At 48.6% G+C, this 57,671-nt stretch carries 48 protein-coding genes (2 of these 48 only partly in view); 26 read left to right on the top strand and 22 right to left on the bottom strand.

Annotation, left to right across the window (positions count from 1 at the left end; all coding sequences use genetic code 11):
* From WBJ53_RS17380 to WBJ53_RS17275, 22 genes are all read left to right on the top strand, one after another.
* A protein-coding gene (locus WBJ53_RS17380; RefSeq protein WP_338877202.1) for a SusC/RagA family TonB-linked outer membrane protein crosses the window boundary here: on the top strand, positions 1-1,680 show its 3' portion. 1,584 nt of this gene lie to the left of the window's left edge; 1,680 of the gene's 3,264 nt are visible here — the last part of the coding sequence; its start codon lies off the left edge, out of view; its stop codon occupies positions 1,678-1,680.
* 86 nt (positions 1,681-1,766) lie between these two features.
* Positions 1,767-3,335, top strand: a complete 1,569-nt coding sequence (locus WBJ53_RS17375; protein WP_338868378.1) for a SusD/RagB family nutrient-binding outer membrane lipoprotein — start codon at positions 1,767-1,769, stop codon at positions 3,333-3,335.
* A 141-nt stretch (positions 3,336-3,476) separates the two neighbouring features.
* The gene (locus WBJ53_RS17370) at positions 3,477-4,397 is read left to right on the top strand and encodes a metallophosphoesterase (protein ID WP_338868376.1); all 921 of its coding nucleotides are present in this window, start codon (positions 3,477-3,479) and stop codon (positions 4,395-4,397) included.
* An 80-nt stretch (positions 4,398-4,477) separates the two neighbouring features.
* Positions 4,478-5,023: an HD domain-containing protein gene (locus WBJ53_RS17365; RefSeq protein ID WP_338868374.1), complete on the top strand. Its 546-nt coding sequence runs from the start codon at positions 4,478-4,480 to the stop codon at positions 5,021-5,023.
* Positions 5,024-5,102: 79 nt separating this feature from the next.
* A complete protein-coding gene (locus WBJ53_RS17360) occupies positions 5,103-6,401 on the top strand; it encodes a DUF5690 family protein (protein ID WP_338868372.1) in 1,299 nt (432 codons plus the stop codon).
* A 143-nt stretch (positions 6,402-6,544) separates the two neighbouring features.
* Positions 6,545-7,210, top strand: a complete 666-nt coding sequence (locus WBJ53_RS17355; RefSeq protein ID WP_338868370.1) for an SGNH/GDSL hydrolase family protein — start codon at positions 6,545-6,547, stop codon at positions 7,208-7,210.
* 219 nt (positions 7,211-7,429) lie between these two features.
* Positions 7,430-8,692 (top strand): peptidase T, encoded by a 1,263-nt coding sequence (gene pepT / locus WBJ53_RS17350; RefSeq protein ID WP_338868368.1) that lies wholly within the window; start codon positions 7,430-7,432, stop codon positions 8,690-8,692.
* 39 nt (positions 8,693-8,731) lie between these two features.
* Entirely contained in the window at positions 8,732-9,370 is a 639-nt protein-coding gene (locus tag WBJ53_RS17345; protein ID WP_338868366.1) for a ribonuclease H family protein, read from the top strand.
* Positions 9,371-9,496: 126 nt separating this feature from the next.
* Positions 9,497-10,195 (top strand): methyltransferase, encoded by a 699-nt coding sequence (locus WBJ53_RS17340; protein ID WP_338868364.1) that lies wholly within the window; start codon positions 9,497-9,499, stop codon positions 10,193-10,195.
* An 85-nt stretch (positions 10,196-10,280) separates the two neighbouring features.
* Positions 10,281-11,276, top strand: a complete 996-nt coding sequence (locus WBJ53_RS17335) for a glycosyltransferase family 2 protein (RefSeq protein WP_338868362.1) — start codon at positions 10,281-10,283, stop codon at positions 11,274-11,276.
* 266 nt (positions 11,277-11,542) lie between these two features.
* Positions 11,543-12,154, top strand: coding sequence for an inorganic pyrophosphatase (locus tag WBJ53_RS17330; protein WP_338868360.1), 612 nt, complete (start codon positions 11,543-11,545; stop codon positions 12,152-12,154).
* A gap of 281 nt (positions 12,155-12,435) precedes the next feature.
* A complete protein-coding gene (gene sppA / locus WBJ53_RS17325) occupies positions 12,436-14,208 on the top strand; it encodes a signal peptide peptidase SppA (RefSeq protein ID WP_338868358.1) in 1,773 nt (590 codons plus the stop codon).
* 95 nt (positions 14,209-14,303) lie between these two features.
* Positions 14,304-15,494: a helix-turn-helix transcriptional regulator gene (locus WBJ53_RS17320; RefSeq protein WP_338868356.1), complete on the top strand. Its 1,191-nt coding sequence runs from the start codon at positions 14,304-14,306 to the stop codon at positions 15,492-15,494.
* A 33-nt stretch (positions 15,495-15,527) separates the two neighbouring features.
* Entirely contained in the window at positions 15,528-16,679 is a 1,152-nt protein-coding gene (locus tag WBJ53_RS17315) for a beta-eliminating lyase-related protein (protein WP_338868354.1), read from the top strand.
* A 146-nt stretch (positions 16,680-16,825) separates the two neighbouring features.
* Positions 16,826-18,790: a pyrroloquinoline quinone-dependent dehydrogenase gene (locus WBJ53_RS17310; protein WP_338868352.1), complete on the top strand. Its 1,965-nt coding sequence runs from the start codon at positions 16,826-16,828 to the stop codon at positions 18,788-18,790.
* A gap of 125 nt (positions 18,791-18,915) precedes the next feature.
* On the top strand, positions 18,916-20,136 hold the full coding sequence (locus WBJ53_RS17305; RefSeq protein WP_338868350.1) for an acyltransferase family protein: 1,221 nt from the start codon (positions 18,916-18,918) through the stop codon (positions 20,134-20,136).
* Positions 20,137-20,391: 255 nt separating this feature from the next.
* On the top strand, positions 20,392-21,132 hold the full coding sequence (locus tag WBJ53_RS17300; RefSeq protein WP_338868348.1) for a phosphatase PAP2 family protein: 741 nt from the start codon (positions 20,392-20,394) through the stop codon (positions 21,130-21,132).
* A 40-nt stretch (positions 21,133-21,172) separates the two neighbouring features.
* Positions 21,173-22,201 (top strand): sulfite exporter TauE/SafE family protein, encoded by a 1,029-nt coding sequence (locus tag WBJ53_RS17295; RefSeq protein ID WP_338868346.1) that lies wholly within the window; start codon positions 21,173-21,175, stop codon positions 22,199-22,201.
* A gap of 218 nt (positions 22,202-22,419) precedes the next feature.
* A complete protein-coding gene (locus WBJ53_RS17290; RefSeq protein ID WP_338868344.1) occupies positions 22,420-24,936 on the top strand; it encodes a TonB-dependent receptor in 2,517 nt (838 codons plus the stop codon).
* Between the two features lie 123 nt (positions 24,937-25,059).
* The gene (locus tag WBJ53_RS17285; protein WP_338877201.1) at positions 25,060-25,473 is read left to right on the top strand and encodes an EamA family transporter; all 414 of its coding nucleotides are present in this window, start codon (positions 25,060-25,062) and stop codon (positions 25,471-25,473) included.
* 151 nt (positions 25,474-25,624) lie between these two features.
* Entirely contained in the window at positions 25,625-26,653 is a 1,029-nt protein-coding gene (bioB, locus tag WBJ53_RS17280; RefSeq protein WP_338877200.1) for a biotin synthase BioB, read from the top strand.
* Positions 26,654-26,801: 148 nt separating this feature from the next.
* Entirely contained in the window at positions 26,802-27,299 is a 498-nt protein-coding gene (locus tag WBJ53_RS17275) for a hypothetical protein (RefSeq protein WP_338868342.1), read from the top strand.
* A gap of 73 nt (positions 27,300-27,372) precedes the next feature.
* Here WBJ53_RS17275 and WBJ53_RS17270 read toward each other — a convergent pair whose 3' ends face one another.
* Positions 27,373-28,110 (bottom strand): hypothetical protein, encoded by a 738-nt coding sequence (locus tag WBJ53_RS17270; protein WP_338868340.1) that lies wholly within the window; start codon positions 28,108-28,110, stop codon positions 27,373-27,375.
* 227 nt (positions 28,111-28,337) lie between these two features.
* On the opposite strand from WBJ53_RS17270, the gene WBJ53_RS17265 reads away from it, so the two are divergent.
* Positions 28,338-29,123 (top strand): UDP-2,3-diacylglucosamine diphosphatase, encoded by a 786-nt coding sequence (locus tag WBJ53_RS17265; RefSeq protein WP_338868339.1) that lies wholly within the window; start codon positions 28,338-28,340, stop codon positions 29,121-29,123.
* 71 nt (positions 29,124-29,194) lie between these two features.
* Here WBJ53_RS17265 and WBJ53_RS17260 read toward each other — a convergent pair whose 3' ends face one another.
* The 14 genes from WBJ53_RS17260 to WBJ53_RS17195 form a co-directional block, all read right to left on the bottom strand.
* On the bottom strand, positions 29,195-29,812 hold the full coding sequence (locus tag WBJ53_RS17260; protein WP_338868337.1) for a hypothetical protein: 618 nt from the start codon (positions 29,810-29,812) through the stop codon (positions 29,195-29,197).
* Between the two features lie 31 nt (positions 29,813-29,843).
* Positions 29,844-30,467 (bottom strand): helix-turn-helix domain-containing protein, encoded by a 624-nt coding sequence (locus tag WBJ53_RS17255; RefSeq protein WP_338868335.1) that lies wholly within the window; start codon positions 30,465-30,467, stop codon positions 29,844-29,846.
* On the bottom strand, positions 30,422-31,594 hold the full coding sequence (locus WBJ53_RS17250) for a phytase (RefSeq protein ID WP_338868333.1): 1,173 nt from the start codon (positions 31,592-31,594) through the stop codon (positions 30,422-30,424). Before WBJ53_RS17250 ends, WBJ53_RS17255 begins: the two co-directional genes overlap by 46 nt.
* 101 nt (positions 31,595-31,695) lie before the next feature.
* On the bottom strand, positions 31,696-32,958 hold the full coding sequence (locus WBJ53_RS17245; RefSeq protein ID WP_338868331.1) for a right-handed parallel beta-helix repeat-containing protein: 1,263 nt from the start codon (positions 32,956-32,958) through the stop codon (positions 31,696-31,698).
* Positions 32,959-33,126: 168 nt separating this feature from the next.
* Complete coding sequence (locus tag WBJ53_RS17240) at positions 33,127-34,809, bottom strand: TonB-dependent receptor (RefSeq protein WP_338868329.1); 1,683 nt, start codon at positions 34,807-34,809, stop codon at positions 33,127-33,129.
* A gap of 23 nt (positions 34,810-34,832) precedes the next feature.
* The gene (locus WBJ53_RS17235) at positions 34,833-35,963 is read right to left on the bottom strand and encodes a transposase (protein ID WP_338868327.1); all 1,131 of its coding nucleotides are present in this window, start codon (positions 35,961-35,963) and stop codon (positions 34,833-34,835) included.
* Positions 35,964-36,028: 65 nt separating this feature from the next.
* The gene (locus WBJ53_RS17230; protein ID WP_338868324.1) at positions 36,029-37,120 is read right to left on the bottom strand and encodes a carboxypeptidase-like regulatory domain-containing protein; all 1,092 of its coding nucleotides are present in this window, start codon (positions 37,118-37,120) and stop codon (positions 36,029-36,031) included.
* 313 nt (positions 37,121-37,433) lie between these two features.
* On the bottom strand, positions 37,434-39,122 hold the full coding sequence (locus tag WBJ53_RS17225) for a tetratricopeptide repeat protein (RefSeq protein ID WP_338868322.1): 1,689 nt from the start codon (positions 39,120-39,122) through the stop codon (positions 37,434-37,436).
* A gap of 84 nt (positions 39,123-39,206) precedes the next feature.
* Positions 39,207-39,932 (bottom strand): carboxypeptidase-like regulatory domain-containing protein, encoded by a 726-nt coding sequence (locus WBJ53_RS17220; RefSeq protein ID WP_338868320.1) that lies wholly within the window; start codon positions 39,930-39,932, stop codon positions 39,207-39,209.
* Positions 39,933-40,411: 479 nt separating this feature from the next.
* Complete coding sequence (locus WBJ53_RS17215) at positions 40,412-40,648, bottom strand: hypothetical protein (RefSeq protein WP_338868318.1); 237 nt, start codon at positions 40,646-40,648, stop codon at positions 40,412-40,414.
* Between the two features lie 65 nt (positions 40,649-40,713).
* On the bottom strand, positions 40,714-40,995 hold the full coding sequence (locus WBJ53_RS17210) for a hypothetical protein (protein ID WP_338868317.1): 282 nt from the start codon (positions 40,993-40,995) through the stop codon (positions 40,714-40,716).
* A gap of 487 nt (positions 40,996-41,482) precedes the next feature.
* Complete coding sequence (locus WBJ53_RS17205; RefSeq protein ID WP_338868315.1) at positions 41,483-42,316, bottom strand: phosphatidate cytidylyltransferase; 834 nt, start codon at positions 42,314-42,316, stop codon at positions 41,483-41,485.
* A complete protein-coding gene (locus tag WBJ53_RS17200; RefSeq protein ID WP_338868313.1) occupies positions 42,297-42,515 on the bottom strand; it encodes a DUF2007 domain-containing protein in 219 nt (72 codons plus the stop codon). The genes WBJ53_RS17205 and WBJ53_RS17200 overlap by 20 nt, the downstream gene beginning before the upstream one ends.
* Before the next feature lie 41 nt (positions 42,516-42,556).
* Entirely contained in the window at positions 42,557-43,519 is a 963-nt protein-coding gene (locus tag WBJ53_RS17195; protein ID WP_338868311.1) for a CPBP family intramembrane glutamic endopeptidase, read from the bottom strand.
* A 318-nt stretch (positions 43,520-43,837) separates the two neighbouring features.
* Between WBJ53_RS17195 and dusB the strand changes: the two genes are divergently transcribed.
* Entirely contained in the window at positions 43,838-44,827 is a 990-nt protein-coding gene (gene dusB / locus WBJ53_RS17190; RefSeq protein WP_338868309.1) for a tRNA dihydrouridine synthase DusB, read from the top strand.
* Between the two features lie 45 nt (positions 44,828-44,872).
* Here dusB and WBJ53_RS17185 read toward each other — a convergent pair whose 3' ends face one another.
* The 5 genes from WBJ53_RS17185 to WBJ53_RS17165 form a co-directional block, all read right to left on the bottom strand.
* A complete protein-coding gene (locus WBJ53_RS17185) occupies positions 44,873-45,646 on the bottom strand; it encodes an ABC transporter permease subunit (protein ID WP_338868307.1) in 774 nt (257 codons plus the stop codon).
* Positions 45,636-46,478, bottom strand: a complete 843-nt coding sequence (locus WBJ53_RS17180) for an ABC transporter permease subunit (RefSeq protein ID WP_338868305.1) — start codon at positions 46,476-46,478, stop codon at positions 45,636-45,638. Before WBJ53_RS17180 ends, WBJ53_RS17185 begins: the two co-directional genes overlap by 11 nt.
* Before the next feature lie 15 nt (positions 46,479-46,493).
* Positions 46,494-47,705 carry an ABC transporter substrate-binding protein gene (locus WBJ53_RS17175; protein ID WP_338868302.1) on the bottom strand — a complete coding sequence of 404 codons (1,212 nt, stop codon included), beginning with the start codon at positions 47,703-47,705 and terminating at the stop codon, positions 46,494-46,496.
* 444 nt (positions 47,706-48,149) lie between these two features.
* Positions 48,150-51,212 (bottom strand): TonB-dependent receptor, encoded by a 3,063-nt coding sequence (locus WBJ53_RS17170; RefSeq protein WP_338868300.1) that lies wholly within the window; start codon positions 51,210-51,212, stop codon positions 48,150-48,152.
* Between the two features lie 149 nt (positions 51,213-51,361).
* Positions 51,362-52,093 carry a DUF2064 domain-containing protein gene (locus WBJ53_RS17165; protein ID WP_338868298.1) on the bottom strand — a complete coding sequence of 244 codons (732 nt, stop codon included), beginning with the start codon at positions 52,091-52,093 and terminating at the stop codon, positions 51,362-51,364.
* A gap of 195 nt (positions 52,094-52,288) precedes the next feature.
* Here WBJ53_RS17165 and WBJ53_RS17160 point away from each other — a divergent pair, with 195 nt between their 5' ends.
* Both WBJ53_RS17160 and WBJ53_RS17155 read left to right on the top strand, forming a co-directional pair.
* Positions 52,289-54,241: a KUP/HAK/KT family potassium transporter gene (locus WBJ53_RS17160; protein WP_338868296.1), complete on the top strand. Its 1,953-nt coding sequence runs from the start codon at positions 52,289-52,291 to the stop codon at positions 54,239-54,241.
* A 98-nt stretch (positions 54,242-54,339) separates the two neighbouring features.
* Positions 54,340-55,401 carry an NAD-dependent epimerase/dehydratase family protein gene (locus tag WBJ53_RS17155; RefSeq protein WP_338868294.1) on the top strand — a complete coding sequence of 354 codons (1,062 nt, stop codon included), beginning with the start codon at positions 54,340-54,342 and terminating at the stop codon, positions 55,399-55,401.
* A gap of 417 nt (positions 55,402-55,818) precedes the next feature.
* Here the strand turns inward: WBJ53_RS17155 and WBJ53_RS17150 are convergent, their stop codons facing one another.
* Entirely contained in the window at positions 55,819-56,457 is a 639-nt protein-coding gene (locus WBJ53_RS17150) for a DUF4126 domain-containing protein (RefSeq protein ID WP_338868292.1), read from the bottom strand.
* Positions 56,458-56,586: 129 nt separating this feature from the next.
* On the bottom strand, positions 56,587-57,671 hold the 3' portion of the coding sequence (locus tag WBJ53_RS17145; RefSeq protein WP_338868290.1) for an AAA family ATPase. Its footprint extends 406 nt past the window's final position; only the last 1,085 of its 1,491 coding nucleotides appear in the window; its start codon lies beyond the right edge, outside the window — the gene reads right to left on this strand; its stop codon occupies positions 56,587-56,589.

Here is a 57,671-nt window from a genome sequence, read left to right as displayed (position 1 = left end):
AACATCAATCAGGTGCTGCTTCAGTTCAATAGAAAAGTAACGCCTGCACTGACCATTAACGCACTGGTTGGTGGCGAAGCCCGGATTTTTAATTACAACTCCAACTTCACGAGCACGAACTACCTGAACGTACCGGGCGTGTATAATTTCGCAAACTCGTCGAATGCCTTAATTGCCAGTAATTTCCAGGCCGATATGCGGGTGCTGTCGGCTTATTATTCGGCCGACTTTACCTATCGCGATTATGTAACGCTGACGGCGACGGGCCGGATGGATAAACTGTCGACGCTGCCGAAAGGAAACAACGCCTATTTCTATCCGTCGGTAGCGATGAGTACGGTGCTGTCGGATTACATCAACATCCCGACTAGTCTGGGAATTTCGTTCCTGAAAGTACGGGCGTCCTATGCGAACGTAAAAGACGGTCTGACCCAATCGACTATTGGTTCTACGCCGGGAGCATCCTATCCACTGGGCTATGGTGTCGATTATAATTCGTCATACGGTGGTCCAACCTATCAGAACTCGGCGGTATATACCTTACCGCTTGTCTACAACAACAAACCGGCTGCCTACTACACCAACACTCTGAACAATCCGAATCTGAAGCCCAATTCAACCTCGCAAACAGAAGTTGGTTTGGACATTCGTTTCCTGAACAACCGGCTGGCGCTGGACGGAGCTTACTACGTCAGCAACGACGGTCCACGTATCTTCACCCTGCCTTCGTCGGAAGCAACCGGTTATACGGGTCGATTGGTAAACGGGATCATGACGCAGAAAAAAGGGGGTGAAATCTCGCTGACCGGTCAGGCGCTTCGGACGGCCAAAGGGTTCAACTGGGATGTGGTAGCCAATTATTCGACCTATACCGAACGGCTGAAAGAAGTATATCCCGAAGGGGGCATCAATACCCTGGCGTCGAGTTACTTTGTCGGTAGCAGCAGCGGCTCGCGCTACATCAACATTGGCGACCGGACCGATGGTTTCTACGGGGGCGCGTTTGTTCGGACTCCCGATGGGCAGTTGATCAACGATTCGGGCGGACGGCCAATTGTAAACCCGGTAGCCCAGTTTCTGGGTTATGTGAACCCGAAATTCGTTTGGGGCATCAACAACCGGTTTAGCTACAAAAATATCAATTTCAGCTTCCAGTTCGACGGTCGCGTAGGCGGTGTCATTGGCGACTATGTTCGTCAGAAAACCTTCCAGGGCGGGCGGAATATCGAAACTGTTCAGGGCGCTTATGGCGAAGCACGTAAGAACGACGTGCAGGCTATTAAGTCGTATGTCGGCTCAGGCGTTGTGCTGAACGGTGGTACGATCAACTACGATGTAAACGGAAACGTACTGAACTACAGTGAGTTGGCTTATGCGCCAAATACAACCCAAACCTACCTTCAGGATTACATCAGCCGGGTGTACGGACAGGCAGAATCATTTCTGATGAGCCGGAGCTATGCTAAACTGCGGGAGGTGATTATTGGCTATACATTGCCCCAAACGGCCCTGCGTCGACTGGGTGTAAAACAGGCCAGTGTATCGCTGGTAGGTCGTAACCTGCTCTACTTTGCCAAATACAAAGACATCGATCTCGACCAGTATCTGACGGGCGGTATTTCGGGCCTTCAAACGCCCACAACCCGCCGGTATGGTATCAACCTGAATCTGGTATTCTAAAATCTGTCATTGGTTATTTGTCATTGGCCATTTGTTTTATTCTACTGTCCAATGACAAATAACCAATGCCCATTGACTTTAACATCATGAAACGTCACTATATTTTTCTTCCGCTTTTGTTGCTGGGTCTGCTGCTGACCAGCTGCGAAAAGCCTTTCGATCAGCTCGAACAGGACCCAAACCGACCTACAAGTGCACCGGCATCGCTGGTTTTTAATGGTATATTGAACGATATGTATAGCGTGGCAGGTGGTGGTGCCTGGAACGATGCTCAGCGTTACAACCAGTTCTACGCCAGTAACTATAACTACTACGCCACCAACGAATACTCCTGGACATCGACTGGATTGTATTACACCACCCTGAAGAACGTGGTGAAGATGGAGCAGGAGGCCAAGAAAGCAGGCTTGCCTGATGTGAATGCTTATTCCGCTTTAGGGAAATTCTTCCGGGCGTTCTTCTTCGAGCAGATGACCAAACGTCTGGGCGATGTGCCCATGACGGATGCGTTGCAGGGGCTGGACAATCAGACGCCAACGTACAACACCCAGAAGGAAGTGTATGTACAGATTCTGAAGTGGCTCGATGATGCCAACAGCGACCTGACGACGCTGATCGCCAAAAATGATAATAACCTGACGGGTGATATTTATCTGGGCAATAGCCTCGCCAAATGGCAGAAAGTCGTAAATACCTATAAACTGCGGGTACTGATTAGCCTGTCGAAAAAAGAGTCGGATACGGACCTGAACGTAAAAACCCGTTTTGCGGAGGTGTTGAACAACCCGACGAAATTTCCCATAATGGCGTCGATGGACGATAACCTCCAGTACATCTATAATAACCAGTATAACAAGTATCCGCGTAACCCGGACAATTTCGGTCAGAATGCCACCCGCGAGAACATGGCCGCTACCTATCTGAATACGCTGACGTCGCTGAACGATCCCCGCACGTTTGTGGTGGCCGAACCGGCTACGGCTAAAGTGGCCGCTGGTGTTAAACCAACCGATTTTGCCGCGTTTGTAGGCGCATCGTCGGGCGAAGATCTGGCCGTTATGTCGTCGAATGCCAATCAGGGCGTATATTCGTTTCAGAACCGGAAACACTACTACAGCACCTACACGGCTGAGCCCTACATCATCATTGGTTATCCTGAACTTCAGTTTACCATTGCCGAAGCCATCAACCGGGGCTGGGCTACGGGCAATGCCGAAACCTACTACCAGAACGGTATTCAGGCATCGTGGGGTTTTTATGGACTGAAAGATGGCGACAATACGATATATTTCTCGGCCGATGGTGGCTATAAGGTATTCAATACCTACACGGTTCCGGTAAGTTATGCCGACTATTATGCTCAGCCAGCCGTAAAATACGCAGGCAATACGGCCGATGGACTGAAACAGATTCTGACGCAGAAATACCTGGCCTTTTTCCAGCAGTCGGGTATGGAAGCGTTTTATAACCAGCGCCGGACGGGTGTGCCAACATTTTTGGTTGGCCCCGGAACGGGCAACAGCCAGCGGATTCCGTTGCGGTGGCAGTATCCGGCAACAGAGCGTTCGTATAATACCAAAAATAATACCGCAGCCGTAACAAGCCAATATGGTGGTACCGACGATATTAATGCGGCCATGTGGATTCTGAAATAAGCAATTACTCAATTTTTGATTGGGTAATTCCGGGAAATCGACCGAGAAATGAGGAGGATGCTCAACCAAAGCGCCTTTTAGCATTAGTTTCTGAACGGCCGATTTTCCAGAATTACCCAATCACTCATTTACAACGTTTCTATGAATCGCAGATCACTTTTAAAGTCGGCTTCGCTGCTACCTTTGCTACCGACAGCCCTCGATGCGCCTAAGCCCGTGTCGGCTGCCCGTAACCGTTCCATTCGGTTCGCTTACCTGGGCGACACGCACATTCTGCCAGAGGCTACACCCATGAACGGTGTGGCTAAGTGCTTTCAGCATGTGCAGAACCAGTCCGATAAACCCGCTTTTGTTCTGCACGGTGGCGATGTAATTATGGATGCCCTGAAAGAAGACCGTGCTGCGGTTCAGAAACAGTGGGATGCCTGGCATAGTGTGGTAAAAGCCAATAACTCGCTGCCTATCGAATACTGTATTGGCAATCACGACATCTGGGGGTATGAACAGGCCAAAAGTGATCCGATGTATGGGAAGAAATGGGCAGTCGATCTGATGAAAATTGGCGAACGCTACCGTAGTTTCGACCGCAACGGCTGGCATTTTATTATTCTGGACAGCGTTCAGCTTCAGCCGGAAGGAAAATGGTACACGGGTTTTATCGACCCCGAACAACTGGAGTGGCTGAAAGCCGATCTGGCTAAAACGGGTTCTAAAACACCCGTTCTGGTTCTGTCTCACATCCCAATTTTCAGCCCGACGGCCTTTTTTAGCGAGAATAATGTAAAAAACGGCAACTGGACCATTTCGGGCGGATTGGTATTGTCGAATACCCCCGAGTTGCTGAAGTTGTTTTATCAGTACCCGAATGTGAAAGCGGCCCTGAGTGGCCACATGCATTTATTGGACCGCGTCGACTACAACGGTGTTACGTATCTGTGTAATGGAGCCGTCAGCGGAAACTGGTGGAAAAGCGACATCTATCAGCAAACCAAAGCTGGTTATGCCCTGTTCGACCTCTACGACGATGGTAGTGTTGAGCGAACCTACGTGTCGTATGTGTAGCACTGGGTATGTCATCGTAAACCTAAAAGGTTTTTGAAACCTTTTAGGTTTGTGTTTAGTAAGAGAGCCTCTTTTTACAGATGGAAACCATTAAAAAACTATTCGCCCAGAGTGGCAACGACGCCTACTTTGGCGAACCCGTAACGCAACTGGCCCATGCACTTCAGGCGGCTCAACTGGCGGAGAAAGCTGGGGCCGACGACGAAACTGTTGTTGCGGCTTTCCTGCACGACATTGGCCATTTGCTGCCCGTCGAGTCGGCCGAAGGCTACATGGATGGTTACGGTACGGTCGATCATGAGCGGTTGGGTGCCGATTTTTTGCGGCAACGCGGATTTTCGGAAAAAGTAGCTCAACTGATTGAGCACCACGTTAATGCCAAGCGGTATCTGGTCCATAAAAATCCCGACTATTTTGCCCGATTGTCGGAGGCCAGCCTGATAACCCTTGAGTTTCAGGGTGGGCCAATGTCGGATGAGGAAGCTAAAGCGTTTGAGCAGAACCCCTATTTTCGCGAAATTCTACAGGTACGTGGATGGGACGAGCAGGCTAAAATTCCTGATTTGCCAACGGCTGAGGTGGAATATTATTTGGCAAAATGTGAGCAAGTGCGAAATATTCGCTAGAGTTTATGGATTTTGGGTTGTAGTTTGTCCATTGATTTTGCCTTCTGAATAACAACCAGACATCACAAACTAAGACCTGATGCGTTCTCCTGCTTTTCTTCGGAACCCAACTACCTTCGTCATTTTTGGGGCTACGGCCGCTTTCTGTACCTATGCCTGTATGTATGCCTTTCGTCGGGGCATTACGGCCGTAACGTTTGAGGGCATGACCTTTGCCGGAGTGAGTTATAAAATCTGGCTCGTTACGGCGCAGGTATTCGGCTATGCCGTATCCAAAGGAATCGGCGTAAAAGTAGTTTCCGAAATGTCGCCGGGGCGCCGGGCTATCAATATTCTGCTGTTTGTTGGTATTGCGTTGCTGGCCTTGTTAGGCTTTGCCCTGGTTCCGGCTCCCTGGAATATCGTTTTCCTGTTTCTCAACGGATTGCCGCTGGGGCTGATCTACGGCACTATGCTTGGCTTTCTGGAAGGGCGTCGGCAAACCGATACGCTTGTGGCCGGGCTAACGGCGTCGTTTATTTTTGCCTCTGGATTTGTGAAAACGGTGGCACTGATCATCAAGGCCGATTGGGGAGTGTCGGAGTTCTGGCTCCCGTTCGTGACGGGGAGTTTGTTTGTGGTGCCGATGCTGATTTCCATTTATGCGCTGACTCTTCTGCCTCCGCCTACCGAAGATGACCGAATTCAGCGTACCGAACGCCGACCAATGGATGCCACCGAACGGAGCGCCTTTGTCGGCAATTTTCGGGTGGGGCTTATTTTGCTGATTGCATCCTACGTTTTGTTATCTGCGTTTCGCGACTTTCGCGACAATTTCGGGCCCGAAATCCTGAAAGATGCCGGTGTTGAAAATCCGGGCATCTTTGCCAAAACCGAAACGCTTGTGGCCGTTGGGGTACTAATTATGATGGCCCTGCTTCAGCGCGTAACCAATAATTTTCGGGCATTCACGCTCCTCAATGGTCTCATGCTGGCGGGCGGAGCCATGGTAGGGTTGAGCACTTATGCCTACACATCCGGCACTCTGTCGCCGGGCAACTGGTTTCTGCTGACGGGGCTGGGTCTGTATATGGCTTATGTACCCTGCAACGGTCTCTACTTCGAGCGGTTGATTGCTTCCTTCCGGTATGTCAGTACGGTGGGGTTCATCGTCACCCTTGCCGACTGGTATGGTTATCTGGGCAGTGTGGGTGTGCTGTTATATAAAAACTTCGGTCATGCTAACATCAGCTACCGGGAGTTTTTTATCAACGGAGCCTATATTCTGGCGGTGCTGTATGTTGTGCTGGTTGTGGCTTCCTACATTTATTTTAGAATGCGGTTTCAGCAACAAGCGACTAACCAGATTGCGCAACAGCCATTGCCAACAACGGCCTAACCAATCAAAAGACAATGTTCTGGCAGAATTTCTGAACGGTTTTCCAGCAGAGAACAGATCTGACTTTGTTCAAAAAGACCAGCTAATGTATTTAGAACATATACTGATGGTTTTCTTTGATGATTCATGTTTCTTTGCAGATTATGAAAACTATCTTCCGTCTTTTTGCAGTACTGCTGGCTATTGGCCTGCTGGCTATGACTATGGCCAAGCCTACCCGTGTTGTCTTTTTCGGTGATTCGATCACTCAGGCCGGTGTAAAACCCGGTGGTTACATCGACCGTCTGAAATCTATGCTGCCTGCTGGCCAGTTCGACCTGATTGGTGCCGGTATTGGCGGGAATAAAATTTATGACCTATACCTGCGGATGGACGACGATGTGATTGCCCAGAAGCCCGATGTGGTGGTTATCTGGGTTGGCGTAAACGATGTTTGGCACAAGGCCAGCTCGGGCACCGGCACCGATCCCGACAAGTTTATCCGCTTTTATGAAGCTGTCATTAAAAAATTACAGGCCGCTAATACGCGTATCGTATTGTGTACACCAGCCGCTATCGGTGAAAAAACCGATATGACCAATCAGCAGGATGGCGATCTTAACCAGTATAGCCAGTTTATTCGCAACCTGGCCAAAGAGCACAACCTGCCTTTAGTCGATTTGCGGAAAGCGTTTCTGGAGTATGATCTGAAAAACAATCCCGAAAATAAGGATAAGGGTATTTTAACCACCGACCGGGTCCACCTCAACGATGCCGGTAATCAGTTTGTGGCGGAGCAAATGCAGAAAGTGCTGACCAGTCTGAAATAAGGAGCCGAAAAATAACTTTCTTGTTGAGCCTTAGGTCTGAAATTATGGTATAGGTAGTTGAGTAATCAACAAATGCCGAACATAATTTCAGGATCTAAGGCTTCTTTCATGACAGACTAGTTACGCGTTAGTTTCTGCTATTAAATTTGTTAGCTCTTTAGTGCCAACATTAACGAACAATTACGATTAAACGGTTAATAGAATAGCCTGTCCTCCTATATGCCTAAAACTTCTCTTACCAATTACCAATACAGTACTGTCGATCGCTTTTTGCGATATGTACAGATCGATACGCAATCGGACCCCCAATCATCAACAAATCCAAGTACCGAAAAGCAAAAAAATCTCAGCCGGGTTCTGGTACAGGAATTACAGGAAATGGGCATTGCCGACGTAGAACTCGATGAATGGGGCTACGTGTATGCGACCATACCGGCTAATACCGACAAAGCCACAGTGCCGACCATCTGCTTCTGTTCGCATGTCGATACCTCGCCCGATGTGACGGGTGCGGGTGTTAAGCCAATCATTCATCAGCAATGGAATGGCGCTGATATTGTTCTGCCCGACGATGAAACGCAGATTATCCGGCTTGCCGACCATCCCGATTTGACGAATCAGATTGGAAATGACATCATTACCGCAAGCGGTACAACCTTGCTTGGCGCCGATAACAAAGCGGGCGTAGCCGAAATTATGGATGCAGCTCAGTATCTGCTGACGCACCCTGAGGTGAAACATGGCCGGATTCGGTTGCTATTCACGCCCGACGAAGAGGTGGGACGAGGAACGGAGAAAGTGGATATTGAAAAACTGGGAGCTGATTTTGGGTATACAATTGATGGGGAAGCTCTGGGTACACTCGAAGACGAAACGTTCTCGGCCGATGCCGTAAAAATTACAGTTCAGGGGGTCAGTACGCACCCCGGCTTTGCCAAAGGAAAACTAGAAAATGCACTGAAAATCGTTGCCGATCTGCTGGCGTCATTACCTAAGACCAGTCTATCGCCCGAAACCACGGAAGGGAAGGAGGGATTTGTGCATCCCACCCGTTTTGACGGCAATCAGGATCAGGCCGTACTGGAGTTTATTATTCGTGACTTTACGGAAGTTGGCTTACAGGAAAAAGAACTCTATCTTCAGAATAAACTCAACGATATATTAGCGAATTATCCCGGCTCAACGGCTCAATTGGTTGTAAAGGAACAGTACCGCAACATGAAGCAGGTGCTTGATCAGTATCCCGATGTGGTCGAAAATGCCCTGGAAGCCATTCGGCGCGTGGGACTTTCGGCCGAACGGCGTAGCATTCGGGGTGGTACCGATGGCTCGCGGTTGTCGTTTATGGGCCTGCCCTGCCCGAACATTTTTGCGGGTGAACACGCCTTTCATTCGCGGCTGGAATGGGTTTCGGTACAGGATATGCAAAAAGCGGTAGACGTGATTGTTACGCTGGCGCAAGTTTGGGAAGAGCGCAGTTAGCCAGCCCGATCATTATGTTTGTGGAAAATAAAGAGATCTATGGCTCAGAAAAAGCCGAAATTTTATGTTGTCTGGCGGGGGCGCGAAACAGGTGTGTTCGACTCCTGGGCCGAATGCCAGAAACAGACTGCTGGTTTCGATGGAGCTTTGTTTAAAGCGTTCGACTCAAAACCAGCGGCCGTCAAGGCGTTTAAGGAGAAGCCACACCTACACATTGGGCAGGGTAAAAAGACCGAAGGGGGTAGCCAGAAAATACCCGCACTGATTGGGTCGCCGATTCAGGATAGCCTGGTTGTCGATGCCGCCTGGAACACGGCTACCGGCGATATGGAGTATCAGGGGATTTATCTGGCTACGAAACAAAAGTTGTTTCTGAAAGGACCGTATCCCGATGGAACAAACAACATTGGCGAGTTTCTGGCTATTGTTCATGCACTGGCCCTATTGCATCAGAAAAACAGTAACATACCCGTTTATTCGGACTCCCGAACCGCTATTGGCTGGGTCAAAAACAAGCGGGCGAATACCAAGCTGGAAGAAACATCCCGCAATGCCGAACTATTCGATTTGATCGACCGTGCCGAAAACTGGCTCAAAACCCATAAATATGCCAATCCTATTCTTAAGTGGGAAACAACCGTATGGGGCGAAAATCCCGCCGATTTTGGTCGTAAGTAGGACCGGGATTTTTGTGATTTATGGGACTGACTTTGATTTTGTTTGATTAAAAATGAAAGCGCTTCAAAGAAGCGAAATCAAACAAAATCAAAGTCAGTCCCATAAATCACAAAAATCCCGGTTCAGATGTTCTCCTTCAAACAATTTACAATTCATCAGGACCGTACGGCCATGAAGGTCTGTACGGATGCGTGCGTATTGGGAGCGTATGCCGATGTGTCGGGAGGGCGTATTCTCGACATTGGAACAGGAACGGGGTTGCTGGCGCTGATGGCAGCACAGCGTAATAGGGAGGCCCGTGTCGATGCCGTTGAGGTCGATGCCGCTGCGTTTGGTCAGGCTGTTGAGAATGTTGCGGCCAGTCCGTTTGGCGCGCACGTGGATGTGATCCATCGCCGAATACAGGATTTTGGCGCCGACGGTAAACGCTACGACCGTATTCTAACCAATCCACCGTTTTACACCAACCACCTGCGCTCGCCCGACGCGGCTGTAAATCGGGCCCTGCATACCGATGAATTACCCTTTCAGGAACTGATTGATGCAGTTGTCCGATTGCTTTCGCCGATTGGTCAATGGTGGGTACTGTTGCCTCCCTACGAAACCGAAACGCTTAGTGAGCTGGCACAGAATCAGGGACTTAATCCGTTCAGAACGTTATCATTGCGCCACGATGCACGCAAGCCCATATTTCGATTGATAACGGGCCTCTCATTTCAGCCGTCGGAGCATCAGGAAGAGCAACTGACCATCTACGAACCCGATGGCCGAACCTATACGACGTTTTTCCGTGACCTACTCCGTGATTTTTACCTGATATTCTAAATACCTTTGTGAACTTCGTGGCTTCTTTGTGCACTTTGTGGCCAAACTTATGTTCATGAAGTAAAGAACAAAAGGTTCGAATTAAATGACTGAATTGCTTCAACTGACCGTTCTGATTCCGCTCTATAACGAAGACGAGTCGTTGCCCGAACTGCACGACTGGATTGTTCGGGTCGTAACAGAACATCAGTATACATACGAAATTCTGTTTATCGACGACGGCAGTACCGACGACTCCTGGACCGTAATCGAACGGCTGGCTGGGATTAACCCGAATGTTCGGGCTATTCGTTTTAACCGCAACTATGGCAAAACCGCGGCCCTGCAAACGGGCTTTCAGGCGGCCCGTGGTCAGGTCGTAATTACGATGGATGCCGATTTGCAGGATAGCCCCGACGAAATTCCGGAACTCTACCGGATGATTGTGGAGGATAACTACGATCTGGTTTCGGGCTGGAAGCAGAAACGCTACGATCCAATTACGAAAACGCTGCCAACGAAACTGTTCAATGCGGTATCACGCGGGATTTCGGGCGTGCAACTCCACGATTTCAACTGCGGTCTGAAAGCCTATAAGCAGAAAGTGGTCAAAACAATAGCGCCTACGCTTTACGGCGATATGCACCGTAACCTGCCGATTGTGGCAAACTGGAATGGCTATGGCCGAATTGGAGAGAAAGTCGTTCAACACCGGGCCCGGAAATATGGAACTACCAAGTTTGGTCTGGAGCGGTTCGTCAATGGTTTTCTGGATGTACTCGTTATTGGATTCGTACACCGGTTCAGCAAGCGACCGATGCACTTTTTTGGCACCTTCGGAACGTTGTCGTTTTTAATCGGGTCCATATTGGCCATCTGGCTCATTGTCGAGAAACTCATCAATATTGCACAGGGTGTTAAGTTTCGAAACGCTACCGACAACCCCTTGTTTTATTTTGGACTGGTAGCCATCATTCTGGGCGTTCAGCTATTCCTGGCGGGCTTCCTGGGCGAGATGCTCGTTCGGCAATCGTTAGGTAAATCGGGTGATTATCAGATTGCTGAGCGACTGGGTTTTGCCGATCGGGTCTCTATTTCTTAGGACGCTCCTATGTGAACGCTGAAAAGCCCAATAAGGAAAACAATGAGTTGGGCATCCGTTTAAAAGGAAAACGATCAGGTGTTGTTTTCTCTTTGTATTTTTGTGCCATTCTAAGCATTCCGCCCGCTTTTTGTCATGTGGCTACGGCTACATACCGGCAAAAAGCGGGCGGAATGTTTGTTTCTGCGACTCAACAAACATTGATTATTCCAGTTTTTTCTTTAAATCGTATGCAAGCATTTATTGAGCCGACACAAGTAGATCCAATGGCAAAGACTCCCGCTAAAGCACATCCCTGGCACGGTATTTCTCCGGGCGACAATGCGCCTAATATCATTACCGCATTTATCGAAATTGTACCGACCGATACGGTTAAGTATGAAATCGACAAAGAGTCGGGCTATCTGAAAATCGATCGCCCCCAACAATATTCAAATATTATCCCTGCGCTATACGGCTTTGTGCCCCAAACGTTCTGTGGCGATGGTATTGCTCAACTGGCTTCGGAACGGTCGGGCCGGACGGTTGAAGAGGGCGATGGCGACCCACTCGACATCTGCGTACTGACCGAGCGTGAAATTACCCACGGCGATATTCTGCTACAGGCCATCCCGATTGGTGGTTTCCGGCTGATCGACAAAGGAGAAGCCGACGACAAAATTATTGCCGTTCTGAAAGGCGATTCCATGTATGGTCAATACCACGACCTGAGCGAACTGCCGGTTGCCGTTGTAAAGCGGCTGCAACACTACTTCCTGACCTATAAAAACTTACCCGATGAGCCTGCCGTTATGGAACTGGCCAACGTATATGGTCGTGATGAAGCGCTTGATGTAATCCGGACAGCTATGGACGACTATACCAATATGCCATCGTAAGTTTTACGTTGCCTTGTTGCCTTACATAGAACATCGCTTAGTATGATTTTTATGATTGCTGATAATCATAAAAATCATACTAAGCGATGTTCTATTCATTTTTATACGTGAGCAGCCTGTCAACAAATGACAACTGACTAATGACAAGCCTTTGGCTGACCTTTTAATCCTGCCATTTATCCGTCATTTTGCGCACTCAACATTTTTCTGCAACAATCGCCGACTGATAGAGCGTAATTTTGTTTATTACGTGTACTAACACAGAACTTACTTATTAATACATGCGACAGTTTCTTAAATATGTTTTAGCTACGATCGTTGGCTTACTACTATTTTCGTTCGTCGGCTTTCTGCTATTGCTTGGCCTGGGGGCTGTTTTGTCGTCTTCGGCTGATCAGAAAGTTGTGGTGAAGGAAAATTCGGTATTGAAAATAGATTTGGATGAACCCATAGAAGAACGGAGTTCTGAAAATCCATTTGACGGATTTGGGCCATTTAGCGGGCAGAGCGATGCAATTGGCCTGATTGAACTGAAGCAGGCCCTGAAAGATGCTAAAGACGATGAAAACATTGCGGGCATTTATTTACAATCCGAACAGCCGCAGGCAGGTTGGGCTTCGGCAGAAGAAATTCGTAATGCCCTTATTGACTTCAAAAAATCGAAGAAATTTATATACGCCTATGCCGAAACGATGAGTGAAAAAGGCTACTATATCGCATCGGTAGCCGATAAAATTTATCTTAATCCGGCTGGCGATCTGGAATGGAATGGTCTGGATGCCGAATTGACGTTCTTTAAAGGAACGCTCGATAAATTAGGAATTAAGCCCGAAATTTTCCGGGTTGGCGAGTTTAAGAGCGCTGTAGAGCCCTTTATTCGGGAAAATATGAGCGAACCTAACAAGCGGCAGGTTACATCGTTTATCAACTCCATCAACGACCATATGCTGGTCAACGTTGCGCAAAGTCGTGCGTTGCGTGTCGATTCGCTAAAGCGTTTTGCCGATAATCTGACCATTCAAAGACCGGCCGATGCCTTGCGAACCAAACTCGTTACAAATGTTGGCTATCAGGATGAACTGGAAAGCCTGATTCGGAAAAATCTGGGCATCGATGAAAAAAAGAAAATCAACTACGTTACACTGGGTAAATACGAGAACTCAGAGTCGATAAGTGCCAATTCTGAAGGTACTGGCAGCAATCGAATTGCTGTGGTTGTGGCTTCGGGCGATATTCATTCCGGTAAAGGGGAGTCTAATAGCATCGGTTCTGAAACGATTGTAGAAGAAATTCGCAAAGCTCGTTTAGATGATAAAGTAAAAGCGATTGTGCTGCGTGTCAATTCGGGAGGGGGCAGTGCTTTGGCGTCGGATGTAATGTATCGGGAAGTGCAACTGGCCCGCAAAACCAAGCCCGTCATTGGTTCAATGTCCGATTATGCCGCTTCGGGTGGCTACTACATGCTGATGGGTTGCGATAAAATAGTGGCACAACCCAACACCATTACGGGCTCAATTGGTGTATTTTCGCTGTTGTTCAATACCGAAACATTCTTCAAAGACAAGCTGGGCGTTACCTACGACCGGGTGAAAAGCAATGAAAATGCCGACTTTCCGTCAGTAACGCACGAAATGACGCCATTTCAGAAACAGACCCTGCAACGGGCCACCGAGCGCATCTATGCTGAATTTACGAGCAAAGCTGCTGCCGGGCGTAAACTTCCGGTCGATAGCATTCGGGCCATTGCGGGTGGCCGTGTCTGGACAGGCTCGCAGGGAAAAGCGATTGGGCTGGTCGACCAACTGGGTGGTCTCGATGATGCCATTAAGCTCGCAGCTCAATCGGCAAAGCTGAAAGAAGGCGATTACCGGCTCAAATATCAGCCCCGGAAGAAGCCATTCTTCGAACAACTGATGAATGCCTTCGGAGGAGATGAAGACAGCCAGATGCAGGCTAAACTAGGCGACTTGGCGCCGTATGTGAAGTACCTGAAAAAACTCAAAACGATGGAAGGCATTCAGATGCGCCTACCGTTTGAGATTACGATTCAATAACTACTGGTCAATCCGAAAGTTTCCTGCCCGACCTATAAGGTTTTCGAAAACCTTATAGGTCTTTTTTTTACCTTGCACTAAGCAACACAGTTTTGATGCAGACACTACCTATTCACCTCGATCTGTTTGCGCTGGTTATCCTGCTTGGGGTAGCACAGGGACTATTCCTGGGCGTTTTTTTTCTGACTGGCGAGCGAAGAAAGAGCCTTGCAAATCGCTGTCTGGGCCTGTTTACACTGGCTATTTCATCCATCAGTGGTGAAATATTTCTGAACTACACCAACTATACATTTCGCGTACTCTGGATGGGCGATTTTGCCGAACCATTCAATTTTGTGCTCGGCCCTCTGTTCTACTTTTTCGTATATAGCCGATTGTGGAAACGGTTGCCCCGGTATTGGCAATGGCACCTTGTTCCGTTTGCTATCTGGTTAGTTAATGCAGTTACGTGGTTTTATCAGCCCATCGAATTCAAGTACAATTCCTATATCGACTCGCAGCATCCTGAGCTGCCGTTTATTCATTCTAAACCGTATATAGAAGAGGATTTTACGGGCTTACGCCCCTATATTAATGAATTGACCCTACTGAGTTGTCTTATCTACGCTATTTTAGCTTTAATAACCCTACAAAGAGCCAGTCGGCAGAAAACCTCCGGTCAAGCGATTTTCGGTTTTACATCGCTGCGCCTGTTAAGCTGGCTTTTTGCGCTGGTTCCTGTCCTGATTGTAGTAGTTAAGCCGCAGTTTTACCGGGATGTTGGCGATTTTCTGCTGGCAACCTATGTTTCGCTGACGATTTACACAATGAGTTATCTGGTGATGCGAGGGTCTCATTTCTTTCAGGATGATCCGCTGACGGAATCGCCGATAACGGAACCGGATGTTCCCGCTGAGCCCAAGAAAAAATACGAAAAATCAGCCCTCTCAGAAGAGCTGGAAGAAGCCGTTCTAACCCGCTTAAATCGATTGCTCGATGCCGAAAAACCGTATCTGGAGAGCGATCTGTCATTACCGAAACTGGCCGACCGGCTCAATACGTCACCCCACAATCTGTCGCAACTGCTGAACGACCGGCTAGGCATGACCTTTTTCGACTGGTTGGCCACGCATCGAATCGCGGAAGCCAGGCGATTGTTGAATGATCCCGTAACTACTAATCTGAAAATCGATGAGATTGCCGAACGGGTTGGCTATAATTCACCCTCGGCTTTTCATACGGCTTTCAAACGACTGACAAATCAGACACCAGCTCAGTTTAGAAACCAGTTAGCATCAACGCGATAAATTAAACGACGTCTCATCAACGGCTAAAAAGGTATGTTTAATCGTAGAACCTTCCTGCGACTGTCTGGGTTGACAGCCGCGAGCGATTTTTCCTATAAGTCACTGCTCAATTCGTTGGACCCCGAACCCGTTCGGTTTGTTGGCGACGGCCCTATGTATTCGCCGGAGCAGTGTATTGCTAAATTGCAGGAGATCAATAAAAACCATCCGATTGAACGCGATGCATACGGAAAAGGGGGCAGTATCGATCAATTGACGAAAGCCTTTGCGGAGATGACGGGTAAAGAAGCAGCGATCTACCTGGCATCGGGCACCCTGGCCAATCAACTGGCAATTTCGGTGCTAAGTGGTGAGAATACGAAAGTTTTCGTTCAGGAAACCAGCCATGTCTATCGCGATGAAGGAGATGCGGCTCAGTCGGTGTTTAGTAAACGATTGATTCCGCTGGCCTCTGAAAAAGCATTCTTTACGCTGGAAGAATTACAACAGTCAATAGAAGATCATTTACAGGGCGAAGTATTCAGGAGTGGGTTCGGGGCTGTATCGATCGAGAATCCGGTTCGACGTTGTGATGGGCAATATGTACCGATTAGCGAAATCAAACGCATTTCCACATATTGCCGGGAAAAGGGCTATAAACTGCATCTGGATGGTGCCCGTATTCATTTGGCGGCTGCATTTTCGGGTACGTCGGTGGCCGAATATGCGTCTCATTTCGATACCATTTACATTTCGCTGTACAAATACCTCGGTGCGCCCGGTGGTGCCATGCTCTGTGGCCCTAAAGCAATTATCGATCGGATGGAGCATCTGGCGAAAGTACACGGAGGAGTTATTTACATGAACTGGGTCAGCGCGGCTATGGCGCTCCATCACTTGAACGGGATCGATGATCGGTTTAAAAAAATGGCCACTCAGTCGAAACAGTTGTTTTCATCCTTAAATCAACTTCCCGGCATTACCATCACTCCATTGGAAAACGGTACGAACATAGCCGGTTTAAAGCTGGCAGCAAACGTGAATGCATCGAAACTGATCGATTCGCTTTGGCAAAAGCATCGGATTGCCTTGGCCAGAAATATGGTCGATAATACGACCAGACTGATGGTGAACGATAGTCTGTTAAACCGTTCCAACGACCAGATTGTAGCTGCTTTTAAGGAAGCACTAACAGTTGCTAAGTAATTGGGCAGAGGTTAGCAACCGTTCGACTCAGTTTAGCTTGCCAGAAAACTTCGTGCCGACCGGGATGAACTTCGAGGTTATCGGCAAATAGCGGTTTTTGGGCTGTAGGGTCGAATTTTGGGCTGTCAATCAATACAGACCCACTTATGCCATCATTCCTGAATTGTTTACCGAATTTTCTTAGAACCACGATCCTTGCAGGGCTTATCATACTGCTCTATTCATCGGCCGGGGCTCAGCCATCCGGTTCTGTCGAGTGGCCTGCCTACGGAAATGATGCCGGAGGAATGCGGTTTTCCCCACTGAAGCAGATCAATACTACTAACGTTAAACAACTAACCGTAGCCTGGACGTTTCGAACGGGTGAACTGGAGCATTACAAAGGGACCTACGCTCACGAAAAAGCGGCTTTCGAAGCAACGCCCATCATGGTGGATGGTACGCTTTTTTTTAGTACACCAACCTCACGCGTGTTTGCTATAGATGCTGCTTCAGGAAAACAGAAATGGGAATACGACCCGGATGTGTACCTGCGTCAGGATTTATCAGAGATAACTTCCAGAGGTGTTTCGGTCTGGCCTGCCTCAACCGATAAGCAAGCTTCGTCAACCACCGGTAAGCGGATCTTTGTAGCCACACTGGATGGTCGACTGATTGCGCTCGATGCCGCTACTGGCAAGCCGATTTCTGAGTTTGGGAAAGCTGGAAGCGTCGACTTGCGACAGGGAATCGGCAACATTAGTGTTACATCGCCACCGGCCGTTATTGGCAATACCATTGTGGTAGGGTCGTCGATGGGCGACAATCAGCGATTCAATAATGAGCGCGGTGTTGTTCGGGCATACGATGCCCTGACTGGAGCTTTACGATGGAGTTGGGACCCCATTCCGCGCTCGAAAAAAGACCCTGGATTCGATACCTGGCAAGGTCCTGATGCGCATCGGACGGGCGCGGCCAATGCCTGGTCGCTGATTTCGGCCGATGCCGGGCGAGATCTGGTTTTCGTGCCCACTACCAGCCCTAGCCCCGACTATTACGGGGGCGAACGCTTAGGGCAAAATCTGTTCGCCAGCTCGATTGTTGCCATTCGGGCTTCGACGGGTAAGGTTGTCTGGCATTTTCAGACAGTACACCATGACTTATGGGACTACGACAATGCTGCTCAGCCGCTCCTGTTTACATTTATGCAAAATGGAAAGCCGGTTCCTGCGGTGGCTGTGGGTACTAAAATGGGCCATATTTTTATTTTAAATCGGGAAACGGGTAAGCCGCTATTGCCCGTTGACGAACGCCCCGTTCCTAAATCAACCATTCCGGGCGAAGAAGCCTGGCCTACACAACCGTTTCCGGCAACATTGCCGCTGCTGGGGTTGCAGAAACTGGAGACGTGGGGAATGACGCCCGACGATAAATCGGCTGCGCAGAAGCGGATAGAAGGACTTCGTTATGATGGCGTATTTACGCCACCGTCTTTGCAGGGGAGCGTTATTACACCCGGCAACGTAGGGGGGATTCACTGGGGAGGCATGTGCTATGATCCAGAGTCGGGCTTTCTCATTACAAATGTTAACCGGCTGGCGGCTATCATACGAATTTTGCCAAGAGAACAGTTGGCCGCATCGGTCAAGAACAATGAAGAGATGCTTCGGGCCGAAACCGGGATGCAGTCGGGAACGCCCTATGTGCTGAAACGTAGCTATCTGTTTAAGGGAGGGGAAGGCGGTTTTCTGATGCAGACACCTCCGCCCTGGGGAACGTTAGTCGCAATCGATCTGCAAAAAAGCGCACTGGCCTGGGAGGTGCCGTTGGGGTATATGATGGACCCCGTGAAATACCCACAGGCAAAACAATGGGGTTCGCTGAATTTTGGTGGAGCGGTTGTTACGGCGGGCGGGCTTGTCTTTGTAGCGGCTAGCCTGGATGGTCATTTGCGGGCTTTCAATCGGCAGGATGGTAGTCTGCTCTGGGAAGCAGCTCTGCCGGTAAGTGCCCAGGCCACTCCAATGACTTATCAGATCAACGGGCAACAGTATGTAGTCATTGCGGCCGGTGGACACGGTAAGCTCAACACAAAACTAGGAGATTATGTAGTGGCGTATCGATTACCATAGGCAATGCGCTCGGGGTAGCGCTAAACTTCGCGCCGAACGGCACGAAGTTCATGATTATCGGAAAATAGCCTTTTAAGCCATTTGGAACCGAATTTTGAGGCATCAATCACAAAAAGAAATTATCGATGGTTGCTACACAACAACAAACAACAGATTCGTTGGGAGCGCAGTCAAAGGCTGTTGAGGCTATATCGTTCCGGCGCTACGACCTCGACTGGTTGCGGGTCATCGCCATACTGACCCTGCTCTTCTATCATACCGGTATGATCTACGTTTCGTGGGGATGGCATGTACAAAGCAAAGCTACCAGCCCCGAGTTTGAACTGGTGATGCGGTGGCTGCATCGGTGGCGGATGCCCCTGTTGTTTTTCATTTCAGGAGCCGGAACGTATTTCGCATTGCGCAAACGCTCTTATGGCGCTTATGCCGGTGAGCGGGTTCGGCGGTTATTTGTGCCGCTGGTGTTTGGTATGTTTGTAGTTGTGCCGCCACAAATTTATTTCGAGTGGCTGTTCCGCGGCCGTTTTTCGGGGAGCTACGGCGAATTCTACCCCAATGTGTTTCACTTTCAGCCTTATCAGGATGGGGGTGCGGGGGGCGCTTTTAGCTGGCACCACCTTTGGTTTGTGGCCTATCTGTTTTTGTATTCGTTAATCAGCATTCCTGTTTTTCGCTGGCTGAAAAATAAGCAGGGGCAACGGTTTGTTGATCGGATTGGCCAACTAATTGCGCGACCGGGTGGGGCTATGTGGCTGGTTGGTTTTCTGCTGCTCAACGATGTTGTGTTAGGTGGTTTTTTTCCGAATGAAACCCACGCGCTGATCAACGACTGGGCATATTTTATGAAAAATCTGATCCTGTTCTGGCTTGGTTTTATCCTGATCAGTCGTCGCAATTTCTGGCAGACTATCGCCGACCAGCGTCGTTACTTTCTGGCGGGCACCCTGGTTTGTACGATCATACTGTACGCAGCCAGGCCCTTTTTCGGGCTCGACCCTGCCAACGATACGGTGTTAGTCCGAACGCTTTTCAGTTTCAATAGCATTGGGTTAACCTGGTTTTCGGTACTAATGACAATTGGGTATGGCTACCGCTATCTGAATGCCAATCCGTTATGGCGAGAAAAGCCCATTCTGCCCAAACTAAATGAGGCTGTTTATCCATTTTATATCCTGCACCAGACCGTAATCGTAATGGTTGGGTATTATGTGCTTACCCAAATGGAGCTTGGGGTTTACGACGGATTTTTAGTAGTAAGTTTTTCATCGTTAGCCATTTGCATTTTTCTGTACCTGCTTGTCATCCGGCCTTATAAACTGATGCGTTTGTTGTTTGGTATGAAGTGAGCTTTACGGTCAGCTATAATTGGCCGATCAGTAAACGAAAACTCATTTCTAATGCCGCCCGCAGTGCCGGACCTGGAGTGTTTATGCGGCAGATTCAACAACGGCTAAAGGTGCTAATCTGGCTGTTTTTCGTCAATAACCACTATTGAGGAAGAGCCATAGGCCTTAGCCGATTGACGGTAAACTTCAGAGTGTCTTCAGAATGCTGTTGTTACTTTGTCGCTGTAACGCACGCTTAGCGAGTACAGTAGCGATATGACAACCAGGCAACTTCGGCAGTATTTATATCGACATGGCGGATCGCGGGCTAGTGACTACCCAAAGTTAGTTGAGTGGGTAGCCCGTCGACTTTCAACCGATCATTTTCAGGGGCTTCCGCTGACGGTGCTGATGGGTTTGCTAGTAGGCAATGTACTGGTATTGTCCGAGATAGCGGAGAACCTGGTGAAATCGGAGCCGATGGTCAAAATCGACGCGCTGTTTACCCAGGGACTCGTTCGGAACCGAACCCCACTAATCAGCCATATTCTTTATGCACTTACCTGGCTGGGTTCTTTCTATATGACTATAGGATTAACGCTGGCCGGGTCTTTTTTTCTATACCGACAGCAAAAAAAGCGGAACATCATCATACTTTGGGTTATGCTGGCGGGTGTTGGTACCACGGTTCAGCTCGGTAAACGAACGTTTAGCCGAGCTCGTCCGCAACAGGTAGCCTATTATCCAGAAACGGGGTATTCCTTTCCCAGTGGTCACTCGGCCACGGCGATGACCTTGTACGGCCTTTTGGGATACTGGCTGGTGAGGGGCCGTCATCGACTCCATCATCCGGTACGGATTGGTGTATTGGCCGCTATTCTAATTCTGGCCGTGGGTTTCAGCCGTATTTATTTAGGTGTGCATTTTTTGAGCGATGTATTGGGTGGGTATCTGTTAGGTGCTTGCTGGCTCCTTGTCGGTATTGTGCTGTCGGAATGGCAGCGGCAACATACCTGACCTGATCCTGTGCTCCTCATTTCTTCGAATTACTCAACTTATGTTCTTCCCTTATTTGTTTGTAGTCATCTCTGCCTTGTTCGCGTTTTCATTAAGTGCTGTTTGTGGCGGAGGAGCAGGGCTGTTATTACTACCCATGCTGGGATCGCTCTTGCCCGGCGCTCAGGTACCAGCCGCCTTATCGATTGGTACCATGTCCAGTTCTTTTTCCCGAATCCTGGCGTTTTGGAGTCGTATTCGCTGGGATATCGTCGTCTGGTTCGTACCGGCGGCATTGCCTGCTGTTTGGCTGGGAGCACGGTTACTTAGCTATCTGAATCCGTTGTATCTGGAGCTGCTCATGGGTTTATTCTTAATGGCGAATCTACCCCAGATTTTTCGGCCGGCCGCCGGGGCAAACACAACCCCTTCAATGCCTAAATGGGTACTGGCGTTCATTGGGGCTGCGGCTGGATTTGTATCGGGTTTAACAGGAGCGGTAGGTTTACTCTTTAACCGCTTTTATCTGCGTTATGGCCTGAAAAAAGAAGAAATCGTAGCTACCAGAGCGGCCAATGAAATTGTGCTCCATGCTATCAAGTTGATACTGTATGCGTCGTTTGGCCTCCTGACGAGCCGCGCGTTAACAGTGGGTGGGCTGGTAGCCGTAGCTGCCATGGCTTCGTCCTGGGCGATGACGTGGTTACTGCCCCGACTTAGCGAGCGGTTCTTCCGACAGATTGGGTACACGGCTATGGTTGTTTCGGGGTTAAGCCTATTTATTGACGCTTCAGGACAGGTCATATCCAAAAATTCAGTAGCACTCGATTTCTCGCCACTGGCAAATGGTACTACTACTCAGCTTCAATGGCGCAATACATTATTCTCGTTGGAATTCGAATACGACGAAGGGTTTGAGTTCGAACATACAATTGTATTCAACGATTTACCTTCAGATAAACAAGCTCAGGTGAGGGCGCTTTCAAGGGGGGCAGAAAAATATGTGCTGGAAGAAGTATTCAGTCTCCATCAGCGCTCCTATGAAGTGTATGTATATCGAGGAAACAAACTGGAGAAGTTCGATATCTGAGTCTTGCAGAAGAATTTCGAGGCTTTTATTCGCCATTTCCTAATGGAGGGGCATGAGTAACCTACAATTGGAGGAACTGACCACAAGATGTAAAATGGTTCGGCAAGCAAATTCAGGGATTTGACGGGAAATTTTGGGCTTCTGACCTTTTTTGTTGGGTTATAGCTCGAATGGGTTGTCTCTTTGTTCAATAAATCGGGGAAAAATTAAGTATCTGTATGCGTTCTATTCTCTATCTATTGTATTGTTTACTATTAGCAGGGCCATTACTGGCTCAGGCACAGGGGGCGCAACCGGACCCCGCCAGACCTGCTTCACCATCCTCAGAAGCTCTCCCAAAAGGTAATGCTAAAATTACGGGCTATGCCGTAGATTCAACGTTGACTAAAGCCGTTGAGTATGCAAACGTTGCGTTGTATGATGCCCTTACTGGTCAATTGATCGATGGGACGGTGGCCGATGAAAAAGGTAAATTTACACTCAATCGGTTAGCTGCGGGATCGTACCGACTACTTATCTCATTTTTAGGATATACTGCCAAAACTGTCGATAACGTCGTTATTGCTAAAGGACAGGTAAAAGATATGGGCGTTATCCGACTAAGTGCCAGTACCCGCACACTAAACGAGGTGACCGTTGCCGGGAAAAAAGCATTGGTAGAGGATAGAGTAGATCGTCTGATTTATAATGCAGATAGTGATGTAGCGGCCAAGGGCGGAGATGCCATCGACATTCTGAAAAAGGTCCCCATGTTATCAGTCGATTTGACAGGCAATGTCACGTTGCAGGGAAGCTCCAGCGTGCGCGTGCTGATCAACAACAAACCGTCTTCGATTCTGGCAGGCAACCTGGCCGATGCACTCCGGCAAATTCCAGCCGACCTTATCAAAACTGTTGAAGTAATTACGTCGCCTTCCGCTAAATATGACGGTGAAGGCAGCGGGGGAATTATCAACATCATTACCAAGAAAAATACATTGCAGGGTCTACACCTGGATGTAGACGGTGGTACTGGCAATCGTAATTCAACGCTGGGGCTAAATGGTAGCTTCCGAAAGGGTAACTTGGGGGTTAACCTGAATGGCAATGGCCGGGTCATTTACAACCCATCTGCATCGGATTTGAACCAGACAACGTTTCTGGCATCGGGCGCCACGCCGATTCGGACCAGTCAGCACATCGATGCTTTTGATAAAGGGACTTTTGCTCAATATGCCTTTGGCCTGGATTATGATCTGGCCAAGAATCAATCGTTAACCGGCGGAGTTCGGTTGGGTATCCGAAATCTAAGCCAGGATCAACATCAAACAACAAGTAGTCTTGGCAACGAAAGTACGACGCTGCCCAATAAGCGAGATGTTAACACCCAGAACCTATCCAATTCGATTGATGTCAACCTTGATTATTTACATACATATCCCGGTGCAGGTGACGATTCCCGGAAAGAATTAAGCTTTTCGACACAGTATAGTCAGAGCCACCTGACCAATAATTTTGAAGCGAATCTATTGGATACCGTTGGCCAGATCAGCAGCCGCCAGAAAAACCTGAACTTTGCCACCAACCAGGAATTTATTTTACAGGCCGATTATCAAACGTATATCAATAAACGGCTTCAAGTGGAATTTGGCGCTAAAAATACCTTTCGGAAAGTTACCAGCGACTACAGCTATTTTTTAGCAGGCCCCACAACGGAGTTTACTTCTAATCCAGATCGTCCATCCGGCCTGCTCGATTACAATCAGAATATTGCCGCAGCTTACTTGTCAACAACCCTGACAACGCGCAGTAATCTGGTTATCAAGCCAGGACTACGTTATGAATATACCAGCATTCAGGCCCGAACGGGTAATACATCGACAGGGGAGCCGGGTCCGATTTCTATTCCAGACTATGGGCGATTGCTCCCCAGTCTCAATCTGGCCCAGAAAATTGGGGAGAGTTCCAGCCTGAAATTAGGCTACACCCGCCGTATTCGCCGACCGTTTATTGATGATCTGAACCCCAACTTCAATACGGCTAATCCGCTCAATATAAGAGTGGGTAATCCATACCTTAAACCGGAAACGGTTGACAGGGTCGAAATCGGTTATAGTACCCAGTTAAAGAAGACATATTTGAATTTTTCGCTTTATACCCGGCTCAATAGAGATGATATTCAATCCATTAGCCAACGTTCCGATACGCTGGCGGGGGCCGTTGTGACGCGGGTTACTAACCTGGGGAAAGAATATAACTATGGCACTAACCTTTTTGCAACGTTTACTATTTTGCCCCGCTGGAGTGTCAATACAAATATTGATATCATGTACCGTTTTATTCAGGGAATGGCACTGGACATCAACGGGGTGTCTGCCATGATCAGTAATCAGGGATTCCGCTGGGGCGGTCGACTCGACACGCAACTGCAATTGGACAAAGGCTGGATTGTGCAGGCGAATATGGGTTACCGTGGCAAAGACATCGCTCTGCAGGGCTACCGAATCGGATTTGCTCAATATTCATTGGGTGCTCGGAAAAGCTTTACCAATAAACGCGGAAGTGTAGGCTTTGTAGCAGAAAATTTTCTGACTCATGGTATGCGCTTTACATCCATATTGAACTCTGCGCAGTTTAACCAGGATTTCCGACAATATATTTATAACTCCAGTGTTCGGCTAACCCTCAGTTATAAGTTTGGAAGTCTGAACGGAGCCAAAGTAAGAAAAAGTAAATCGATAAGTGAGGAAAATTAAAGGCAACCAGTTGCCAGGTGGTTCTGAGGAAAACGGCTCTTTTCAGAATATTCAGTTTTAGTTTGACAGGTCGACTCTCCAGCAAAAAATATATAACGCATAAACGGAGATGCATAGCTAATGATGTGGTGGGTATACGCATTAATTTCGGCCTTATTTGCTGCGCTGACGGCAATTCTGGCGAAAATAGGGATCAAAGGGGTCAATAGCGATTTAGCTACCGCCATTCGAACGGTGGTTATTTTGCTGGTGGCCTGGGGAGTGGTGTTTTGGCGTGGCGGTATCGACACGTTGCCTGCTCTTAACCAGAAAAACTGGACATTTTTGATTTGTTCGGGGCTGGCAACTGGATTTTCCTGGATTTTTTATTTCAAAGCGCTTCAACTGGGTAAGGTTTCGCAAGTGGCTGCCGTCGATAAGCTTAGCGTGGCCCTTGCTATACTCCTTTCCGTAGTTCTATTGGGTGAAACACTGACCTGGAAAGCTGCAATAGGAGCGGCTCTAATAATTGGAGGAACACTTGTGCTGATTTTATAAGTTGTCGGCCAGCGTACCTAACGAGTATGTCTTTGTGTATTTTAGTCTCCGGCGGGCCGTCGAGTTTGAGGAAGTCAATAGCTGATCCGGTTTGTCGGTCTTGATCTCATGCATTACTTTTGACTAACGACTTTTTATGATTTTTACATATATGACTGCTCTTCGTACTGACTGGACTCGTGCCGAAATCACCGAGATATATAATTCGCCCGTACTGGATCTGATATACCGGGCTGCTACTGTACATCGCCAGCACCACGATCCGCAGGAAGTGCAGGTTTGCACCCTGCTGTCGGTTAAAACAGGAGGATGCCCTGAAGATTGCGCTTATTGTCCGCAGGCTGCCCGCTATCATACCAACGTGAAAGTGCATAAGCTTATGGAGGTCGACGAGGTGTTGGAAGCGGCACAGCGGGCTAAAGATACGGGCAGTACACGCTTTTGCATGGGAGCTGCCTGGCGCGAAGTACGCGACAATCGTGATTTCGACAAAGTTCTCGAAATGGTTCACGGAGTCAACGAAATGGGGCTGGAAGTATGCTGTACGCTCGGTATGTTGACCGAAAGTCAGGCCGAGAAACTGAAAAATGCGGGTCTGTATGCCTATAACCACAACCTCGATACCAGCGAAGAGTTTTACGGCGACATTATTACTACGCGTACGTACGACGATCGGCTGGATACCATTGGCCATGCTCGAAAAGCTGGGATTTCAGTCTGTTCGGGCGGCATTATCGGCATGGGTGAATCGGATCAGGATCGGATTGGTATGCTGCACACACTGGCTACGCTTCCTGAACACCCTGAGTCGGTCCCGGTCAATGCGCTGGTACCGGTAGAAGGAACCCCGCTGGAAGAACAACCACGGGTATCGGTTTGGGAAATGGTTCGGATGATTGCTACGGCCCGAATTATCATGCCGAAAGCGATGGTACGCCTGTCGGCTGGCCGGGTTCGGATGACTACCGAAGAGCAGGCTCTTTGTTTTCTGGCTGGTGCTAACTCGATTTTCGCAGGGGATAAACTGCTAACCACGCCAAACCCCGCTGAAGATGCCGATCTGCAACTGTTCCAGACACTGAATATTCGTCCTCGAAAAGCATTCAAAAATGAGGGTCAGTCTGACCAGGAGCGCCCTGGTGTCGTTTTTGAGCAGATTCCGCTTGCCGTAAATTACTAATGGATTGACTTTTTGTTTGTTTACAGAGTTATAGTTGTGGCACGGTTCTGAACCGTGCCACAACTATAACCACCCATAATCAGATCCCTGAAGCCCAGCAAGACAAAATATTTTCGGTTGCTGAATCGTTGGACTGAAAAAGCTGACTATGATAGTAGTGCGAGCGAATTGGGTTGTGGCCCTATTGGTGTTGGGAAGCCTCTTAAGTTTGAGTGCCTGTGAATCATCGACCGAAATCGTGATGCCTAGCCAAACCGTAGCTACAAACCAATCGGTAACCGTATCAGACTGGGTAATGATTGAATCCAATACCTGGACCACTAATCGGAAAGTACCGGATATGAACGTTGCGGGCTTTATTGATAGTGCCGTTACAAATTCGGTGGTTGAAGATGGGCTGGTGGTTGCATTTTTTCGGGCTTCACCTGAAGATGAGGTTTATCCATTACCCGTTATGGTGAATAACCACCGGATTACGTTCACCTATTATGCGATGAATGATAAGGGTATTGTTAGTTTTCAGCAGGATGCCGGGCAACCGGTCTGTGGCGAATTTCGGTGGGTTGTAGTGCCAAAAGGAGCGGCCAGAAATGTCGACTGGGCAGATTACTCGGCCGTAAAACGGGAACTGGGCCTTAACGAATAACGTAAAACCGGTGCGGGTCGTAAGGGAATTGTGCCCAATTACGACCCGCACCGGTTTTGTGTGTATAGATTACTTACAGGCGACGGGTATATTCGTCTTCGGCAATCTTTTCGATAAGAACTTCGGCCATACTTTGTGCCTGTTCCTTACGAACTTCTGCCTTTCCTTTCGTTTCGACCGTTACGTTAATGATGTGATTTATGTACAAAACGTGCATAGCACCAGTAGTAGGGTTCCACACGGCTTTGTCGCCAAGACCCGGAACGGCTTCATACGATCCCTGACTAACAGTTGGCTTCATGTGGGGCCTAGTGGCCTCTGTCAGACCTGGCGATGGATGCGACTGAGCAGGCGCATGTTCGGTAGTATCGGTAACCGGAGGAGTGTCAGCCGCGGTAGCCTCTTCGCCTGTATCGGTTTTAACATCCGGCATTTCTTCTTCAGCTTCTTTTCCCTGATAAAGTTTGTCGAACGTGTCTGTTGCAATATAAATAGAGCGGTAAGGCTTTCTGCCGTTGAACGAAACGAGCACTTTGTTCCCTGCCCACTCGAATGCGCAGCCATCGTGTTCGGCAATTTCATTTAACTCCGCTTTCTCATCCAGACTAAAGGTGTGGCGGACAAACTCTTCCCCTAAAATGTCGCAGGGATTGTCGTATATGGCGTTGCTCGTGAGCATCTGAACGCCAGTAACCCGTTTTGCCAGAATAGGGCTAGCTCCATCCTGATAGGCAGGATCGGAAGTGTCAGTAGCAGTACCGCAAGCGAAACACAGTACAGGTAAAGCCAGTATCAGTGATTTGATTTTCATGAGTTATTTTGAGAAAAGCCAAAATTAGCGTTTTCTGAGATACCAAGTCAATCGTTCGGTCGCATTTTGACCAAATGCATCCGAACATCGCCCACAGTTAATGATAGTTTAACCAGTGGGCGCATACCAGAATTCGTTAATCAATAACCGACTTTTTTCGACAATGTGCAGGAAGTCCATGCGAAACAGCATTCATTCTGTAGTTTTGCCGGTGAATTATCGTATTCATGTCCATCATCGAAACCATTCCGCTTGCGTCTGGCCGAAAGGCTTATTTTGCTTCTGATTTTCATCTGGGTACGCCAACTCCCGAACAAAGTCTCACTCGCGAACGGGTCATTGTTGCCTGGCTCGATACGATTCGGAAAGATGCTGATGTCATTTTTCTGGTTGGCGATGTGTTCGACTTCTGGTTCGAATATAAACGCAGCATCCCCAAAGGCTTTATCCGTCTGCAGGGAAAACTGGCAGAGTTGACCGATGCAGGGATGCGGATCATTCTTTTTACGGGCAATCATGATATGTGGATGGACAGTTATTTTACGCAGGAGATGGGTATTCCGGTCTATCGGCAACCCCGTGTGTATGAGCTGGCGGGAAAACGCTTTCTGATTGGTCACGGCGATGGTCTGGGCCCTGGCGATTATACATACAAAAAACTAAAGCGAGTCTTCGAAAGCCAACTGGCCCGACGATTGTTCCGCTATATTCATCCCGATTTAGGCATTGGTATTGCCCAGGCCTGGTCGCGACGGAGCCGGATCGGTAATCAGGAGAAAGGGGAGGAGCATTTTCTGGGAGAAGACCGCGAATGGCTGATGCAGTATTGCCGGGAGGTAGAGGCAAAAACCCACCACGATTATTACGTTTTTGGCCATCGTCATCTGCCGCTCGACCTGGCCGTCAACGACCATAGCCGGTATGTTAATCTGGGGGAGTGGGTTTCGGCTAAAACCTACGCTGTTTTCGATGGGAAGGATCTGGTGTTAGAAAAATGGCAGCCAGCCGCGTAAAGCCGCTTACCGGCTGCCAACCATTACTTGTTGGGCGCAGTAAACATAGCCCACCCCCATGCGCAATAGAGTTAGCACAATTCATCCGAATTCGTTTGGCTCGTGGGTAGCTTTAATAAGGCTTCCTGAGTAATGACCGTATTGGGAAAGGATTTGATGAATTCACCAGTGTCCTTAAAAATTACCCATTCATTGCTGCTAGCATCTAAACGAATACTCACCCACTGATCCGCGACGGACCGGCTCACAAACCACCGTTGATAATAGAAGGAGATGACGGCAATCTTGCTCACCTTCCGATGCCAGCATCGTGATTGGAGAAAGGCCAAGACCTGTTGATAATCGAAATTACTAACCTCAAAGAGACGTAGCGGGGTATCGATGGCAGGGTAAGCCTGTTGACGAGTCTGCTCATTCAATCGTCGAACTGGATAGCGTTCGCGCTGGGTTAAAATAACCTGAGCTAACTTCCGGCGAAGATCCTCGATGTCGGAGCAGGTAGCTAAATCAGACCAATTAGCGGTTGTGGCTTGGGCACGTTCTACCTTGGCGTTATCCGTGGGCCGAGCGGCCCGGTTCCAGATCGGCTTAATACCATACCCCACCAACCAAAGCGGAAGCAGCGGAATCTGTAACCGCTTTGGGTCACCAAATGGCCGACCATTATCAATCTTAATGGCTTGAGGCAACCCCCATTGTCGGAAAACTAGCTGTAATTGTTCACAGATGGTCTCTAAGGGTACTTGACCGATTCGGCCATAGGGGGAAAACCGGGGCGGCTAACACCGCTCCGCTCTTTTCGTCGACGACCGTTAACCAGCACACTTTAGTACCATCGAGGGTGCGTTGGTGTTCTTTGGCATCAACCTGCCAGACTTGATGAGGATACTCCGCCCACACTTTGGGTGTGTTAAGCAATTGGGGGCGTGGCTTAGTCAGGTTAGCCGCCTTGAACCAGAGTTGGAGTGTACGAATTGAAGGCAAACGTCCCATGGCATAACGTGCATCGAGTTGCAAGCGAATGTAAGGAGCGCCCCAGAGTGGATGTGCCCGCTTCAACCACAGACTAACTCGATGATAAAAAGCAGCCAATCGGATGCCTTTGGTACCACATTGCTTGTAGTGGGGTACTAGTCCTTCTTCCCCTTGCTGGGCTTGACGTTTACAAATGCGCCGAACGGCGTCGTAACTCACGCCCAGTTCTTGGCTGATTTGACGGTAGAGTTTGCCTTGATCTCGCATCTGAGCGATTTGTTGACGAGTGGCAAATGGAATAGCGACTGCCATACTGATTTCGATTAAGCCATCGTCAATATCGTAAATCGTGCTAACTCTATTGCGCATGGGGGTGGGCTATGTTTACTGCGCCCAACATACTTTAGTTCGTTGCCAGCAATATCTTCCCAGCGGTAGTAGTGAAATGTTTTTCCTTCCGACATAGCCACAAAGAGGCCATGCGGAAACTGCTTGCCCAGCGCTACACTGGTAACGTCGGAACCATCACTGATCTGGGCGGCTACTTTTACGACTTTCAGAAGTTTATGCTCATTTGGGTGGCCTGATTCACCTTCGCGTCGGAAAATCTGGAACTGGTTGGCTCCCTGATCCGAAACCAGTAAATAGCCGGTTTTAGGCCCCGTTTTATAAATCGAAATGCCTTCGTGATCGTCGGCAAACCCTGTGCGGGCAAACAAAGCCAGTTCGGCATTTCCCCGTTCAGGATCGGCGTAGTATTTGCGAACGCCAACACCTTCGTCGGAATAATACACGTAGCCGAGTTCGTTATCGACGGCAATGGATTCAATTTCCTTTTTGCCGCTCCAGATTCCAAATTTGCGCACACAGGTGGCTCTGATGTGCCCCGTACCGTCATCTTCCAGTCGGTATTGCCACAAATAGCCCTCGGTTGGGCCTTCCTTGCGGCCAACAATGGCAAAGATGCTACCATCCGTTGAGCGTTTATAAAGCGCAATACCCATTGGCAGCCGGTTTGTTTCGCCCTCAAACACATCCAGATTCTGCTGGTCGAGCGGCTTCATATCCGGTAGCCGAAAGGTGCGAATGCGAGACGTTCCGCGCTCCGTTACAACCGCTACATCAGTTGGCTGACCGTTTAGGCTCAACCCATACACAATATCAACATTGTTTGGGCGATTGAGTGGGCGAACAACTTTATCGGAAATTACTTTTCCTTGTAAATCAAATACATATAAGGCGCCGTCGGTATCCTTGTCGGTTCCGATAATCAGGCTTTTCGTGGGGTCTTTCGGGTTGATCCAGATGGCGGGATCGTCGGTGTCGTGCCGAACCGTATCGGTGATAAAAATGGGCTGAACAACGGATGGCCGACCCGTTTCGGATTGCGTAGACTGCGCGGCCGGATGCTGGCAGGCGGTTAGCAACAACAGGCCGGTGAGAATAAAAGCCAGCGCATACGCAAATCGCTGACTTTTAGGCAAACTGGTTTTCATGCTTTTTACGAATGATTTGAGGCCGAATCAGGGTAAAGGCTGAACTCGTATAAACATGATTGCTAGTTCAGCCTTTGCCTTAGTTCCTTGAAATGAATCGGTCAATTTGACCCGAGAGCGCCGATGTAAGACGCGGGTGCCGGTGATTGATAAAGTTTTCCGCCAACCGTAATACCATCGGCATATTGCCGGGTAAAGCTCGTTGTCCCTTTCCCCAAAGCTGGCGAACCGCTTTGCAGGTGAAAATCCCAGGCGGTGTTGAAGACCGCATTCCTGGAGTCGGTATTTAGTGGGTAGTTAACAAACTTTGGATCGTTGTCACCAACGGTCTTACTAATGATATCGTTGGTTCCTGATAGAATTTCGGTGGATGGCTGAAAACCCGTTACGCCATCCTGCGTATAGCCATAATACAAATTGTTACTGACTTTAGTCCGGCTATCTTCCGGATTTTTGGGGTCGCGTTTTACGCCGAACCGGTCGTTGGCCAGCAGGTTATTGTAGAGGTCGGCCCGAACGCCTGCTTCTACCCAGATCGATCCGCCTTTAATGGTGGGCCGACGCCAGCCTGCGTTGACAATCGTGTTGTTATAGGCAACTACGTACGCCTGGGGTGAACGGTCGCCAGAATTCGATAATTTCAGCGCATTCGTATTCGGGCTATAGACAAGGTTGAACGCTACATCGGCCTGAACACCCGATTTAATGTTAATGGCGTCGCCACCCGAAATGCCCTGCGTATAGATTTTATTATTGGCAATCAATACTTTACCGCCCTCGATGTAGAAGCCGTCTTCGTTCTGGTTATGAAGCTGACTATTCACGATGACCAGTTTGCCATTTGTGTTCGAGTAATAAAGAGCCGGGACATGGTCGCCCGCTTCTGCTTTGTATAAGCCCGCTTTTACGGATGGCGAGCTTTCGGTCGTAACGGCCCCGCCGTACTCAAGAATGGTATTATCCAGAACAATTTCGGCACTGGTCGGCCCTGCAATCAGACCACCCCAAAGTGCCCCCCATTGATTCTGCGTTGTTTTCCACTCATCGGGAACCGTAAATTTTACTGGGTTGGCAGCCGTACCGAAACTGTATAAATTCCCTTTGATAATGAGTTCTGGTTTTACGGTAGAATCGCTGAAAACAATCGTTACGCCTTCCTGAATGGTTAATGACTGACCTTCCGAAATCTGTAGGTGCCCGGTGATTTTATAGGTACTCCCTTTCTCCCAAACTCCCGACACTTCGCCCGATACGGCTTCTTTTACAACCGGCGTAGGTGTAACAGTTGAATTGCTGTCGTCGCTTTTCGAACAGCCTGTCAGCAGGGCAGCCGATAAAGCTGCCAGAATAAATGCATGTTTCATGATTATTGAGTAGCCTCAAGCCCCCAAAGGGGTGTTTTGTTTGACTTATTCATGGCCTGAGGCAGTTGTGCCCATGAATAAGTGATTGTTATTGCGAATTGCCGTTCGTGTTGGAAACGGGTTGAGCTAATGCTCAAAAAAAGCCTGTGTGGGCCAAAGCGAAGCTTCTTACAGTTTGTAACGAATGCCGAGCACGTAGGAACGCTGGTAGAAATCGCGTCGGATCAGGGTTTTGCCCGATACATCCTGGTTGGGTACTTCGGCATTGCTGCTGTTTACGCTGCGTACGTAGATTTCCATCGGGGTATTGAGCAGATTATTGGCTTTGGCAAATGCGATGAATCCGTGGCCAAGTCGTTTTTCTGCCGAAGCATCCATCTGAACGAATCCTTTCTGGTAGTAGTCATTATCGGCAAACTGCGATACGGTATTGATGCGATCGCCGGTATAGCTGGCCGCCAACTGGCCATCCCAACCATGCTGACTGTCTTTGTAGAGAAACGACAGATTGGCTACGTGGGCCGACTGGCCGTAAAGTGGACGGGTCTGGTTCACCGAAATTGTTTCCAGATCGCCCTGTGCGTTGCGGATTCGCCTGGATTTTGGCGTAGTAATTCGTGAATGTGTATAGGTATAGTTTGCTTTAATGCCAAATTGCCGGAAATATTTGATGGCGTCGAGTTCCAGACCATAGTTGGTCGCATTACCGAAATTGCCCGGCGAGTAGTAAATGTCCTGCCCCCGGATGGCGTCGCGTTGTAAGGTGTATTCAATGGGGTCTTTCAGGTATTTGTAGAAGACTCCTACCATAAATTGCTCTAGCGACCGAGGGAAGTATTCGTAACGCAGATCGATGTTATCGGCTAGTGCCCGTTTGAGTTTTGGATTACCCCGCTCCTGATATTCTTCGTAAACGATCCGGTACGGAACAATCTCAAAGAAGCCAGGCCGGTTTAGCGATCGGAAGTAAGAAGCGCGCAGATTGGTCTTGTCGTGCAATCTGTAGCGTAGATTGAGGCTCGGCAAAATGTCGGTGTATACCTGGCTTCCGGTTGGATTATCTTCGCCAATGGGAAATTTCATGGCATATCCCTGATCGGTATGCTCCACCCGCACACCACCTGTTACCTCCAGCGGATGGTCGGTTGTTCGAAATTGCAGATAGCCGGATGAGGTTTTCTCACTGGCGTCGTAGTTAAGCGCAGTTGCTACCGACCCAAGTGGATTCTGGATTGTCCAGCTTATTTGGCTGTAGTCTGTAAAATCGACGCCATACTGAGCAAACAGATTAGCGGGTCGTAGCTGGTAGTTATTATAAAAATTAGTGCGTTGCTTATCCCGATAGAGCCCACCGGCCATCCATTCGACAGCTATGCCGGCCAGATTTGTTTTAAGCGTAAGATTCAGGTAGCCCGCCACATCGGCATCGGAATTGTGTTCCCATCGACGCGAACCATCCTGAACGGTAGTTCGGGTTTCTACAAAGTTTTGTCGAATACCCAATAACGGAATATAGGTTTGATCGGGAACTTCATTGGTCGCTTTGGAGTAAACCGCCGACCAGTTTAGTCCGAAATGATCGGTTAACTGATGCGTTCCCTGCAAGGTGCTGTTGTAGATTCGCTGTTGCGTGAGCCTCGACCGGGTTTCGTAGCCAAGTGTTGCATTGCCCAGGACGGGGTTGAATCCGCCGATGCCTAACTCCGTCGATTTCGTATCCCGAATCTGCGCGTTAGTCAGGTTTATGAATGCATTATACCATTGAATTTTGTTGAGTTCATTGAGCCGAAAATCGAGCTTGGCGTGGAGTCCATAACGGGTTTGCTGTTCGGAATACTGTCGTTCGCTCATTTTCGTGAGTGTAATGCCGCGTCTCAGTGCTGGACATTGAAGAAAAAGATGCGGATAGGAATCTTCAGCGGCTTACTTAACTGCTTCATCAACCAATCTAAGAAATGTTCAATCGAGCTAAGCTGATTAACCACGCCTGAATAACCCTTGCGGAACACCGACTCCCGTGGCTGAAAGTTGCCCAATTCCTTCTTTTTCGGACGAAGCCGATGATACTGCCGAAAGCCTTCAGCGACACAGATCACGTATAACACGACGATAATGACCACTAACAGCCTAATTTTAGCCCAGTGCTGAACGCCCAGCTCTTCTACATGGAACCCATTGCTCTTCAAATGCTTGAACAGACACTCCGTGGTCCAGCGGATGCGGTAGCGCTCAACAACGACGTGTTTGGACCAGCTTAGATTACTGATCAAGAGCACCAAAGGGTCCGCACTTTGGGCGCCATCCTGATGAGACCGAGCTACAAACTGGTAGCGGTGGCCCTCCAGGGTAAACCACTGGCTGACGGTGCGGCCCCTTAAAGCTCGCTTGAGCAAAGCACTGTAGGCCTTGCCCCCGGCGCTAATAGCCTCTTTATAAGAATCTTTGGGTAAACGGATAATAAAGTTGAGGCCACTCTGGGTTAGAAACTGCAACCAGGCTTTACCCCCGTACTCACGATCCCCTAACAGGCAGAAGCCCTTCACGGGGTAGAGCTTCATGGCTTGCTGGAGCAAGCGTTTGCGCTGCTGCTGAGAAGAATGACCTTTCCTGGCCAAATCCATCCAGAATAAAGGCAGGCTCACCTGCCGATAGACCAGAGACAAAACCAACAACTGAATAGGTTGTTTACCTAGCTGCCAACTGGTAGCATCCAACGTTAGGTAAAGGCTCATGGAGCGGCCATCCCAGCGTTTGATATAGCCTAAGATCCACACCAGCAGCCACTTCCACAGCCTCCGCTGGGCCACTGGATGGTCAAAGAAGCGGGTAAGTCGGCGATAGTGCGAATCCGTCTGGGTGTGCTGATTACCTAGTAGTAGCCCCATGTGGTTCTTAAGCTTGTTAAGGTTGACGGTCTCCTTGATGAGGATGGCGCAGCCGATGGCGATGAGATTTTTCAGCAGAGTCGGTGAGAGATCCTGGCCAAAATCCTTAGCTTTGTCCAAAAGCGAGGAGTGGAATCTTGTTAAGTTGGTCACGCTACAAAACAAGCATTTGCCCTCGCTTTTTCCTATTCTACTCCCTCAATGTCCAGCACTGAGATGCCGCGTAGCGTATCAACGACATCGCCGTTGAAAAACAGGCTATTGCTGCCCCGAAACGTATTCTGGAAACTTCCGGCCAGCATAATTCCCAAACGCTGGTTCAGAAAACGATTTCCAATGGCAAAGCTGCCGAGTAAGTTGGGTGGTGGATTGTGGCGACTATAGGTGCTGGAGGCCTTATTGAAATCGGCTGGTTTAGCCGAATATTGATTGCCAAACTGTTCGTAGGGCGATTGAAAGGCAATATTTTTTGTATTGAAACTGACGAAGGGGCGGTTGAAAAAAAGCTCGCTGAAGCCAGTCGACAGATTTGCCAGAACGGTTAGCCGGTCGGGCGCATCGCGCATCACCATGTTAATGGCACCGCCCACAGCATCGCCTTCCATACTGGGCGTCAGTGTTTTATAAACTTCCAGCCGGTCGAGTAATTCCGACGGGAAAATATCAAGCGGAACATACCGATAGCGGTTGTCGGGGCTTGGAATTTTCACCCCATTGACGAGCGTGTAGTTGTAGCGCTTGTCCATTCCCCGCAGAATGGCATACTGACCGTCGCCATTGCTATTGCGCTCGATGGATATGCCCGATACCCGCTGGATGACGTTGGCTACGGTAAGATCGGGCGATAATTCTATGGAACGACCCGAGACGATATTGGTTACCTGCAACGCATTCCGTTCAAGATCGCGGGCTGTTCGGTCGCTGGAGCCATCGCGTTTGGCCCGAACAGTTACTTCGGTAATTTGCCGGTCATTTTCGGTTTCAAGCGTCAAATCCAGCGTAAGCACATGCTCGATGCTCTCTACAACCACATCGCGGGTTATAGTCCGATAGGAAACATAGCTGATCCGTAGTTTATGGGTTCCTGCCGGAACGTTTTTGATGGTATATGAGCCATCCAGGCCCGAAACGCCATGTAGCTTCGTATTTTCAATGAGTAAAGTAGCTCCAATAACTGGCTGGCCGGTAAGGGCGTCGGTCGCTCGTCCTTTGATGGTGCCTGCGGAGGCCTGAAAGCTAACCAGTAGACAAACAATGATGAGTAGTATGTGCTTCATGCCGGACAGATGCCTTGTCTATAATCAATGCCTTATTGCTGTTGTCGGGAAACGAGAACGAATGGCACAGCAAAGGTGTGGCATACCGTTAGAGACAGGCAACTATTGGCCGTGAACAAAAAGGCAACAAGGCAGCAAAGAGCGTTAGCAGAAAAGCAACAGCCTCAATATTGTTGACATAAGGCGTTGTTTGTTAGTTGTTTAGCCTGTAGGGGAATGGCCATTATCTTATTGTTACGAAACTGTTTCCTAATTGTGAAGATCGCGGATACGTGCAATTTCTACTACCCAGCCTGAAGCCTGATTAAATTGGCTAAACGTTTTCTGCGGATAGATTTGTCGCCGAATCGGGAGCAAAACGCTGAATATAGGCTGACAGCGATTCGCCCTCGAGAAGCCCCAGTTTTTTTCGAAGCCGATAGCGGGAAACGCGCAGGCTGTCGGGTGAGATACCCAGCAGAGTAGCTACATCGGCCGAGTTGATGTTCATTTTAAGCAACGCAATCAGGCGGAGGTCCGTAGCCGTCAGGTCGGGAAATTGCTGGGTAAGGTCGCGGAAGAAATGCGGATGGACCTGTTCGAAAATGGCCCGAAAATCGGCCCAGTATTTATCCTGACTAAAATTCAGGCTAATTTTTTGGACCAGTTGCCGGAGTTGTTTTTTCTGGTCTCGTTTGTCGTCTTTCAGAATGGTGGTCAGGTCGTTTCGTAGTTCTTCCAGCACCTGGTTTTTCTGAATAATCTGGAGCGTGTGCGTAGTTAGCTCCTTACTTTTTAGTTCAAGCTGGCTTTTCAGATTTTCTTCTTCTAACTGCTTATTTTTCAGTGCAACCTGCATCAGTTGATTTTGTGTCTGAAAAATCTGTTGATTCTGCTGATTTAATGCCTGCTCATTTCGAATCTTTAATCGCTGACGGCTGATAATCACCGCAGCCAATATGCCAATCAGGAGCAGAACCACAGCGGTTGCCGAAATAGCAATGACATCGATTTGCTTCTGAGCATTGAGCTGGGCAATCTCGCTGTCTTTACGTTCAACGTCATACAGGGTCTGGAGTAAGGTGATTTGCCGATTGTTTTCAGCTGCGTAAATCTCATCGACCAGATCGCGGCTTATTTCGATATAGTGGTAGGCACTGTCGAGCTGGTGCATCAATAAATATGTTTTGGCAATATCGCGATAGGCACTACTGAGTTGGTAACGTTCGCCTTTCTGCCGGGCCAGATTCATCGCCTGGCGCGAAAAAGCCAGTCCACGTGCGTAGCGCCCTGTTTTTCGAAAGATATCGCCCAGGTTGTTAATGATCTCGATCTGACCAATTTCATCGTGGTTTTGCTGGCTAAGCAGTAGGGCGTTCTGATAGTAATACAGCGATGAATCGTACTCCGCTTTATCTTCGAAAATGCTGCCCAGGTTTTCGTAAACCGTCGACAAATCTGTCGTATTTTTTGAGGTTTTGGCCTTTGCGAGGGCCAGTTTCTGATAACGGTAAGCCTCGTCGAGATCCTTCCGCTTTTCGTAGATATGGCCAATGTTGGCATAGGTACGGGCCAGGCCCTGGTTATTACGAGTCTTTTGGTAGTAAGCCAGTGCTTCGGTAAACTGAGCCAACCCTCGTTCGGCTTGTTCATTGTAATAGTAGACCGTACCCAGTTCGTTACGATTGCGGGCTAAACGGTCGTTATCCTGAACTTCGCGAAACCGCTTTTGTGCGTTGAGCAGATAACTGATTGCCTGCGGATAGTTGCCCTGATGGTAGAAAAGCAACCCGATTTGTTGCAGACAATCGCCTTCGGTTAACGCATCATTCGTAGCAATGGCTTTGTCGAGCATGCTTTTGATGACACGATATGCCGAGTCGGGATACTGACGCGAAAGCCGTTCCGTTGTCGAAAGGGTTTGTGCGAAGGAAGGAACAATGGAGCAAAAAAACAGCAACGCAAGCCCATACGTTGAATAAACACAAAGCCAACTGTTGCGAATTGATGAGGATAAACGCATCCTTTATGGATTAGATTAACCCATAAAGATAAGCGACCTTGCGTAGCTGTAATGTGAAATTATTGTTACCGAAAGGCAGAACGGCTAGTTATTCTGAAGGATATCTTTTCTCGATACGTTTTCGCGGGGGGCTTTGTTGATTTCGCTTTGCCATTCTTTATTCTTGAAATCACCACGTTTTACGGAGCGAATAAAGTTAGCCCAGGCAAAAGGGTTTGTAAACGAGAAGGTGGTGGCCTGGCTTCGGCCTAATACCGATTCACGCCCGAAAAACTGCTGGTTAACAAAATTCTGGTGGTTGGCCAGAGCGCCCATTGGCATGGTGGCAGCCTGACGCATAATGGCTTCCGGGCTGGTATTTCGAGCCAGGTTTTCGCGTTCCTTTTCGTCCGGTAATTTTAGATTTACGAAAGCCTCTTTAAATAACTCTTCGGTAGGGTAGGGATACACTTTTACCTCAGCCAGGGTTTTTACATCCTCCTGAAGGGCTACAACAGCCGAATAGGTCAGATCGGTAAGGCGGGTTGGAATAATATGATACTGGGTCTTGAAACCGACATAGCTAAAAATAATACTATCGCCCGGAAAAACCGGCAGGGCAAAGTAGCCATTGGAAGCCGATAGGACGCCACGACCTGCTTTTGGAATATAGATATATGCCCCCGGAAGTGGCTCATTACTTTTGCCCCCGGTCAGAAAGCCCGTAAAGGTTATCTGCCGATCCTGACCTTGTGCAAAAGTAGTTGTAAAAAGGCCTGATAACAGGAGCAGGCTAATTCCCAGAACAAGATATTTTACCGATTGCCTCATGCTTTAGATAAACCCTGAATCCTGACGGATGATTAGAATAGCCAATCGGAGGTAAAAAGGCCAACATTCAGTGCTTTTTTAAAGTAAACTATACAAAATAACGAATGATTTGGCAATCGCCAGTTTTTATGCCAATAATTTAACAAATGTTAGGATTTCCCGTTTGGCTAACCAAAAAAGGCTAATCCTGGCTATTTCTACCGTATGGACAACCTGTCTGCTGCCTCAGTCAGACAGATCTAATTTCTACAAATATACGCAGAATTGATTCCACTTTCAGTAATACATCCATACGCACGCACGCCTTAAAACACTTCGTTATCCAATAATTGCGCACTCGTTCAGGCGCAATGGGGCCGAACCCCGAAAGGCAGACCCGAAGGAGGTTTACCTAGATCGTACGTAGTGGCTTATAAACGAGATAATTACCGCATCAGCCGGGCTTTTATAACCAATTCCGAAAAAGGGCTGGACCAGGCTCAGTTGTTTTTATTGGCAGGAGGTGCAAATTCATAAATACCCATTTGAGTAATTTCGGCCAATGCATTTTTAATCGATGTATAGGGATGATTAACCTGATAACCGCCTTCTTTTACGCCCGATGTAAAGATGTAGGCCTGGTTGCCACCACCGATTGGAATGACGGAACGAATCGCATCGACATGGACGAGTACTTTCTGGTTGTCGGATGTGGTAAACTCAATAAACTGTGCCATTAGGAATAAGGTCTATAAAGAACAAAACTAAAAAAAGCCCGCCAGGTTTACTGGCGGGCAACGCTTCATTCAGGATACGGCAGCGATTGAACATCGGTGTGCATTACCGTACAATAAAGCTTTAGAAAATCGGAATAGGGATAATAAATTGCGAAGTGCTGTCCCGATTTTAAGGTTATGTGAGTGATGCTTTTATAGACTTTATTGTAGGGGCCAGCAATGTTTTTTACATCTGTGAAAACTGCTATCTGCCGAAGGTCAATGACGGCTCTCGTTATCTGAATTTCGTCATTTGCATCGATCTCCGTTTCAATCCCAAACTCATAGCAAAACGGTACATCTGGCATAAGTCAACAGGAGTGAAACGGGTTGACGTTATGACCCCTGGATTCGACGCTGGTAGCTGCGATGGACTCATAAAACAGGTGCCTGGCAAAAGCCCTAAAATCGCTTCCATTCAGGTCGGGAACAATAGACCGATGGCTATTGAAACGCTGTTTGTTAGAAGCAGGAACGGTTTGGTAAACGGACTGACAACGTAATGGGCTAAAGGCATACCTGCCCTGCGGGGGTATGACTAACGGCATAATAGATCTCATTTAATCAGGTGTATTTGAGTAGTCAGAGCTGCTTGTAAGGCTCTGGTTGGGTGAATCGTAAAAATACCCCCATGTTACTTATTGGTGCTTTTTTGTGGTATTTTTTGTGTGATAATTTACTTATTGGTTATTTGGTTGAGCTGATTTGCGCTTTTTTATACATTAAAAGCCAATGCCGCCCTAACCTGGACGGTAAGAGCGGCATCGGATCATTGCAAGCTATAGGAGTAGGCTATCAGGCAAATAATTTGAGAAATGTAATGATGAAAGGAGCGGCCAGCAGCAGCCCATCGAAGCGATCGAGAAAGCCGCCATGGCCAGGAATGCTGCTTCCCGAATCTTTAATGGCAATACTCCGCTTAAACAACGATTCGACCAGGTCGCCGTAGGTACCGGTCACAACAATAATACCACCTACACAATACCACTGCCAGGGTTTCAGCTCTTCGGCAAACAAGGCCAGTAGAAAAGCGATCAGGCCAGCAGCAATAGCTCCTCCAACAGCACCTTCCCACGATTTTTTTGGCGATACGCGTTCAAACAATTTCCGACGACCGAAGTAGGTTCCGGCAAAATAAGCACCAATGTCACTAGCCCACAGCAGAAGCAGACAACCCGTTATGGTCATTGGGTGAAAGCTGCCATCGCGTAGGGCCAGAATAATCAATAGCGCAAAAGGCATGGCTACATAAATGATGCCCAGAAAGGTGAAACCAATGTTGGTAAACGGCTTCATATCGCGCTTTTTGTAGAGCTTGATGAGGAAAATCATCGACGAAGCCGGACAAATCAGAAAGTAGTTGCCAGTGCTAATCTGATCGGTTTCAATAAAGTAGGCCAGTATACAAACCATACAGCCAACCACAGTGCCATAGGCCGTCAGTGGCTCAAATCCATCGAGTCCAAGCAATCGGTAAAACTCCCGCTGAGTCAGGGCGCTAATGATGCAGAACAGTAATGCAAACGTCCAGTCGGCATACCAAATCATAAAAAGAATAAAGGGAACCCCCGCAATTGCAGCAATTACCCGCTGCTGAAGGTTCGACATTCTAGCTAAACGTTGCTTCATTCTCCAGAATTACTTTGGCCAGAATTGCGTCTTTGGCCAGTACGTGTACTTCACTTTTTCCCCATCCGATGGCCGGATAACTACTGCTGTGTTTGTTGACAATGACTGCCGGAATTTGGTGTTCGCTCAGCAGGGCTTTTGCCAGTTCGGCCCGGTGTTGTAGTGGGGTCGTATAGATGGATTCCCATTGTTCGGTCATTATCTGGTAATTTTATCGGTAGGCATCAGAAAACAGAGGGGTTAGCGCTCCGGCTCTCTGGTAACCTGGTTCTGATTAGTTAGTTTGAAATAATACAGTAGACCGGCCGTAATGGCTCCGGAAACCAACGAGCCCAACAGTGGTACGGCTTCAGTACTTTCAATATCCATTGTTACTACTTTTTGCTGATAGAGATAGACCATCAGCACCGTAAAGCCATTGTTGACCAGGTGAGCCAGAATAGGCACCCATAAACTACCCGACCAAACGTATAGATAGCCAAACAGCGCACCCAGCAGCATTCTGGGGAAGAACCCTAAAAACTGAACGTGAATGGCACTGAACAGGGCCGCAGCCACCCAGATGCCTACATGAACGTTGTTGCTCCAGTAGGTAAGATTACGTTGAAGGATACCCCGGAAGAGCGTTTCTTCGCCAATGGCCGGAATAACTGCAATAACAAGCATCGCTATGAGAAGTTGCCCTGCCGAGCTAAATGTAGTTAGGTATTTGGTTACACCTTCCAGTTCCTTTTCTTTATCCCGAATCCATTCTTCGAGGGGAGCCAGTGTCGACGGCAGATGAACACCCTGGTTCCATTCGATAATAAGGCCATCGAAGGGCATAAAAGCAATAACGATCAGCACTACCAGACTAAGCCCCGCTACGGCCGACACAGGACGAACACTAAATTGATCCCATGTTCTGCGTTCAATCGTATACCAGTAGACAAGTGAGGGAATCAGAAAAGTACCCAGATGATTGACCGCCTGAAGGGCCATAAGTTCATACCAGCCAGTGGGTGCCGATGCTGGATTGGACGCTAATTCGGCCAGATAGGCCTGTGCTGCGGCAGGCCCCATTCCTTTTACGATCATCAAAAGACCGAATAGCAAAAAAGTACTGAAAACACCTCCCAGTAGGATGAAGCCGACCAGCATAATGAGACCGCCGAGGGTTGGAGGCCGCGAGGAGTTGTTGGCAGACGTGTAGAGTGGTTGCATAGCGCTCGTGAATTTATTCAATAGCAACCAATCTGGTAGGAGACAGGTACTGATAAGTTGTAAGTAGCATTCGAAATAAATAGCCTGTTGTATGCTATAGGCCGCAAGTTACGACAAAAAACAAACCCATAGGGCGCAAGGGAGTTGTGCAGGGTAAAAAACATAGTAGGGTTTAAAGGCTGTTTAAACTGAGTGGTGAGGCTGCGACTAAACTATAGCGGTAGCCTGAGCATATAATCAGACGGAACCAAACGGACTCATAAATCGTAATTCATACCAGAACTGCTCAAAGCGTATAACCTATTAATATTTGCCCGCGTGGTTACAATTGGCAATATACAATTACCGGATTTTCCGTTGCTACTGGCTCCCATGGAAGATGTCAGCGATCCGCCGTTCCGGGCGGTTTGTAAGGCAAACGGCGCCGATCTGATGTATACCGAATTTATTTCGTCGGAGGGATTGATTCGCGATGCCGCCAAGAGTGTACAGAAGCTCGATATTTTTGAGTATGAACGGCCTATCGGTATTCAACTGTTTGGGTCGGATGTCGAAACAATGGGCGCCTGCGCCGAAATAGCCAGTCGTGCCAACCCTGACCTGATCGATATTAACTACGGGTGCCCGGTTAAGAATGTAGCCTGCCGGGGGGCTGGTGCAGCACTTTTGCAGGATATTCCGAAAATGGTGCGCATGACCGAGTCCGTCGTAAAGGCTACGCATCTGCCCGTAACGGTGAAAACCCGCTTGGGCTGGGACGAAAACACAAAAAACATTGGCGAAGTAGCCGAACGGTTGCAGGATATTGGCATTAAAGCCTTAACCGTTCATGGGCGTACACGCGTTCAGATGTATAAAGGCGAGGCCGACTGGACGCTCATCGGAAAGATTAAAGAAAATCCACGTATTCAGATTCCAATTTTTGGAAATGGCGATATCGACTCACCCGAGAAAGCACTGGAGTATAAAAATCGCTACGGTGTCGATGGTGTCATGATTGGTCGGGCGACCATCGGAAATCCGTGGATTTTCAATGAAATCAAGCATTTTGTCCGTACCGGCGAACACCTGGCTGCCCCAACCATTGCCGATCGGGTTGCGGTTTGCCGTCAGCACCTCGACTTTTCGATTCGCTGGAAGGGCGAAATTGTTGGGCTGTTCGAAATGCGTCGGCACTATGCCAACTATTTCAAAGGTTTGCCCGATTTTAAACCTTACCGGTCGCGACTGGTTACGGCCGATTCGTATAATGAGCTACAGGCAATCCTGCACGAGGTTCAGGAGAACTACATGCCTGAGTTGGTGTAATGGATGAATGACTCAAGGCGACAGGATGCGTTCCCGTTGTGGCGATCAGGATTGTTGCATCTGACGGAAAATTGCCCGTTTATTGAGCCAAAGCAACAGGGCAGGGGGGAGCAGAAGTAGCAGCGATGCTACGGCCGCCAACCGACTATTGGCTTCTCCAACAAACAGATAGACCTGTACCGTTAATGTTCTGACTTTGCCAACGCTAAGGTAATTAGTCAGGCCAAAGTCGAACCAGGCCAGCAGAAAGGTTTGGAACAGACAGGTTATGAGCAATGGGCGGGCCAGAGGAATCAAAACCAGTCGGATCGCCTGAAATTGGTTACAGCCGAGCGTTCGGCTCAATTGTTCATAATGGATGGCCTGCTCGCTCCAGAAGCTTCTAAAAAACAGGCTGCAAAACGGAATCGTAATCAGCAACAGGCCAACAATTACTCCCGTCAGCGATCCTGACAGATGCAGACGGATTATGTACGGCTGAATGAGAACGGCCAGCAAAACAGGGGGTAATGCATAGGGAAGATAACTTAACGTAATCCAGCGAGCCGGGTGCGTTGATTGCGACATGGCTCTGGCCACGATAAATCCTAAACCCGTCGATAACACGGATACAATCGTCGCAATTCCTAAACTCAAGAGTAACCCAGTGCTTAAATCACTGTCGGTCGCCACTATTCGCGCGAGGGCATCGGTGCTGACGGCTGCCGGAATAACCTCCGGAAAACGCCAGTGCTGGCCCAGAGCAAGCAGGGCTAGCAAAACGAACGGCAGAGCAAACACCAGTATCAGTAAGCCGGTCAGAAACGGATTAGAGCGCATGACGTTGTAGCCGTTGAGAGGTCCAGTAAATTACAGCCATCAGCAACAGGGTCAATACAAATCCGGCCAGATAGCCCATCGGTAACTCGGCCAGATCGAAGCGCTGAAGTCGCGTTGTGATAAAAACGGAAAGCATCTGTGGATAATTTCGTCCCAGCACTAGAGGAATGTCGTAAGCGCCCGTTGTAGCAACGCCATACAGAACCAGTGTTGGAGCCGACCGGCGAAGTAAAATCGGAATGGCAACCCGAGTGTTAAACTGAGTTTGACCTGCCCCCAGTGTGCGTGTCAGATTATGTAATTCATCCAGACGGGCATCGGCATAGAGCGATCGGAAAAGCAGGGTGAAAAACGGAAAGGCTACTACAACCTGAGCGAGTATGATTCCAATACCGAAACCATCCTGAATCAATTCGGGAAACTGATCGGGTGTTTCGATAAATCCCACCGCAAAGGCCAGTCGTGCCAGCCAGCCCGATCCGCTCAGCAATTGAAACAGATAGAACCCAATTACCAGTGACGGAAACAGAAGCGGCACATACAATAAGGTTGGGAAAGGCCGTTGCCGTAGCATGGGTTGCCGACCCAGCACCAGAAACAGAGCAATCAGAACCGCAACACTCCCCGAAAGAATCGACACATACAGGCTGAATCCCAGTGAAACCAGCAAGGAGGTTTCGCTGGTCAGTTGCTGCCAGTAGGTAACCGTAAAGCCCGAAGCCAGTGGCCCGGCCAGACCAACACTATAGTTGAAGGCATTGACCAGACCTGCTATGGGTAAGCCAACCACAAACAAGCCATATAAGCCTAAAATCAGGTGTTTTGCTTTCACAACAGGTGTTCGATATTATCGATTTTCAATAACATGCGTTCGGAAATCTTTATACAACCGTGTCATATAGTCGGGGGCGGGTTCCTGAAAGGCCATTCCCTGAATGGTTTCGCGTTTGGGTGCATACCGACGAGTGGGTAGGTTTTCAAACATCGAACGATAGTTTTGGGGGAGTTTTTTGAGGTCGAGTACCGTATGGTCGCCCCATACATTGGGGTCCATCTTTTTTAGTTGTGCTTCTGGCGATATCAGAAAATTGGCAACCAGCATAGCTGCTTCGGGATGCTGGGCGTGTTTGATGATACCCATGTAATGCGAATTCTGAATGGTGCCAGGGGCCGGTACGTAGGCGCGGGCTGTTTTGGGAAAGAAACCCAGATTTACCTTGTTGTCTACTTCGGCATCATTATCTGAAAAGGTGAAGGCTACTTCGCCGTTGGCAAACAACTGGTGCAGCGTTGATAATTGCTCGGGAAAAGTGCGCCCCTGTTTCCATAAATAGGGTTTAAGGGCATTGATCTGTTTCCAGAGTTCGCCCGACCATTTACCATACACCTCTTCCCGAAATTTACCCTGAAATAGTTTCGGATCACCCGAAAGCGCAATCATCCACGATTTAAGAAATGTCATACCCGTAAATTCGTTCGGAATGGTCATCTGGCCCGGATGGGCTTTAATATAAGCCGGAAAGTTGGCAAACGATGTTGGTGGTGCTGCTACTTTCTGGGCGTCGTAGATAACCGCCAGTTGCACATTACCCCAGGGGCATTCCATACCGGCAACAGGCTGCTGAAAATCGGTACCAATAAACGGATTTGAAAAGTCGATGTAGCGGGCATTGGGCATTTTGTCCGTAACGGGCCCTAGTAAACCATCGATCTGCCGAAGCTGATAAAAGGTTTCGCCATTGATCCAGGCCATATCAATCTGGCTCGGTTGTCCGGCTTCGCGTTCGGCAACCAATGTCTGCACAATCTGGGTTCCCTGCCCGGCCGACGTTTGCAACTCTATTCCGTATCGTTTTTTGACTTCTGGCTTCACGTATTTGTTCATGTAGTCGTTGATGTACGGATCGCCGAGCCACATCATGAGCGTTACGGGTTGATTTCGGCCTCGCTCTTCAATTTGTGACCACGATTGGTTAAGGACGGTTTCTGGATCGCGCTGGTCAGAAGATGAGCAGGCCAGCGTTAACCCAAGCAAAAGAACGAATAAGTTATACTTCATAAGTAAACGAAAAGAAAAGCAGTGTAACCATTCGGTAAGGTTATCGGAATTCTATAAATGCGTAGAGGCAACTCCCCAAGTTGCCTCTACGCATTTATACGTACGTAAAATAATGAAGTTTGGGATCTACATTATATTTCAACTCAAAAACTGACCTGCTCTTAGCCCAGATAGCCAGGCTACCTACTGCCAGCAAAAAAAAGAGCAGGGGTCGATTCGTCAAGATTGTCATAATTGGGTAGCAATAAGTCTAATATAAGGACGTCGAACAGGCGATGAAGAAATCGTCAACAACTAGCCAAAAAAGAGACGGCTTGCTCAGAGAACAAACCGTCTGCTCAAACACACCTAATTAAACAAATTCTTTTGGAGAAATCGAATGTCGCCGTACTTACGTTGAAAATGATAGCTTAGATTTATTCATATGTAGTTTTCGTAAGATTTTTAAAACAAATACCGGACACCAAACTGAAACTGGCGCGGTGGGCCTGCGTTGCGCTGCACAATGCCACTGCCTTTTGGCCCAACCTGAATCTGGTTGCTTTGCGTGGCATTATTGGAATAACCACTGAGGTTGTTTGTGTTCAGTACATTGAAGACGTCGGCCCGGATCTCCATTCGTCGCGATGCGTTGCTGAGTGGAATGTAGTATTGCAGACTGACATCCACGACCTTCGACCAGGGCAGACGGTCGGAGTTGCGGGATTCGCCCGGTTGGCGGTCGGTGCTGCCGTTGTATGTATCGCCAAAGGCGGTGCCGTCGCCGTTGAGATCGCTACTCGTAATCTGCTGTCCGCTGGCGGTTAAGACGGGGTTCAGATTCTGATCGACCACCACATACTTGCTGCCATCGGGAACGCGATTGATGGGTTGGCCACTCTGAATCAGAGCTGCCAGTGTAGCCGTAAAACGCTGCCCTACGTAGTAATTGAAAATTCCGTTGATGATATGTCGGCGATCATTAACGGATGGACCCCATTCGGCGGTAAAGTTATTTGCATCCATCGCCCGGAAATTCACGTCTTCAGTGTTGTTATACAGCCGGGAAAGCGTGTAAATCAGCCGGTAAGCATATACATCGTTGCCCCGCTCTTTCTGCAAATTAAGGCTCAGAGCCGTATAGCGTGAACGTCCTTTGTCTTCGGTCATGACCACGCTTTGCGCTACACCCGTCAGTGTCTGGCCGTTCAGCGTTGCGGTACCGTTGGCAATGGGAACTGGCCGGGTCAGGTTAGCAGCATCGGTCGAGCGGGCAATACTGCGCTGCGCACTTAGGTTATAATCCCAGGCCGATGGCGCATTCAGATTCGTGGTCCGAAACAGATTGTAGGACTCGTTATAAACAACATCGGCATAAAACAGCAACTTATCGCTTACCTGATACTGATAGCCTAGTGTCGATTCAACGGTATAAGGATTCTGATAGCCATTCGGATTCAAAATCCGGCGTTCGCCACTAAACGTATTCCGCTGACCGGCAAATGAAGAGGCCGACGGTCCCTGCAAATAGCCAAATGCCTGTCCGGCACTGTTATAGCCTGGTCCAACGGTTTGATTACCGTCGAACGTTACCCGGTTGACATTGGTACTGCTGGGTAAAATACCTTGCTGGACAAAATACTGCAGTTGCTGTTTGAAGTCGGCACCCGTATTGTTTTGCTGAAGCGCATCGCTATAAACCGTATACAGGATTTTATCGTAGAAGAGCCCCACACCGCCCCGCAATGCCGAACGTCCTGTAAGTTTATAGTTAAAGCTTCCGCGTGGAGCCAGGTTGTTAAAATCGCCCGAAGAGGCCCCTCCTTTCGATAGATTGTCGTAATCGTAACGAAGTCCAACGGTCAGATTCAGTCGTGGCCCAGCCGTAATCTGATCTTCGACATAGGCCGTGTAAATGGTTTGCGTTTTGCCGAACGAGGCAGGTCGTAGCTCAACCGAATAGCCCAGTACGCGGGCATCCGATGGAATATCGGTCGGGCTTAGACTGCTGCCCAGATTTCGTTCGCGGAGGGCAGCCAACTGGTTTGCCGTTAACTGAACTGTATAGCTGCCGTTTGGATTGCCGCCCCCAAAGAGCCGGTGACGGGCACTGATAATTTCGGCACCAGCCCGAATTGTGTGATTGCCGCGATAGAATGAGAATTTCTGCTGAACCTGAACCGTATTCTCGTGCGAATCGAACAAGTAGCCAGGGTGTCCCAGATAAGCAATTGCCTGACCCATTGGGTCAAGAACCGTAACGTCGGGACTGTTAGGGTTCTCGGCGCGTGCATAATTCCAACGGAAGCTACTGTACTGAACGTTGGTTTCGGAGGCAAAACGATTGGTCGTATACGTGTTCCGCGATGCAATCAGTAACGAATTTCGATCTTGCGCATTGGCCGCCGATGGAAAGGCGATGCCGCCCGTCAGACCGCCCGCCTGCCGCCCGATGGCAACCCGCCCAACATTGACCCGAAGCGACGATTTGAATCGGGTGCTCCATAACTGATCCAGTTTGCCGGAGATATACGTAAACCGGTTTGTTCCCCGAACCGTTTCGTTTATCCCCAGTTGGGTTGAGTTCAATAAATTGTCTTTGACATCGGTCGTATGTTCAACATTGAGGTAATAAAAAGTTTTATTCTTAACCAATGCACCACCAATGCCAAAACCACCCTGATACCGCGCAAAGCCATCTTTCACCTGATTGCCCGATAAATCGCGCAGCGGATAGCTGGTTTGGGCATCGATTACGGCACCTGGCCGCGATAGCAGAAACACTTCGCCGGTGGTTTCATTACTGCCCGATTTGCTGGTTATGTTAATTACTCCGTTTCCCGTATTCCCGAACTCAACCGAATAATTGTTTGTCAGCACCGTTACGTTGCGCGTAAAACCAACCGGTATCGCAAATTTCTGACCGCCCAAAAAACGCTCATTGTTGTCCATACCGTCGATCAGGTAGTTATTGTAGAGACTATTGGCACCATTAATGCTCACGTTGGGGGCTTCGGCAAAAAAGCCCGTTGCCTGACTCACATTGGGCAACCGATAGAGCATCCGGGTTATATCGCGGCCTTCAACGGGTAGTTCCTCCACTTTTTTAATGTCCATTTCCGATGATACTTCGGCGTTGGTTGTATTGATTCGGGATGCACTGGTGCTTTTCACGTTCACCTCCGTGAGGTTTATTTCGCGTTTGCCGGGCAATAATAATGTTACACTGCGCCGAAAATTGGCCCGTAATACAATGCCTGTCGCATCACTTTCGGCATATCGATCGGTTTCTTTTGTATATACCCGATACGTTCCGTTTAAGGATAATGATCGGAAAAGAACCTTGCCGTTGGCATCCGTCTGCGCCGACATCGCAAAACCGATCGACGGATTTTCCAGATAAACCATTTGGCCTTTCACAGCCTCCTGGCGAGTTAATTCACGAACCGTAACGTCGAGGTCGGCCGTTTGGGCAAACGCCGTTAATGGCAGGCTCATCAGGAGCCAGAACAGAGAAAAATTTCTCATTTACGAAGTAGCAAAAATTTAAAAAACAGGTAATAGAATCTTGCATACACTACTGCTGGTAGTGGATCAATGGGCAATCAGGTGGCAGATTGCCTGCTAAAACCAGGCAAAAAAAGCTGCATTCCTGTTGAGAAAAGGAAACAAACGCCCTAAAGCGGAGGGGCTCGCAACCCATAAAAGTGGGCTATACGATAAGAAAAAAAAGGGAGAACGGGGATAGAAACAACTAGCAAATAGCGGCTGATGATAGCCAGAATGTGCGCCGTTAGCCAGCTGAAAGCGCCGTTTTTATCAATTCCAGACCCAAGGTCAGCCGGGTTGTTCCAGTCGGTTCTAACGGCGGACAGTTGGTATAGTTCGCCAAAAAAACGCTTCAGAAAGGCTGTCAGTGTTTTTCCCAGCAAAGGGGTTTGCCACGGAAGTTTCGCAAATAATTCGGGTGGAGCATCCCGCAGAAACCGATCGTCGATTCCGAATAAAAAAACACCTCCACGTTGGTCACCGCCAATGGGTAGCTTCCCATTGGCCAGCTCGTTGGCTGCGTTGCGCAAATCGCCGATCGTTAGCCCTGGGCAATCGTTTCCGATAATGATAAGTTGCTTATAGCCAAGGTGTAATGTTCGATAGATGGCTTTTTGGAGTTGCTCGCCAAAAGGTGCGTTTAGCTCTGCCTCACTTAAAATAGCTGCCGACTGAATGCAGGGGAGTTGTGCGGCCTGCGTTTTGGCAAGAGCCAGTTGGTGCATGTATGTCCATAACGTCCGGCTGCGCTTCAACTTATGCTTTTGAGAATTACCATTGGCAAGCCTTTTGTGAGAGGCAGCCAGAGGAGCTGGTAGCGAAAAGAGCAGAACGGCCGTTTGAACGCGTTGGGTGCACATGCAGCTTTATCAGGAGCCTGTTTATAGGTCTCAGGCTCAATGTCGGTTAAATCTACGTAATCAGGGGCGGCTTAGTTTCCTCTTTACGAGACAAAATCGCAACTTTCGGCGCAACCGGGATTGATGAAGCTAAACATCACCTATCTTTGCCCCGTTTTGACCCACTCATAAAATGAACCGGCGAAAGCCGCATTTATGGAAGATAAAAAGCATTTAGATACTGTTACGGCGGCCGGATTGCTGGTTGCTATGGGGATTATCTACGGCGATATTGGTACGTCGCCCCTGTATACACTCAGGGCCATTATTGGTGCTGAGAATCAGATACGGGCCGATGTTGTTCGGGGAGCCCTTTCCTGTGTATTCTGGACACTGACTCTACAAACTACCGTCAAATACGTTATTCTGATCCTACGGGCCGATAACCGGGGTGAGGGTGGGATTTTTGCCCTCTATGCACTCGTTCGGCGCCATGCCCGCTGGTTAACCCTGCCAGCCATTATTGGCGGTTCGGCATTGCTGGCCGATGGAATCATTACGCCACCGATTTCGGTTTCGTCGGCTGTAGAAGGCCTTCGCCTGTTGTATCCAACCATCACAGAAGAGCTGATCATCAAGATTGTTATTGCCATTCTAACAATCCTGTTCCTGATTCAGGCGTTCGGGACAAGCGTGGTTGGCACCGCTTTCGGGCCCATCATGCTGGTTTGGTTTGTTATGCTCGGCACGCTGGGAATGGTGCAGATTGCTCATTCGCCGGGAATTCTGGCTGCGCTTAACCCGTACTATGCCTGGTGGCTACTTTCCGAATATCCGGGTGGTTTCTGGTTGTTGGGCTCCGTTTTTCTCTGTACAACTGGAGCCGAAGCCCTTTATTCCGACATGGGGCACTGCGGGCGGTCTAACATTCGGGTGAGCTGGGTTTTCGTAAAAACCTGTCTTATCCTAAATTATTTCGGGCAGGGGGCATGGCTGGTAAGCAAGGAAGGGCAAATCCTGAGCGATCGGATTCCGTTCTATGAAGTAATGCCGCCCTGGTTTCTGACGATCGGTATTGTAATTGCAACGGCGGCTACCATTATTGCGAGTCAGGCCCTGATTAGTGGCTCCTTTACGTTGATTAGTGAAGCCATTCGCCTTAATTTCTGGCCAAAAGTTCGATTGCGTTATCCGAGTGTGCAAAAAGGGCAGCTCTATGTACCCAGCGTAAATCTGTTGCTCTGGGCGGGTTGCGTGGGCGTTGTATTGTATTTTCGCGAATCGTCGAACATGGAAGCGGCCTATGGCCTGGCCATTACGCTAACCATGCTGATGACAACGTTATTGATGTCTTATTATCTCTACACTAAAAAATATCAGGCTTGGGGTGTCGTACTTTTCCTTTCGGTTTATCTGGGCATAGAAGGCTCATTTTTGATTGCTAACCTAATCAAATTTCCCCACGGTGGCTGGGTATCGCTGCTGATCGGTTCAGCCATTGCCGGTGTCATGTATATCTGGTTGCAGGCCTTCCAGATCAAACTTCGTTTGACGGAGTATGTCCGTATCGATCATTACATCCAGGCCATTAAAGAACTGAGCCGCGACATTAGTATTCCCAAATACGCCACGCACCTGGTCTTTATGAGCAATGCGGCCCGGCAGTCGGAAATCGAATCAAAAATCATTTATTCCATCTTTCAGAAACGCCCCAAACGGGCCGACATTTACTGGTTTGTCCATGTCGATACTACCGACGATCCGTACACGATGGAGTACAAGGTAAATACCATTGCGCCCGACGATGCCTATAAGGTGACGTTTAAGCTGGGGTTCCGGGTCGAGCAGCGGATTAACCTGTTTTTTCGGAAAGTAATCGAAGACATGGTGAAAAATAAAGAAGTGGATATAACCAGCCGCTACGAATCGCTGCGGGGCCAGAATGTGATTGGTGATTTCCGTTTCGTTGTGCTCGAAAAATTTCTGTCGTTCGAAAACGAATTGCCGTTCCGTGAGCGGTTTATCATGAACCTCTATTTCAATATCAAAGGCTTCACTACCTCCGAAGACCGCTGGTTTGGGTTGGATAGTAGCTCGGTCAAAATTGAAAAAGTGCCACTCGTTATCCGACCCGTGGAAAATGTCAAACTGAAACGTATTACTTCATAGTGCTGAAGGATTGAATTACAGAGTAGTAGGCAAAAATTCAATCATTCAGTCGCAACGGCGGACCGTAATTCAATCATTTAGCAATTCAATCGTTCATTATGAAATTACTGATCACCGGCGGTGCCGGATTTGTTGGCTCGTCGCTGGCCATTGCACTCAAAAAAAACTATCCCGATTATCAGATTTATGCGCTCGACAATCTGAAACGGCGCGGTTCTGAACTTAGCCTGTCGCGTTTAAAAGCGGCCGGAATAGAGTTTGTGCATGGTGATATTCGCAGTAAAGAAGATTTTGATTCATTACCGGCCGTTGATAGTATCATCGAAGCGTCGGCCGAGCCATCGGTGTTGGCCGGTCTGGACGGAACCCCCGATTATCTGATCAACACTAACCTGTTTGGTACCGTCAATTGCCTGAACTACGCGCTCAAACATAAAGCCAATTTTATTTTTCTTTCCACAAGCCGCGTTTATCCAATTAGAACCATCGAAACGCTGAATTTCGAGGAAGCCGACACGCGGTTCGTACTGACCGATGATCAGCCAGTATCGGGCGTTTCGTCGCGGGGCATTGCTGAAAACTTTCCGCTCGATGGGGCGCGTTCATTATACGGCACCACCAAACTGGCGTCGGAACTGTTGATTCAGGAATATAATGAGTTCTATGGCCTTAAAACCGTTATCAACCGCTGTGGGGTCATTACTGGGCCGTGGCAAATGGGGAAAGTCGATCAGGGCGTAATGGTTCTCTGGATTGCCAAGCATTATTTTGAGCAGCAACTGGCTTATATTGGCTATGGTGGCACAGGCAAACAAACCCGCGACATGCTACACATCGACGACCTATACCGCCTGATCGACTGGGAGTTGCACAATCTGGACAGCGTCAATGGCGAAGTGCTGAATGCTGGTGGTGGTGTGGAAAGTAGTGCGTCATTGCAGGAGCTAACGAAAATCTGCCAGGAGGTTACGGGCAAAACGATTCCAATTAAAGAAGTTACCGAAAACCGGGCTGCCGATATTCGCCTTTATATCACCGATAACACCAAAGTAACGGAGCGTACGGGCTGGAAACCACAACTTGGAATCCGTGAAATCGTTACCGATATTCATGCCTGGCTCGATGCTAACCGCGCTGCTTTGGAGCCAATTCTGAAATAGTCCAGGTCAGATTATAAAAGAGATCCGTTCCCGGTTGCAACCGGGAACGGATCTCTTTTATAATCTGAAGTTACGCAGGCAGTAGTTTGTCCGCAGATTGTTTTGTTGTATAAGCCTTAGTTCCGCCAAAGCAGCCTGAATAGCTTTGATATAAAGTCGACCTTTCAATGCAAACTGAATTGGTGCCTTCTGCCAACTTAAGGCGCTCTAGTTTGACATTTGTAATGTAGGTTGAGAGGTACTACTCTTCAAAACCAGGAGAATAAAGGAATTTGCCATTTCTGACTTGATCTTAATGCGTTTTTGAATCTACGAGTGTAGTTATCTGGCCGCTCGGGGAAACGTGCAAATTATGGCTGACCAGGCTAACTGTATATGGGCTAGATTGTCAGAGGTAACTGACAGATTTTTATGGTGTTACACTGCCCGACCATTACTACTGCGTGGAATCTGCGAGATGGGGCCGCCCGACGGTTTGTTTGAACCTCGGGTAAACCATATTTTTCGCTTGGCAAGCAAGCGGCTGATAATAAAGATCAGGACAGCCGCAATAATAACGATAGCAATCAGGGGCAGAAAAATAGAAAACAGCGATAAACTAACCGACGCCACATTTTCGCCCGTAGCCACCACCGGATTGCCAAGTCCGCCGGTAGTGGCTGTAGAACCAATCCTCAGTAGGCTGGTTCCCGCCTGTACAATGCCTGCCGTACTTCCCCCCAGCATTAGTCCAAGTCCCCAGTGTAGAACCGGGTTGTCGATATGCAGGAACGATGTACTCAAAAGTGTTCCTGCAATAATAGAAGCCGGGGTTGCCAGGGTATCGAGCAGGTGGTCGAGCCAGGGGATATAGTAGCCACCAATTTCAAAAACCGTTGCCAGAGCTAACCCAAAAAGGGTAGGCCAGTTGCTGAGCCATTCAAAGCCAGCAACAGTGCCAACCAGTCCTAGTTTTGTTGCGATGCTGGCGATGAGTAGCGGAACAAACACCCGGAAGCCACAGCAGGCAGCCAGACCTATGCCTATACAGGCGCTCATGATCCATTCGATCGACATACTCTATGAACGGTTGGTTGTTAAATCAGTTAGGGCCATCCGGTTCTATAACTACAACCGGAATTTAGATCAATTATACACGAATTGTGGGAAACTGAATACTATAAACTGATTTTTTACCCATTCGGTTTAGCCAAAAAACTGCGGATTGAAATTCATCAGGAATGCTTCGTCGGTAGATCGGGTTAGGGCGGTATATAGCCACCGCACAAATTCATTGTTGACCTGGCCGTCGGGCAAAAATCCCTGATCGATAAAAACGGCGCTCCACTGCCCACCCTGCGCTTTATGGCAAGTAAGCGCATAGGCAAACTTTACCTGCAATGCATTCAGATACGGATCGCGCCGAACGGCCTCAGTACGCTCTTTTTTGCTTTTGATATAAAAATAGTCCTTCATTACGCTTTCGTATAGCATTTTATGCTGTTCGGAAGAGAGCGATGGAACGGGAGAATGAAGCGTATCGAGCAGGATTTTGGCTTCAAAATCAGGTTGTTCCTCATAGTCGACCAGCCGCAGCGTAACGGTAGCAAACCGAAAGCCATGCATTTCTTCCTTATTCCGAATTTTCAGCACTTCGGCAAATTCACCGTTGGCCAGAAAACCCGCCGGGGAGTCTTCCTCCAGAATGGTGTAGTTATTCCGGGCAATCATCAGCATATCGCCCGCATCGAGTTCTTCTTCGCACTGGTCGATCATTCTTCGCACGAACTGATTATATTGAACCGCCGATTTATTGGAGCGGCAAATGATCGCTGTGTTTTCCCGGCCATATTTATCGTAGGCATACCGGATGCCATCTTCCAGCTTGGTAAGTGGCATTTTATAGATATCGCTGAACGACCGAACATTGAAACGGATAGGCGGAATTTCGGTTTGTACCGAACCGTTGCTATCGTTCAGCAGCGCGTCGAACCCAACGGCTTTCGGGGTGGGTTCGACATCGCCAAGCAGCATCCGCAGATTGGTCGCATTGTAGAGAATGCCCGATTCTTCGTCCTGCCGCATTACTTCGGTTAATTCCTGCTCATATACGGTCATGTCGAAGGCACTGGCCAGAAAGCCACGATCGAGTGCCGGGCTCAGTTCGCGGCCAACGGGTGGGAGCTGGGCCGTATCGCCAATGAGCATAAGCTTGTTGCCCGGCCCTTCAAACACAAAATCGATCAGATCGGTTAATAATCCTTTACCGCCAAAATCGGCCTCATCAGAAA

Origin of the sequence: Spirosoma sp. SC4-14, from assembly GCF_037201965.1 — a bacterium.
In the GTDB taxonomy this organism is placed as follows: Bacteria; Bacteroidota; Bacteroidia; order Cytophagales; family Spirosomataceae; genus Spirosoma.
The sequence above is the reverse complement of the archived record's forward strand: the minus strand, read 5'-3'. Positions and strand labels throughout refer to the sequence as shown.

What these genes read in the sequence shown, in the direction of transcription:
- WBJ53_RS17375 (WP_338868378.1), top strand. Translation starts at nt 1,767, where the DNA reads ATGAAACGTCACTATATTTTTCTTCCGCTTTTGTTGCTGGGTCTGCTG.
- WBJ53_RS17370 (WP_338868376.1), top strand. Translation starts at nt 3,477, where the DNA reads ATGAATCGCAGATCACTTTTAAAGTCGGCTTCGCTGCTACCTTTGCTA.
- WBJ53_RS17365 (WP_338868374.1), top strand. Translation starts at nt 4,478, where the DNA reads ATGGAAACCATTAAAAAACTATTCGCCCAGAGTGGCAACGACGCCTAC.
- WBJ53_RS17360 (WP_338868372.1), top strand. Translation starts at nt 5,103, where the DNA reads ATGCGTTCTCCTGCTTTTCTTCGGAACCCAACTACCTTCGTCATTTTT.
- WBJ53_RS17355 (WP_338868370.1), top strand. Translation starts at nt 6,545, where the DNA reads ATGAAAACTATCTTCCGTCTTTTTGCAGTACTGCTGGCTATTGGCCTG.
- pepT (WP_338868368.1), top strand. Translation starts at nt 7,430, where the DNA reads ATGCCTAAAACTTCTCTTACCAATTACCAATACAGTACTGTCGATCGC.
- WBJ53_RS17345 (WP_338868366.1), top strand. Translation starts at nt 8,732, where the DNA reads ATGGCTCAGAAAAAGCCGAAATTTTATGTTGTCTGGCGGGGGCGCGAA.
- WBJ53_RS17340 (WP_338868364.1), top strand. Translation starts at nt 9,497, where the DNA reads ATGTTCTCCTTCAAACAATTTACAATTCATCAGGACCGTACGGCCATG.
- WBJ53_RS17335 (WP_338868362.1), top strand. Translation starts at nt 10,281, where the DNA reads ATGACTGAATTGCTTCAACTGACCGTTCTGATTCCGCTCTATAACGAA.
- WBJ53_RS17330 (WP_338868360.1), top strand. Translation starts at nt 11,543, where the DNA reads ATGGCAAAGACTCCCGCTAAAGCACATCCCTGGCACGGTATTTCTCCG.
- sppA (WP_338868358.1), top strand. Translation starts at nt 12,436, where the DNA reads ATGCGACAGTTTCTTAAATATGTTTTAGCTACGATCGTTGGCTTACTA.
- WBJ53_RS17320 (WP_338868356.1), top strand. Translation starts at nt 14,304, where the DNA reads ATGCAGACACTACCTATTCACCTCGATCTGTTTGCGCTGGTTATCCTG.
- WBJ53_RS17315 (WP_338868354.1), top strand. Translation starts at nt 15,528, where the DNA reads ATGTTTAATCGTAGAACCTTCCTGCGACTGTCTGGGTTGACAGCCGCG.
- WBJ53_RS17310 (WP_338868352.1), top strand. Translation starts at nt 16,826, where the DNA reads ATGCCATCATTCCTGAATTGTTTACCGAATTTTCTTAGAACCACGATC.
- WBJ53_RS17305 (WP_338868350.1), top strand. Translation starts at nt 18,916, where the DNA reads ATGGTTGCTACACAACAACAAACAACAGATTCGTTGGGAGCGCAGTCA.
- WBJ53_RS17300 (WP_338868348.1), top strand. Translation starts at nt 20,392, where the DNA reads ATGACAACCAGGCAACTTCGGCAGTATTTATATCGACATGGCGGATCG.
- WBJ53_RS17295 (WP_338868346.1), top strand. Translation starts at nt 21,173, where the DNA reads ATGTTCTTCCCTTATTTGTTTGTAGTCATCTCTGCCTTGTTCGCGTTT.
- WBJ53_RS17290 (WP_338868344.1), top strand. Translation starts at nt 22,420, where the DNA reads ATGCGTTCTATTCTCTATCTATTGTATTGTTTACTATTAGCAGGGCCA.
- WBJ53_RS17285 (WP_338877201.1), top strand. Translation starts at nt 25,060, where the DNA reads ATGTGGTGGGTATACGCATTAATTTCGGCCTTATTTGCTGCGCTGACG.
- bioB (WP_338877200.1), top strand. Translation starts at nt 25,625, where the DNA reads ATGACTGCTCTTCGTACTGACTGGACTCGTGCCGAAATCACCGAGATA.
- WBJ53_RS17275 (WP_338868342.1), top strand. Translation starts at nt 26,802, where the DNA reads ATGATAGTAGTGCGAGCGAATTGGGTTGTGGCCCTATTGGTGTTGGGA.
- WBJ53_RS17270 (WP_338868340.1), bottom strand. Translation starts at nt 28,110, where the DNA reads ATGAAAATCAAATCACTGATACTGGCTTTACCTGTACTGTGTTTCGCT.
- WBJ53_RS17265 (WP_338868339.1), top strand. Translation starts at nt 28,338, where the DNA reads ATGTCCATCATCGAAACCATTCCGCTTGCGTCTGGCCGAAAGGCTTAT.
- WBJ53_RS17255 (WP_338868335.1), bottom strand. Translation starts at nt 30,467, where the DNA reads ATGCGCAATAGAGTTAGCACGATTTACGATATTGACGATGGCTTAATC.
- WBJ53_RS17250 (WP_338868333.1), bottom strand. Translation starts at nt 31,594, where the DNA reads ATGAAAACCAGTTTGCCTAAAAGTCAGCGATTTGCGTATGCGCTGGCT.
- WBJ53_RS17245 (WP_338868331.1), bottom strand. Translation starts at nt 32,958, where the DNA reads ATGAAACATGCATTTATTCTGGCAGCTTTATCGGCTGCCCTGCTGACA.
- WBJ53_RS17240 (WP_338868329.1), bottom strand. Translation starts at nt 34,809, where the DNA reads ATGAGCGAACGACAGTATTCCGAACAGCAAACCCGTTATGGACTCCAC.
- WBJ53_RS17230 (WP_338868324.1), bottom strand. Translation starts at nt 37,120, where the DNA reads ATGAAGCACATACTACTCATCATTGTTTGTCTACTGGTTAGCTTTCAG.
- WBJ53_RS17225 (WP_338868322.1), bottom strand. Translation starts at nt 39,122, where the DNA reads ATGCGTTTATCCTCATCAATTCGCAACAGTTGGCTTTGTGTTTATTCA.
- WBJ53_RS17220 (WP_338868320.1), bottom strand. Translation starts at nt 39,932, where the DNA reads ATGAGGCAATCGGTAAAATATCTTGTTCTGGGAATTAGCCTGCTCCTG.
- WBJ53_RS17215 (WP_338868318.1), bottom strand. Translation starts at nt 40,648, where the DNA reads ATGGCACAGTTTATTGAGTTTACCACATCCGACAACCAGAAAGTACTC.
- WBJ53_RS17210 (WP_338868317.1), bottom strand. Translation starts at nt 40,995, where the DNA reads ATGCCAGATGTACCGTTTTGCTATGAGTTTGGGATTGAAACGGAGATC.
- WBJ53_RS17205 (WP_338868315.1), bottom strand. Translation starts at nt 42,316, where the DNA reads ATGAAGCAACGTTTAGCTAGAATGTCGAACCTTCAGCAGCGGGTAATT.
- WBJ53_RS17200 (WP_338868313.1), bottom strand. Translation starts at nt 42,515, where the DNA reads ATGACCGAACAATGGGAATCCATCTATACGACCCCACTACAACACCGG.
- WBJ53_RS17195 (WP_338868311.1), bottom strand. Translation starts at nt 43,519, where the DNA reads ATGCAACCACTCTACACGTCTGCCAACAACTCCTCGCGGCCTCCAACC.
- WBJ53_RS17185 (WP_338868307.1), bottom strand. Translation starts at nt 45,646, where the DNA reads ATGCGCTCTAATCCGTTTCTGACCGGCTTACTGATACTGGTGTTTGCT.
- WBJ53_RS17175 (WP_338868302.1), bottom strand. Translation starts at nt 47,705, where the DNA reads ATGAAGTATAACTTATTCGTTCTTTTGCTTGGGTTAACGCTGGCCTGC.
- WBJ53_RS17170 (WP_338868300.1), bottom strand. Translation starts at nt 51,212, where the DNA reads ATGAGAAATTTTTCTCTGTTCTGGCTCCTGATGAGCCTGCCATTAACG.
- WBJ53_RS17165 (WP_338868298.1), bottom strand. Translation starts at nt 52,093, where the DNA reads ATGTGCACCCAACGCGTTCAAACGGCCGTTCTGCTCTTTTCGCTACCA.
- WBJ53_RS17160 (WP_338868296.1), top strand. Translation starts at nt 52,289, where the DNA reads ATGGAAGATAAAAAGCATTTAGATACTGTTACGGCGGCCGGATTGCTG.
- WBJ53_RS17155 (WP_338868294.1), top strand. Translation starts at nt 54,340, where the DNA reads ATGAAATTACTGATCACCGGCGGTGCCGGATTTGTTGGCTCGTCGCTG.
- WBJ53_RS17150 (WP_338868292.1), bottom strand. Translation starts at nt 56,457, where the DNA reads ATGTCGATCGAATGGATCATGAGCGCCTGTATAGGCATAGGTCTGGCT.